The sequence below is a fragment of the Achromobacter sp. 413638 genome (assembly GCF_043119405.1).
In the GTDB taxonomy this organism is placed as follows: domain Bacteria; phylum Pseudomonadota; class Gammaproteobacteria; order Burkholderiales; family Burkholderiaceae_B; genus Achromobacter.
In genome coordinates, this window is the sequence record NZ_JBICCO010000018.1 from 1 (window position 1) to 55,828 (window position 55,828).

At 68.3% G+C, this 55,828-nt stretch carries 50 protein-coding genes, 1 tRNA gene and 2 pseudogenes (1 of these 53 cut by a window edge); 28 read left to right on the forward strand and 25 right to left on the reverse strand.

Going from position 1 to position 55,828, the window contains the following annotated elements:
* Positions 1–220: pseudogene (locus tag ACEU5R_RS09810) on the forward strand (succinyl-CoA--3-ketoacid-CoA transferase); the annotation flags it as partial.
* Between the two features lie 86 nt (positions 221–306).
* Here the strand turns inward: ACEU5R_RS09810 and ACEU5R_RS09815 are convergent.
* On the reverse strand, positions 307–1,194 hold the full coding sequence (locus ACEU5R_RS09815; RefSeq protein ID WP_392410007.1) for a helix-turn-helix domain-containing protein: 888 nt from the start codon (positions 1,192–1,194) through the stop codon (positions 307–309).
* A gap of 131 nt (positions 1,195–1,325) precedes the next feature.
* On the opposite strand from ACEU5R_RS09815, the gene ACEU5R_RS09820 reads away from it, so the two are divergent.
* Positions 1,326–1,751: a cupin domain-containing protein gene (locus ACEU5R_RS09820; RefSeq protein ID WP_103276176.1), complete on the forward strand. Its 426-nt coding sequence runs from the start codon at positions 1,326–1,328 to the stop codon at positions 1,749–1,751.
* Between the two features lie 84 nt (positions 1,752–1,835).
* On the opposite strand, the gene ACEU5R_RS09825 is transcribed toward ACEU5R_RS09820, so the two are convergent.
* The gene (locus ACEU5R_RS09825) at positions 1,836–2,819 is read right to left on the reverse strand and encodes a Bug family tripartite tricarboxylate transporter substrate binding protein (protein ID WP_392410008.1); all 984 of its coding nucleotides are present in this window, start codon (positions 2,817–2,819) and stop codon (positions 1,836–1,838) included.
* Positions 2,820–3,527: 708 nt separating this feature from the next.
* On the opposite strand from ACEU5R_RS09825, the gene groES reads away from it, so the two are divergent.
* The 4 genes from groES (at position 3,528) to ACEU5R_RS09845 (ending at position 8,566) form a co-directional block, all read left to right on the forward strand.
* Complete coding sequence (gene groES, locus ACEU5R_RS09830; RefSeq protein WP_103276178.1) at positions 3,528–3,815, forward strand: co-chaperone GroES; 288 nt, start codon at positions 3,528–3,530, stop codon at positions 3,813–3,815.
* A gap of 39 nt (positions 3,816–3,854) precedes the next feature.
* Entirely contained in the window at positions 3,855–5,495 is a 1,641-nt protein-coding gene (gene groL, locus ACEU5R_RS09835; RefSeq protein WP_392410009.1) for a chaperonin GroEL, read from the forward strand.
* 266 nt (positions 5,496–5,761) lie between these two features.
* Positions 5,762–6,685 carry a YihY/virulence factor BrkB family protein gene (locus tag ACEU5R_RS09840; protein WP_103276180.1) on the forward strand — a complete coding sequence of 308 codons (924 nt, stop codon included), beginning with the start codon at positions 5,762–5,764 and terminating at the stop codon, positions 6,683–6,685.
* A gap of 45 nt (positions 6,686–6,730) precedes the next feature.
* Entirely contained in the window at positions 6,731–8,566 is a 1,836-nt protein-coding gene (locus tag ACEU5R_RS09845; RefSeq protein ID WP_392410010.1) for an SWIM zinc finger domain-containing protein, read from the forward strand.
* A gap of 25 nt (positions 8,567–8,591) precedes the next feature.
* Here the strand turns inward: ACEU5R_RS09845 and ACEU5R_RS09850 are convergent, their stop codons facing one another.
* A complete protein-coding gene (locus tag ACEU5R_RS09850) occupies positions 8,592–10,124 on the reverse strand; it encodes a mannitol dehydrogenase family protein (protein ID WP_392410011.1) in 1,533 nt (510 codons plus the stop codon).
* A gap of 237 nt (positions 10,125–10,361) precedes the next feature.
* Between ACEU5R_RS09850 and ACEU5R_RS09855 the strand changes: the two genes are divergently transcribed.
* From ACEU5R_RS09855 to pyrF, 3 genes are all read left to right on the forward strand, one after another.
* Positions 10,362–10,760 carry a diacylglycerol kinase gene (locus tag ACEU5R_RS09855; RefSeq protein ID WP_103276183.1) on the forward strand — a complete coding sequence of 133 codons (399 nt, stop codon included), beginning with the start codon at positions 10,362–10,364 and terminating at the stop codon, positions 10,758–10,760.
* 240 nt (positions 10,761–11,000) lie between these two features.
* Positions 11,001–12,323, forward strand: a complete 1,323-nt coding sequence (locus tag ACEU5R_RS09860) for an NAD(P)/FAD-dependent oxidoreductase (protein ID WP_199770923.1) — start codon at positions 11,001–11,003, stop codon at positions 12,321–12,323.
* Positions 12,324–12,329: 6 nt separating this feature from the next.
* Positions 12,330–13,148 (forward strand): orotidine-5'-phosphate decarboxylase, encoded by an 819-nt coding sequence (gene pyrF, locus ACEU5R_RS09865; RefSeq protein WP_103276184.1) that lies wholly within the window; start codon positions 12,330–12,332, stop codon positions 13,146–13,148.
* Between the two features lie 145 nt (positions 13,149–13,293).
* On the opposite strand, the gene ACEU5R_RS09870 is transcribed toward pyrF, so the two are convergent.
* The 6 genes from ACEU5R_RS09870 to ribBA form a co-directional block, all read right to left on the reverse strand.
* Entirely contained in the window at positions 13,294–13,860 is a 567-nt protein-coding gene (locus ACEU5R_RS09870; protein WP_392410013.1) for a CinA family protein, read from the reverse strand.
* Positions 13,857–14,363: a phosphatidylglycerophosphatase A gene (locus ACEU5R_RS09875; RefSeq protein ID WP_392410053.1), complete on the reverse strand. Its 507-nt coding sequence runs from the start codon at positions 14,361–14,363 to the stop codon at positions 13,857–13,859. The genes ACEU5R_RS09870 and ACEU5R_RS09875 overlap by 4 nt, the downstream gene beginning before the upstream one ends.
* A gap of 61 nt (positions 14,364–14,424) precedes the next feature.
* Complete coding sequence (thiL, locus tag ACEU5R_RS09880; RefSeq protein WP_392410014.1) at positions 14,425–15,390, reverse strand: thiamine-phosphate kinase; 966 nt, start codon at positions 15,388–15,390, stop codon at positions 14,425–14,427.
* Between the two features lie 132 nt (positions 15,391–15,522).
* Positions 15,523–16,032 (reverse strand): transcription antitermination factor NusB, encoded by a 510-nt coding sequence (gene nusB, locus ACEU5R_RS09885; RefSeq protein WP_175122565.1) that lies wholly within the window; start codon positions 16,030–16,032, stop codon positions 15,523–15,525.
* Complete coding sequence (gene ribH, locus ACEU5R_RS09890) at positions 16,001–16,525, reverse strand: 6,7-dimethyl-8-ribityllumazine synthase (protein WP_103276188.1); 525 nt, start codon at positions 16,523–16,525, stop codon at positions 16,001–16,003. The genes nusB and ribH overlap by 32 nt, the downstream gene beginning before the upstream one ends.
* Positions 16,522–17,712: a bifunctional 3,4-dihydroxy-2-butanone-4-phosphate synthase/GTP cyclohydrolase II gene (gene ribBA, locus ACEU5R_RS09895; RefSeq protein ID WP_103276189.1), complete on the reverse strand. Its 1,191-nt coding sequence runs from the start codon at positions 17,710–17,712 to the stop codon at positions 16,522–16,524. The genes ribH and ribBA overlap by 4 nt, the downstream gene beginning before the upstream one ends.
* A 114-nt stretch (positions 17,713–17,826) precedes the next feature.
* On the opposite strand from ribBA, the gene ACEU5R_RS09900 reads away from it, so the two are divergent.
* From ACEU5R_RS09900 to ACEU5R_RS09930, 7 genes are all read left to right on the forward strand, one after another.
* The gene (locus ACEU5R_RS09900) at positions 17,827–18,624 is read left to right on the forward strand and encodes an HAD-IIB family hydrolase (protein WP_392410017.1); all 798 of its coding nucleotides are present in this window, start codon (positions 17,827–17,829) and stop codon (positions 18,622–18,624) included.
* Positions 18,625–18,644: 20 nt separating this feature from the next.
* Positions 18,645–19,487, forward strand: a complete 843-nt coding sequence (locus ACEU5R_RS09905) for an IclR family transcriptional regulator (RefSeq protein ID WP_392410018.1) — start codon at positions 18,645–18,647, stop codon at positions 19,485–19,487.
* A gap of 160 nt (positions 19,488–19,647) precedes the next feature.
* A complete protein-coding gene (gene phnD, locus ACEU5R_RS09910; protein WP_392410019.1) occupies positions 19,648–20,646 on the forward strand; it encodes a phosphate/phosphite/phosphonate ABC transporter substrate-binding protein in 999 nt (332 codons plus the stop codon).
* A gap of 5 nt (positions 20,647–20,651) precedes the next feature.
* The gene (phnC, locus tag ACEU5R_RS09915; RefSeq protein ID WP_103271053.1) at positions 20,652–21,422 is read left to right on the forward strand and encodes a phosphonate ABC transporter ATP-binding protein; all 771 of its coding nucleotides are present in this window, start codon (positions 20,652–20,654) and stop codon (positions 21,420–21,422) included.
* On the forward strand, positions 21,419–22,336 hold the full coding sequence (gene phnE, locus ACEU5R_RS09920) for a phosphonate ABC transporter, permease protein PhnE (protein ID WP_392410020.1): 918 nt from the start codon (positions 21,419–21,421) through the stop codon (positions 22,334–22,336). The genes phnC and phnE (ACEU5R_RS09920) overlap by 4 nt, the downstream gene beginning before the upstream one ends.
* Positions 22,333–23,154, forward strand: a complete 822-nt coding sequence (phnE, locus tag ACEU5R_RS09925; RefSeq protein ID WP_392410021.1) for a phosphonate ABC transporter, permease protein PhnE — start codon at positions 22,333–22,335, stop codon at positions 23,152–23,154. The genes phnE (ACEU5R_RS09920) and phnE (ACEU5R_RS09925) overlap by 4 nt, the downstream gene beginning before the upstream one ends.
* A 178-nt stretch (positions 23,155–23,332) precedes the next feature.
* Positions 23,333–23,884 carry an SMI1/KNR4 family protein gene (locus ACEU5R_RS09930; protein WP_392410022.1) on the forward strand — a complete coding sequence of 184 codons (552 nt, stop codon included), beginning with the start codon at positions 23,333–23,335 and terminating at the stop codon, positions 23,882–23,884.
* A gap of 64 nt (positions 23,885–23,948) precedes the next feature.
* On the opposite strand, the gene ACEU5R_RS09935 is transcribed toward ACEU5R_RS09930, so the two are convergent.
* Complete coding sequence (locus ACEU5R_RS09935; protein ID WP_392410023.1) at positions 23,949–28,175, reverse strand: autotransporter domain-containing protein; 4,227 nt, start codon at positions 28,173–28,175, stop codon at positions 23,949–23,951.
* A 325-nt stretch (positions 28,176–28,500) separates the two neighbouring features.
* On the opposite strand from ACEU5R_RS09935, the gene ACEU5R_RS09940 reads away from it, so the two are divergent.
* Positions 28,501–30,159 carry a CHAD domain-containing protein gene (locus ACEU5R_RS09940; protein WP_392410024.1) on the forward strand — a complete coding sequence of 553 codons (1,659 nt, stop codon included), beginning with the start codon at positions 28,501–28,503 and terminating at the stop codon, positions 30,157–30,159.
* A 97-nt stretch (positions 30,160–30,256) separates the two neighbouring features.
* Here ACEU5R_RS09940 and ftsY read toward each other — a convergent pair whose 3' ends face one another.
* Positions 30,257–31,351, reverse strand: coding sequence for a signal recognition particle-docking protein FtsY (ftsY, locus tag ACEU5R_RS09945; protein WP_392410054.1), 1,095 nt, complete (start codon positions 31,349–31,351; stop codon positions 30,257–30,259).
* 379 nt (positions 31,352–31,730) lie between these two features.
* Here ftsY and rsmD point away from each other — a divergent pair, with 379 nt between their 5' ends.
* The 4 genes from rsmD (at position 31,731) to ACEU5R_RS09965 (ending at position 34,473) form a co-directional block, all read left to right on the forward strand.
* On the forward strand, positions 31,731–32,297 hold the full coding sequence (gene rsmD / locus ACEU5R_RS09950; RefSeq protein WP_103271060.1) for a 16S rRNA (guanine(966)-N(2))-methyltransferase RsmD: 567 nt from the start codon (positions 31,731–31,733) through the stop codon (positions 32,295–32,297).
* A 58-nt stretch (positions 32,298–32,355) separates the two neighbouring features.
* Entirely contained in the window at positions 32,356–32,859 is a 504-nt protein-coding gene (gene coaD, locus ACEU5R_RS09955) for a pantetheine-phosphate adenylyltransferase (RefSeq protein WP_103271061.1), read from the forward strand.
* A 145-nt stretch (positions 32,860–33,004) separates the two neighbouring features.
* Positions 33,005–33,256: a YfhL family 4Fe-4S dicluster ferredoxin gene (locus ACEU5R_RS09960; RefSeq protein ID WP_103271062.1), complete on the forward strand. Its 252-nt coding sequence runs from the start codon at positions 33,005–33,007 to the stop codon at positions 33,254–33,256.
* Positions 33,253–34,473 (forward strand): benzoate/H(+) symporter BenE family transporter, encoded by a 1,221-nt coding sequence (locus ACEU5R_RS09965; protein ID WP_392410025.1) that lies wholly within the window; start codon positions 33,253–33,255, stop codon positions 34,471–34,473. Before ACEU5R_RS09960 ends, ACEU5R_RS09965 begins: the two co-directional genes overlap by 4 nt.
* Positions 34,474–34,495: 22 nt before the next feature.
* On the opposite strand, the gene ACEU5R_RS09970 is transcribed toward ACEU5R_RS09965, so the two are convergent.
* From ACEU5R_RS09970 to ACEU5R_RS09985, 4 genes are all read right to left on the reverse strand, one after another.
* Entirely contained in the window at positions 34,496–34,888 is a 393-nt protein-coding gene (locus ACEU5R_RS09970) for an MOSC N-terminal beta barrel domain-containing protein (RefSeq protein WP_103271064.1), read from the reverse strand.
* Entirely contained in the window at positions 34,885–37,380 is a 2,496-nt protein-coding gene (locus tag ACEU5R_RS09975) for an AsmA family protein (protein ID WP_392410026.1), read from the reverse strand. Before ACEU5R_RS09975 ends, ACEU5R_RS09970 begins: the two co-directional genes overlap by 4 nt.
* Before the next feature lie 278 nt (positions 37,381–37,658).
* The gene (locus ACEU5R_RS09980; protein WP_392410027.1) at positions 37,659–37,784 is read right to left on the reverse strand and encodes a hypothetical protein; all 126 of its coding nucleotides are present in this window, start codon (positions 37,782–37,784) and stop codon (positions 37,659–37,661) included.
* Positions 37,785–37,891: 107 nt separating this feature from the next.
* Positions 37,892–38,491 carry a helix-turn-helix domain-containing protein gene (locus tag ACEU5R_RS09985; RefSeq protein ID WP_103271066.1) on the reverse strand — a complete coding sequence of 200 codons (600 nt, stop codon included), beginning with the start codon at positions 38,489–38,491 and terminating at the stop codon, positions 37,892–37,894.
* A 137-nt stretch (positions 38,492–38,628) separates the two neighbouring features.
* Here ACEU5R_RS09985 and ACEU5R_RS09990 point away from each other — a divergent pair, with 137 nt between their 5' ends.
* The 3 genes from ACEU5R_RS09990 to ACEU5R_RS10000 all read left to right on the forward strand — a co-directional run bounded on the left by ACEU5R_RS09990 (position 38,629) and on the right by ACEU5R_RS10000 (position 41,555).
* Entirely contained in the window at positions 38,629–39,531 is a 903-nt protein-coding gene (locus tag ACEU5R_RS09990) for a DMT family transporter (protein ID WP_392410028.1), read from the forward strand.
* Positions 39,532–39,600: 69 nt separating this feature from the next.
* Entirely contained in the window at positions 39,601–40,104 is a 504-nt protein-coding gene (locus tag ACEU5R_RS09995; protein WP_392410029.1) for a DUF2938 domain-containing protein, read from the forward strand.
* A 329-nt stretch (positions 40,105–40,433) separates the two neighbouring features.
* Positions 40,434–41,555 carry a glycosyltransferase family 4 protein gene (locus ACEU5R_RS10000; protein WP_392410030.1) on the forward strand — a complete coding sequence of 374 codons (1,122 nt, stop codon included), beginning with the start codon at positions 40,434–40,436 and terminating at the stop codon, positions 41,553–41,555.
* Between the two features lie 107 nt (positions 41,556–41,662).
* On the opposite strand, the gene ychF is transcribed toward ACEU5R_RS10000, so the two are convergent.
* The 10 genes and pseudogenes from ychF to ACEU5R_RS10050 form a co-directional block, all read right to left on the reverse strand.
* A complete protein-coding gene (gene ychF, locus ACEU5R_RS10005; RefSeq protein ID WP_212314181.1) occupies positions 41,663–42,754 on the reverse strand; it encodes a redox-regulated ATPase YchF in 1,092 nt (363 codons plus the stop codon).
* 126 nt (positions 42,755–42,880) lie between these two features.
* The gene (locus tag ACEU5R_RS10010) at positions 42,881–43,657 is read right to left on the reverse strand and encodes a type II CAAX prenyl endopeptidase Rce1 family protein (protein ID WP_392410031.1); all 777 of its coding nucleotides are present in this window, start codon (positions 43,655–43,657) and stop codon (positions 42,881–42,883) included.
* Positions 43,658–43,716: 59 nt separating this feature from the next.
* On the reverse strand, positions 43,717–44,313 hold the full coding sequence (gene pth, locus ACEU5R_RS10015; protein ID WP_103271073.1) for an aminoacyl-tRNA hydrolase: 597 nt from the start codon (positions 44,311–44,313) through the stop codon (positions 43,717–43,719).
* 96 nt (positions 44,314–44,409) lie between these two features.
* Positions 44,410–45,024, reverse strand: a complete 615-nt coding sequence (locus ACEU5R_RS10020; RefSeq protein ID WP_103271074.1) for a 50S ribosomal protein L25/general stress protein Ctc — start codon at positions 45,022–45,024, stop codon at positions 44,410–44,412.
* A gap of 130 nt (positions 45,025–45,154) precedes the next feature.
* A complete protein-coding gene (locus ACEU5R_RS10025; RefSeq protein ID WP_199770925.1) occupies positions 45,155–46,105 on the reverse strand; it encodes a ribose-phosphate pyrophosphokinase in 951 nt (316 codons plus the stop codon).
* 160 nt (positions 46,106–46,265) lie between these two features.
* Positions 46,266–46,342: transfer RNA gene (locus ACEU5R_RS10030), tRNA-Gln, on the reverse strand.
* A gap of 1 nt (position 46,343) precedes the next feature.
* On the reverse strand, positions 46,344–47,318 hold the full coding sequence (gene ispE / locus ACEU5R_RS10035) for a 4-(cytidine 5'-diphospho)-2-C-methyl-D-erythritol kinase (protein ID WP_392410032.1): 975 nt from the start codon (positions 47,316–47,318) through the stop codon (positions 46,344–46,346).
* A gap of 47 nt (positions 47,319–47,365) precedes the next feature.
* Positions 47,366–48,970 carry a methyl-accepting chemotaxis protein gene (locus ACEU5R_RS10040; protein ID WP_103271077.1) on the reverse strand — a complete coding sequence of 535 codons (1,605 nt, stop codon included), beginning with the start codon at positions 48,968–48,970 and terminating at the stop codon, positions 47,366–47,368.
* A 323-nt stretch (positions 48,971–49,293) separates the two neighbouring features.
* Complete coding sequence (gene lolB / locus ACEU5R_RS10045; protein WP_103271078.1) at positions 49,294–49,884, reverse strand: lipoprotein insertase outer membrane protein LolB; 591 nt, start codon at positions 49,882–49,884, stop codon at positions 49,294–49,296.
* Between the two features lie 11 nt (positions 49,885–49,895).
* Positions 49,896–51,772, reverse strand: a pseudogene (locus tag ACEU5R_RS10050) (tetratricopeptide repeat protein).
* Between ACEU5R_RS10050 and mutM the strand changes: the two are divergent.
* The 4 genes from mutM to ACEU5R_RS10070 form a co-directional block, all read left to right on the forward strand.
* The gene (gene mutM, locus ACEU5R_RS10055; protein WP_392410033.1) at positions 51,771–52,598 is read left to right on the forward strand and encodes a bifunctional DNA-formamidopyrimidine glycosylase/DNA-(apurinic or apyrimidinic site) lyase; all 828 of its coding nucleotides are present in this window, start codon (positions 51,771–51,773) and stop codon (positions 52,596–52,598) included. The pseudogene ACEU5R_RS10050 and the gene mutM overlap by 2 nt on opposite strands.
* Before the next feature lie 321 nt (positions 52,599–52,919).
* The gene (locus ACEU5R_RS10060) at positions 52,920–53,873 is read left to right on the forward strand and encodes an MBL fold metallo-hydrolase (protein WP_392410034.1); all 954 of its coding nucleotides are present in this window, start codon (positions 52,920–52,922) and stop codon (positions 53,871–53,873) included.
* A gap of 138 nt (positions 53,874–54,011) precedes the next feature.
* The gene (locus ACEU5R_RS10065; RefSeq protein WP_392410035.1) at positions 54,012–55,691 is read left to right on the forward strand and encodes an FAD-dependent oxidoreductase; all 1,680 of its coding nucleotides are present in this window, start codon (positions 54,012–54,014) and stop codon (positions 55,689–55,691) included.
* 18 nt (positions 55,692–55,709) lie between these two features.
* Positions 55,710–55,828, forward strand: partial view of a DUF2783 domain-containing protein gene (locus ACEU5R_RS10070; protein ID WP_103276192.1) — the 5' portion only. Its footprint extends 79 nt past the window's final position; only the first 119 of its 198 coding nucleotides appear in the window; its start codon is at positions 55,710–55,712; the stop codon falls past the right edge of the window.

A 55,828-nucleotide genomic window follows, 5' to 3' on the forward strand; every position in this document is an offset into this window, starting at 1 on the left:
CGTGGCCAAGAAGAAGGACGGCACCGAGGACATCAAGCTGCTGCCGGCCTGCAACCTGCCGCTGACCGGCGTGGGCGTGGTCAACCTGATCATCACCGACCTGGGCGTGATGGAAGTCACCGAGGGCGGCCTGAAGCTGCTGGAAGTGGCGCCGGGCGTGACGGTCGACGAGATCCAGTCCAAGACGCTGGCCAGGCTGGATGTGTCGGCGGTGAAGTAGGCGCCGTCTAGCCTTGGTGGAAGAAAGCCCGCGCGAGCGGGCTTTCTCTTCATTACCGGACCAAGCCACGGCCCCTGAAGCGGCGCCTAGAGCGCGAGCCGGTTTCCCCACGCCGTCGGGCTCCCCCCCGAGAAGCGGTTGAAATCCCGGACCAGATGCGCCTGGTCGGCATACCCGCACAGGCCCGCAAGCTCGGCCCAGCCGCAGGTCTGGCGACGCGCATGCGCCAGCGCGTGGTTGAAGCGCATCATCTGCGCGACCGTCTTCGGCGACAGGCCGATCTCGTCACGGAACCGGGCCGCCAGGTGCTTGCGGCTCCAGCCCAGCTGGCTCGCGATGGCCTCGATTCGTTCCATGCCGCGCGACTGCCACAGTCTCTCGTAGGCCCAGGTGGCGGGCGTGCCTGTCCTGGCCATGGCCAACAGGCGGCTCGCGAGAAACGCCTCAACGATGTCAAGGCGCCGCTCCCAATCCCGTTCGGCGCCCAACCGCTCGCGCAACGCCGCGACCGCGTTCCCGAGCAGGTCCTCGGCCCTGACCATGCCGCCCGCGATCTCGGACATCGGCAGATCGAAGAACCGGCGCGCGCCGGACGGCGTGAAGCTGACGCTGATGCATGCGCCCCCGCCCCCCGATTCGATCAGTGCGGGGCCGGCGACCAGGCCGGCGACGAAGCTGCCGCCCATGATGGCGGGGCGCGAGGCCTCGCCGATCCTGATCGCGAACGGCTCACCGAAACTGATGATCCAGGGGATTTCCAGGCGCGCGGGCTGCAGCTGCCGGATGCGCTCGATCACGTTTTCCTGATAGCCGGAAATATCGACCACGTCGTGCCGCAGCATGGCCTGCGGCGCCCTGCGCCGCAAGGTGACGCCTTGCATGCTTGGCGGCAGCGGGCCCGCCGACGTCTCGATCCAATCCCGCATGGCTATGACCGGCAGACGCCCGGGATGCCCGGGCGGGTCGATGACCATCGATACAGGCGAATTCCAGCCATGGGACGCTCCTTCCCGGGCCGTGCGTCACGCGGCCAGGTAACTTTTCTTCAAGACGCGACCGGCCTTGCCGTCCAGAATGTCCTTCCCGATCATTTCAGGAATGCGGCATGGATCAGAAACCCTTGCGTATCTTCAACGTCAATGAAATCCTCGCCGGCCTGCCGCTGGCCGACCTCAGCCGTGGCGTGGAGCAGGAGGACGACGCCGATGCCTTTCCGATGCAGGCGGCCTTCGGCAGCGGCGGCCTGTTCATCGGCGGCTTTGTCGGACTGGCGCCCTGGGAAAACCATCCCGATACCGATGAGCTTCTTTATGCCGTCGAAGGCGAGGTCGAGATCACGATCTTGACTGACGCGGGAGCGCAAACGGAAATGCTGCGGCAGGGATGCGTCTGTATCGTACCCAAAGGACTGTGGCATCGCCAGCACGCCCATGCGCCGGTCAGGCTGATGACGATCTCCGGCCCAAGCCTGTCGTCGCGGGGCGACGATCCGCGCCCCGTTGACTCGCCGCAGCCTGTGGCGCCAGCATGAGCCGCAAGGGCCACTGCCGCGACAACGCGGCAGCCGAAGCCGAGGGCATGCGGGTCGCTGGCGCAGCCTTTATTGTTGTTCTGTCTACGGTTCCTTCAGCCCCAACGCATTCACCAACGGGGCGAACAATTTCTTTTCGTCGCGCACGCGCGCGGCATAGTCGGCCACGCTCAGCGGTAGCGCCTCGGCGCCCGCATCCAGAAAGCGCGCCTGGATCTCCGGCCGCGCAAGCACTTTGTTAATTTCGGCGTTCATGCGATCGACCACATCATCGCGGGTGCCAGCGGCGGCATACACGCCGAACAGGCTGTCCGCGAAAACCCCATCGATGCCGGCCTCGGAGAAGGTTCGTATGTCGGGCGCAACGGCGGCGCGTTGCCGGCTCGCCACCGCCAGTACCTTCAGCTTGCCCGCCTGCACCATGGGAAAGACCGTGGCGGGTCCAAACGCGAAGTCGATCTGGCCTGCCGCCAGATCTTGTATCGCCGGCGCCACGCCGCGATACGGTGCATGGGTGGCCGGGATGCCAGTCGCCTGCTTGAGCAGCTCGCCCGCCAGATGCGGCGTCGTGCCGTTTCCGGCCGAACCGTAATTGAGCGGATCGGGCCGCTTGCTCGCGTACTCCACGAACGCTTCGAGCGTATCGACGCCAAGCGAAGACCGGACAAACAGGAACAACTGGCTGTTGGCCAGCAAGGCAACCGGCCGCAGGTCCCGCTGCGGATTGAACGGCATGCTGGCGAACATCAGTGGATTGACCGATTCGGTCGTCGACGGATTGAGCAGGAAGGTATGGTTGTCCCCGCCGTTGCGCGCAACTTCGGCTCCCGCCACGTTGCCGCCCGCACCGCCCCGATTTTCCACGATAACGGTCTGCTTCAAGGCCTCGGCCAGGTGCGGCTGCACGGTGCGCGCCAGCACGTCGACCAGCCCTCCGGGCGCCAGCCCCACGACCAGGCGCACGGGCTTGACAGGCCAGGGCTGAGACGGTGTTTGCGCATGGCTGCCCGTTGCCCAGCCAGTCAGCGCCAGCATCATCATGGCCAGACAGCGTCTACGCAGCAGCATGCGATTCTCCTTATGGGGGGCACCCCGCGATCCCGTGCACGATGCGCCACGCACCGCGTCACGGTGAACCGCCTTGATGCCTCATCGCGGCGGCGGTCCTGCATTGGTTGCTCATTCTTCACAAAAGTTTAAGCATAAAGAATCCCGGATAACCCTATGAATTTCCGGCGACACGCGCAGCTTATCGACACGGCTGTCGTGCAAACAAAAAATGGGATGGCTCCCATGCAAGCCTCCCGGTCTCATGCCACGCCGCCGCCATCGCTTCCGCCCGGATTCGCGCAGCCATGCGAAGCGCGTTGTCCGGGGGAATCAGCTTGCAAGGTGGAACCATTGATGAATATCTGGGAATTGCCTTGCCGGCGACTTGGATGAACAAGAACGCCTCCTTCATGGAATGTCGATGCATGGCCTCCTGCTTGCCGAATTTTGATGCCCGCCGTCCAAAAGTCTGGCCGCAAGCCGCATGAACAGGCCATCGACACCGCGTTCAGGACGCCAACGTGGGCGAGCCCAGTCCCAAGTCGAACGAATGTCGATAGAAAATTAGGGTCGGAGCAATCCGCATCGAATATGTAACAGCCCCCCTCCCCCCCTTGAAGCCCAAAACTTCATCCCTATAATTAGCACTCGACACCGGTGAGTGCTAACAACGCTCCCGGGGCACCCCGAACCATTTCAAATCTCTTCTAGAAACAGGAGTTCCTCATGGCCCTGCGTCCCCTGCACGATCGCGTGATCGTCAAACGCCTGGACAACGAGCGCAAGACCGCCTCGGGCATCGTCATCCCGGACAGCGCCGCTGAAAAGCCGGACCAAGGCGAAGTCGTCGCCGTTGGCCCGGGCAAGAAGACCGAAGACGGCAAGATCCTGCCGGTCGACCTGAAGGCTGGCGACAAGGTGCTGTTCGGCAAGTATGCCGGCCAGTCGGTGAAGGTTGATGGCGAAGAGCTGCTCGTCATCCGCGAGGACGAAATCCTCGCCGTGATCCAGTAAATCCCCGCCTAAACGAATTTTCGAAGGAAGCTGATAAAAATGGCTGCCAAGCAAGTACTGTTCGGTGACGACGCCCGCGTGCGCATCGTCCGTGGCGTGAATGTTCTCGCCAACGCCGTCAAGACCACCCTGGGCCCCAAGGGTCGCAACGTCGTGCTGGAGCGCTCGTTCGGCGCCCCGACCGTGACCAAGGACGGCGTGTCCGTCGCCAAGGAAATCGAACTGAAGGACAAGTTCGAGAACATCGGCGCCCAACTGGTCAAGGACGTCGCCTCCAAGACCTCCGACAACGCCGGTGACGGCACCACCACCGCCACCGTGCTGGCCCAGGCCATCGTTCAGGAAGGCCTGAAGTACGTTGCCGCCGGTTTCAACCCGATCGACCTGAAGCGCGGCATCGACAAGGCCGTCGCCGCCGCCGTCGCCGAACTGAAGAAGCAATCCAAGCCGGTCACGACCAGCAAGGAAATCGCCCAGGTCGGCTCGATCTCGGCCAACAGCGACACCTCCATCGGCCAGATCATCGCTGACGCGATGGACAAGGTCGGCAAGGAAGGCGTCATCACCGTCGAAGACGGCAAGTCGCTGGAAAACGAGCTGGACGTCGTCGAAGGCATGCAATTCGACCGCGGCTACCTGTCGCCCTACTTCATCAACAACCCGGACAAGCAAGTTGCCGCCCTGGACGACCCGTTCGTCCTGATCTTCGACAAGAAGATCAGCAACATCCGTGACCTGCTGCCCGTGCTGGAACAGGTCGCCAAGTCGAGCCGTCCGCTGCTGATCATCGCCGAAGACGTCGAAGGCGAAGCGCTGGCCACCCTGGTGGTGAACAACATCCGTGGCATCCTGAAGACCACCGCCGTCAAGGCGCCGGGCTTCGGCGACCGCCGCAAGGCCATGCTGGAAGACATCGCCATCCTGACGGGCGGCACGGTGATCTCCGAAGAAACCGGCATGTCGCTGGAAAAGGCCACGCTGGCCGAGCTGGGCCAAGCCAAGCGCATCGAAGTGGGCAAGGAAAACACGACCATCATCGACGGCGCTGGCGACAGCAAGTCGATCGAGGCTCGCGTCAAGCAGATCCGCGTCCAGATCGAAGAAGCCACGTCCGACTACGACCGTGAAAAGCTGCAAGAGCGCGTGGCCAAGCTGGCCGGCGGCGTTGCCGTGATTCGCGTTGGCGCCGCCACCGAAGTCGAAATGAAGGAAAAGAAGGCTCGCGTCGAAGACGCGCTGCACGCCACCCGCGCCGCCGTTGAAGAAGGCGTCGTGGCCGGCGGCGGCGTCGCCCTGCTGCGCGCCAAGCAAGCCATCACCGACCTGAAGGGCGACACCGCCGATCAGAACGCCGGCATCAAGCTGATCCTGCGCGCCGTCGAAGAGCCGCTGCGCACGATCGTCGCCAACGCCGGTGAAGAAGCCAGCGTCGTCGTCAACAACGTGCTGAACGGCAAGGGCAACTACGGCTACAACGCCGCGACCGGCGAGTACACCGACCTGGTCGAGCAAGGCGTGCTGGATCCCACCAAGGTGACCCGCACCGCCCTGCAAAACGCCGCCTCCGTCGCCAGCCTGCTGCTGACCGCCGAAGCCGCCGTGGTCGAACTGGCCGAAGACAAGCCCGCTGCCCCGGCCATGCCGGGTGGCATGGGCGGCATGGGCGGCATGGACTTCTAAGTCCCGCCGTCACTGCCTTGCCCGCCCCGGGGACGCCCGGGGCAAGCAAATCCTGAGAACCCCCGGGTCCTTCGCCCCCGGGGGTTTTCTTTTGCGCGCGCGGATCGCAGAGCGCCGCGCGCCGTCCGCCCGCCGCTTCCGCCGCCCCGGACGGACCTGGCCAATGCGCCCGCCATGGCGGCGCGGGAACGTTTGCGCACAAACGGAAGGTTTCGTCGCGCCGCATCCGTCCCTACAATGAGGGCTTCCCAGCCCGAGCCCGTCCCATGCGCCTGCCTCCCAGCCTGCGACTCCTGCGTCCCTCCGAGATCGGCGGATTGCTGATGGATTCCATCAACCAGTGGTCCGACCGCCGCGCGTCCAGCAAGGGCGCGGCGCTGGCGCTGTACATGGTGTTCTCGCTCGCGCCCATGCTGATCCTGGTGATCGCGGTGGCGGGCGCGTTCTTCGGCGAGGACGCGGTGCGCTCGGAGCTGTTCGCGCAGCTGCGCGACCTGACCGGCGAGCGCGGCGCCGAGGTCATCCAGACCGTGCTGGCGAGCGCGCACGAATCGGGCGGCGGCTGGATCGCCGCGCTGATCTCGATCTTCGTGCTGATCTTCAGCGCCACCACCGCCTTCGCCGAACTGAAGGCCAGCCTGGACGAGCTGTGGGACGTGTCCGCCAGGCAGAAGGGATTGCAGGGCATGGTGCGCAGCCGCATGCTGTCGTTCGGCCTGGTGCTGGTGCTGGCGCTGTTCCTGCTGATCTCGCTGACGGTGAACGCTGGGCTGGCGGCGGCGCGCAAATACTATGGCGACCTGTGGACGGCCTCATCCTTCGCGGTGGTGGCTGAATGGATCTCCAACCTGTTTTCCTTCTCGGTGGTGGTGGCGCTGTTCGCGGTCATCTTCAAGCTGCTGCCCAGCGCGCGCATCACCTGGCGCGACGTGATTCCCGGCGCCATCGTGACGGCCGCCCTGTTCCTGGTGGGCAAATGGGGCATCGGCGTCTACCTGAGCCGGGGCGCGGCCGTGTCGGCCTATGGCGCGGCCGGGTCGCTGATCGCGCTGCTGCTGTGGATCTATTACTCGGCGCAGATCTTCTTCTTCGGCGCGGTGTTCACGCGCCAGTTCGCGCTGCGCTTCGGCAAGGCGCGAGCCACGCGGGACGACGCGCCGCCCGCGCCCGCCGATCCGCCGCCCATCTAGGGTTGGCGCACGTCGTCCCCCTTTCCGCATGCCTCTCCTGTTGTCATGACTCAGCCAACCCAAAGCCCTTCGTGGCTGCACTTGCTGTCCGACCAGGCCCTCGCCGATATGAGCGGCCCCACAGTATTTGAACGCGGGCTGAATTATGCAGCCAGCGGCCTTGCCGAGACGGCAGGCGATGTCACGCTCCGGCCAGGGGAGCAGGCCGCCATAGAGGCAACGGTGCATGGCAACCTGCCCTACGCGGTCCGGCTGTGGATCAGCGCTGACGACGAGCTGGACGGCGCTTGCACCTGCCCGCACGCGCAAGACGGCAATTTCTGCAAGCATCTCGTCGCGCTGGCGCTGGCTTGGCGCGCCGCGCTGGGCGATGCCGCCGCGATCTCGCTTCCACAAACGGCCCGCAAGCAGTCTTACGCGACGCAAAAGTCTTCCGTGCAGACGGAGCGCCAGGATGCCCTGCGCCGCTTCATTTGGGAGCAGGATGCGTCTGTCCTGGCCGAACGCCTGTGGAGCTGGGCCGAACGGGATCGCGCATGCATGGCCGACCTCAAGATCTGGGCCAGTTCCAGCAAGGCCGTCAACGATCCCAAGGCCCTGCGCGCCGCGATCGACGCCGCGCTGCCACGACGCAATGGCTATCTCGACTGGCGCCGGTCCAACGACTATGCCCGACAAGGGAGCGCCGTCATGGAGCTGCTGCGGCCATGGGTCCAGCGCGATGCCGCCACGGCCCGCGAACTGTGCGAGCATGCGCTGCGCCGCCTGTTCAAGGTCGCGGAGCAATCCGACGATTCCCTGGGCGGAATCGGCGGACTCATCCAGGACCTGATGGGCCTGCTCATCGAGACCTTGCGGACGGCCGCGCCGCCCGCCTCCTGGATAGATCGGTGGTTCAAGCTGATGGACGCGGATCCCTGGGGCTTGTGGAATGAACCGGCCGTTCTCGAGGCCGCCGGCCCCGAGGCGCAGGCCCGCTACGCGGAACGCGCCTGCCAGGACTGGCACAAGTGGCGGCAGCGCCCGCGCAAGACCACGTCCCGGCGCTCCTCGTCATTTCTGACCAGCGACGACGATCTCGAACGCGACTTGCTGCGCCGCCGGTATCTGGAGGTACTGGCGCGTCAGGACGACCCGCGCGCGCTACTGGACGCCATGATCGAAAGCGTGGAGACCGCCGCAGAATACTGCGATGTCGTGGCATTTTGCGAGGCCAGGAACTGGCATCGGGAAGCGTTGCAATGGGCGCAGTCAGCCGCCCGGCTCCACCCCCGCGACGCACGTTGCGAGGATGCGTTATTGCGCTGCTATGAACGCGACGGCTGGGATGAGGAAGCGCTGGCCATCCGTCGCCAACGCCTGGAACATCACCCTGGCCCCATGCAATACATGGCGCTGCTTCGGGCCGCAAAAAACGCGAAACGAGATCCCGCTCTCTATCGGGCCGAGCTGTTCGCATGGGCGGAACAACGCGAACAGGCGAAACACAAGCATGCGTTGGAACAACATCGGCATATTGAATTCTCGGACCCGCTCGCGACACCACGGCTCGATGTCTCCGTTCGCGTGCAATGGCTCGTGGCGGAAAAGAAACTGGATGACGCCTGGTCCCTGACGCAGACGCCAGACACGCAGTGCGACGCGGCCGTGCTGGAACAACTGGCCGACGCAATGCCCAAGCAACGGCGCGCCGACGCCGCACGCCTGCTTCAACGGATCTTCGAGCACGAGATGAAAATGGCCTCGTCCCCCTATGACGGGCCACTGAAGCGAGTGCGCCAGATCGTCGCCTGCCTGCCTCCCACGCAGGCAAGCGCCTGGGTGGAGTCCCTACGCTCGACGTACAAGGCCAGGCGCCGCTTCATCGCGGGACTGCCTTGAGCATAGGCTGGCGAGCCTCGACACATCAGGCCTGTTCCCGCTCCAGTTCCGCCAATGCTCCCCTGACGCCCAGCTCCCGCAGCCGCTCCAGCTGCACCGCCAGCGCCTGCACGAAGGCCTGCTTCCTGCCCAGGTCGCCGAACACCGGCTTGAAGCCAGCCAGCACCACGGCGCGCCGCTGCGCGGCCTGCGACGGCGCGGCGGCGGCCGCGGCCACATCGGCGCGGGACAGCAGCCGGGCCAGCGCGTCGGCCAGCGGATCCTGCACCACGTAAGCGTCGCCACGCTCATCGTGGCCGCGCAGATAGTGCAGCCAGGCCGCCACGGCCAGCACCAGCCGGGCGCAGTCATCGCCGCGCCGCAGCCGGTCGCGGATCGCGCCCAGCAGACGCTGCGGCACTTTCTGCGAGCCGTCCATCGCGATCTGCTGCAGGCGTTGCGACAGGGCGGGATTGGACACGCGCGCCATGAAGCGGCGGCGGTATTCCTCCAGGCCCGATTCGGGAATGCCGCGCAGCGTGGGCGCGATTTCCAGCCGCATCAGGTCTTCGGCGTAGCGGCGCAGCGCCGGATCCTGCGCGGCCTCGCTGGCGGTGCGCATGCCCAGCATGGCGCCCAGATAGGCCAGGCCCGAATGCGGCGCATTGACCATGCGCAGCTTGAGCCGCTCGTAGGGCGCGGCGTTGCGCACGAAGGTGGCGCCGCCAGGCAGGTCCCAGGCCGGGCGGCCGGCCGCGAACTTGTCCTCGATGACCCAGTTCAGATAGGGTTCGCCCACCACCGGCCAGGCGTCCTCGAACCCCAGCCGGGCGGAGATGCGCGCGCGGTCCTCGTCCAGCGTGCCGGGCACGATGCGATCGACCATGGAATTGGGAAACGTGCAGTTCTTGTCGATCCAGGCGGCCAGCGTCACGTCCAGCCGCAAGGCGAAGGCCAGCACCAGGTTGCGCAGCGTGTCGCCATTGGCGTGCAGGTTGTCGCAGGACAGCAGCGTCAGCGGCGGCAGGCTGCGCTCGCGGCGCAGCGCCAGGCCATAGGTCAGGATGCCGATGGCGCTGCGCGGGCGCTCCGGATGCTCCAGGTCGTGCAGAATGTCCGGGTCGTCCCAGCGCAGGTAGCCGGTGGACGGCTCGTGGCTGTAGCCCTTCTCGGTGATGGTCAGGCTGACGATGCGCGTCTGCGGATAGGCGATGCGTTCGAGCACCGCGTTGGGGTCTTCCTCGGCCACCATGATGCGCAGCACCGATCCCACCATCCGCAGCTGCTCCGTGGGCTGGCCGTCGTCCCCGGCATCGCGCAGCGCCAGCGTATACAGCCCGTCCTGCGGCGTCAGCGCGTCGCGCGTGGCCGGGCTGCGCAGCGACACGCCCAGGATGCCCCAGCTCAGGTCGCCGCTGGCGGCCATCGCCATGTCGGTCACCACGGCCTGATGCGCGCGGTGAAACGCGCCCAGCCCCAGATGCACGATGCCGGGCGTGACCCGGCTGCGGTCATAGCCAGGAAGCTCCACGTCCTTGGGCAGCTGCGACAGGGATTCTGAGTTCAAACGTTCAAGCATGGATTGCCAGGGTCTTGAAGCGCCGGCAGGCGGCCGCCGATTGACCGGCGGACGGGCGCGTTGGTGGGAAGAGTGAGATGGTAGGGCGGCGGGCGTCTCGTCGATGAGCGATATCACGGCCCGGCGCGTGGCGAGGGTATAGCACGTCCCGATGATCGCTGTAAGCATGGGAAACACCGCCACGCGGGCAACCCATATCTGTTAAAAAGCCGCCACACTCGGCTTTCCTGCTCATCCATGTCACAGAACCCGCATCCCTCGCCCTATAAAAGCACCGGCGGCCTGCGCCGCATCCTCAACGCATTGCGCTATTCGCTGCAGGGCCTGCAGGCCGCGATCAAGTATGAGGCCGCCTTCCGCCAGGAACTGGCGCTGGCCGTGCTGCTCATCCCCGCCGCATTCTTCCTGGGCCGCACCACGGTCGAGGTCTTCTTCCTGATCGGCACCGTGATCCTGGTGCTGGCGGTGGAGCTGGTCAACTCCGCCATCGAGGCGCTGGCCGACGCGCTGTCGGTCGAGACGCATCCGCTGCTGGGCCGGGCCAAGGACCTGGGCAGCGCGGCGGTGATGCTGTTGCTGCTGTTCACTGTCGCCGTGTGGGTGGGCGTCGCCGTGAGCCGCTTCGTCATGCATTGAAAGAGAGGGCCCACCCCCGAGGCGCTATGCGCCTCCCCCCTCAAGGGGGCGCCGCCGCGGACCGGCAAAGCCGGCTCCGCGCGGCCCCGCTGGCTGCGGGCGCTGCGCGGGTCGCGGCGATGCTGGCCTGGTTGCGGGCGCAGTGGGTTGCGGTGGTTGCGCCTTGGCCGTCTGGCAATTGGTGGCGCCAGTATTCAGGCGGCTCTGTCTATACTGGCGGTTCGTGATTGGCTGGGAGCCATGATGCCTACATCGACGTCCGCCTCATCCTCGGAACGCATCGTCATCGTCGGCGGCGGCGCCGGCGGCCTGGAGCTGGCGGCCAAGCTGGGCCGCGTCCATGGCCGCGAACGCGTCACGCTGGTCGACAGCCGACCCTTCCATATCTGGAAACCCTCGCTACACGAAGCCGCGGCGGGCACGCTGGACATCCACCAGGAAGGCCTGTCCTACCTGATGCTGGCCCACATGAACGGTTTTTCCTTCGCGCAAGGCCGACTGGTCTCGGTGGACCGGGAGCGCAGGCTCATCACCGTGGACGCGGTGGCCGATCCGCAGGGACAGGAAGTGCTGCCGCGCCGCGAGCTGGGCTACGACACGCTGGTGCTGGCGCTGGGCAGCGCCTCCAACTTCTTCAACACGCCGGGCGCGGCCGAACACGCGGTCACGCTGGACTCGACCGAGAATGCCGAACAGTTCCGCCTGACCATGCTCAAGGCCATGGTGCTGGTGGATCAGGCCAAGGTGCGCGATCCGTCCGCGCGGCTGGACCTGGTGATCGTGGGCGGCGGCGCCACCGGCGTAGAGCTGGCGGTCGAGCTGGTCGAGGCCAGCCACGTGGTCAGCGCCTACGGCCTGCCGAATTTCCGCGCGGAGCGCGACCTGGCGATCACGCTGGTCGAGGGCGCGCCGCGCATCCTGTCCGCCTTGCCCGAGAAGATCTCGCAGGCCGCGACCGCGCGCCTGACCGAGCTGGGCATCCGCGTGGAAACGTCCTGCCGCGTCGCGGAAGTGGGCGCCGATGCCGTGCTGACCGCCGACGGCCGCCAGTTCCCCGCGCGGCTGTGCATGTGGGCGGCCGGCATCCAGGGCCCCGCCCTGCTGGCCGACCTGGGCCTGCCGCTGAACAAGCTGGGCCAGCTCGAAGTGAACGAACGGCTTGAAACCAGCGATCCGCACGTGCTGGCGCTGGGCGACTGCTGCGCCGTGCCCTGGCGCGACGGGCGCAGCGTGCCGGCCCGCGCCCAGGCCGCGCATCAACAGGCCGACTACCTGGTCAAGAAGCTCGCCGCCCGCCTGCGCGGCGCGCCCGAGCCCGTGGAGCCCTACGTCTACCAGGATCACGGCTCGCTGGTGTCGCTGGGGCAGGACGCCGGCGTGGGCAGCCTGATGGGCAAGCTGGCCGGACGGGGACTGTTCGTAAGCGGTACACTGGCACGCCTGATGTACATGAGCCTGCACCTGATGCACCACAAGGCGGTGCTGGGCTTTTCGCGCACCGCTTCCCTGGCCCTGGCGCGCCTGCTCATGCGCCGTACCCGTCCTCGGGTCAAACTGCACTGAATCCCCATGAATTTCCTGCAAAAACTCGAACACGCCTGGACGTCCCGGCAATCACTCCTGCAAGTCGGGCTGGATCCCGATCCGCAGCGCTTCCCGCGCGAACTGCAGGACAAGCCGGACGCGATCTTCCAGTTCTGCCGCGAGATCGTCGACGCCACCGCGCCCTACGCCTGCAGCTTCAAGCCGCAGATCGCCTACTTCGCCGCCCACCGCGCCGAGGAACAACTCGAAGCGCTGTGCGCCCACATTCGCGACAAGCATCCCGACCTGCCCATCGTGCTGGACGCCAAGCGCGGCGACATCGGCTCCACCGCCGAGAACTACGCGCGCGAAGCCTATGAGCGCTACCAGGCGCACGCGCTGACCGTCAGCCCCTACATGGGCCTGGACTCGGTCGAGCCCTATCTGGCCTGGCGCGACCGCGGCGTGATCGTGCTGTGCCGCACGTCCAACCCCGGCGGCTCGGACCTGCAATTCCTGAAGATGGAAGACGGCCAGCCGCTGTACCTGCACGTGGCGGGCCTGGTGGCCGACAAGTGGAACGCCAACGGCCAGTGCGGCCTGGTGGTGGGCGCGACCTTCCCGAACGAGCTGGCCGCGGTGCGCCAGCGCATCGGCGACGCGGTGCCGCTGCTGGTGCCGGGCATCGGCGCGCAGGGCGGCGACATCACCGCCACCGTGAACGCCGGCGCCAACAACGCGCGCAGCGGCATGATGATCAATTCCTCGCGCGCCATCATCTACGCCAGCGGCGGCGACGACTGGCGCGAAGCGGCCGGCGCGGCCGCCAAGGGCCTGCGCGACGCGATCAACGCGGTACGCTGACACGACGCGCCCCACGGACGGCGCCCGCCGACGCGGACCGGCTGCCGACAGCGGGGCCTTGTTGCGACGGCAAAAGAAAACGGGGCTGCCCATGGCAGCCCCGTTGCACATCCAGGCCGGACGCATCGCGCCCGGCGCGGCGGCCTCAACGCCGGTTGACCGGCGCCCCGACGAATTCCAGCAGTCCCCGCAGCGCGTATTCCACCGCGGCCTGGCGCACCTGCGCCCGGTCGCCAGGAAACACATGAGTGACCGCGCGGCTGCTGATGCCATCGCCGTTGCGCATGGCGAAGCCAAAGCAGACCATGCCCACCGGCTTGCCCGGCGTGGCGCCGCCCGGTCCGGCGATGCCGGTGGTCGACACCGCCACGTGCGCGGCCGGCGCCGCCAGCAGCACGCCGGTGGCCATTTCCAGCGCCACCGGTTCGCTGACCGCGCCGAAATGATTGAGCGCGTCGGGCGACACGTCCAGCTCGTCGACCTTGGCCTGGTTGCTGTACGTGACGAAGCCGCGCTCGAACCAGTCACTAGATCCGGCCACGGCCGTGAATGCGCCGGCAAGCAGGCCGCCGGTGCAGGACTCAGCCGAGCCCAGCATCCAGCCGTGGCGCCGCAGCGCATCGCCCAGCAGTTCCGACAGGCCCAGGATAGTGGCCTGCGCCAGCGGCGCGGCCGGCTGGCCGGACGAAGGGGCGTGAGATTGCGAGTTCATGCGAAGACTCCTGTGCGCACCGCCAGCGCCATGATCAGCAGGGCATAGCCCGCCGCGACGATATCGTCCCACATGACGCCAAATCCGCCCTTCAAGCGGGCATCGAAGAACTTGATGGGCGGCGGCTTGACGATGTCGAACGCGCGGAACAGCACGAACGCCACGGCCTGCGGCAGCCAGCCCGCCGGCGTGAGCCACAGCACCAGCCAGAACGCCACCATCTCGTCCCAGACCATTCCGACGTGATCCGGCTGCTGGAGTTCCCGGCCCACGCGGTCACAGGCCCAGCAGCCATACAAAAAAGCCAGCGCCAGGAACACGCCGATCATCAGATCGGTCGCGGCCGGCGCGGCGGCCACCCAGATGATCCAGGCCAGCACGGTGCCCCAGGTGCCCGAGGCCGGGCGGATCAGGCCGCTGCCCAGCCCGAAGGCGATCAGCCGCCCCGGATCGCGACAGACCCAGGCCAGCGTGGGATAGGCTGCCCGCCTGCGCTCGCGCATGGTGGGGGAATGGGAGTCGTTGGCAGGCATGGTGTCGGCCGATATCCAGAGGGGTGGCGGCTCAGGCCGCCGGGAAGTGATCGTAGCCTCGCGGCAGCGCGTCCATGGGCCGGCCTCGCGCATCCAGCACCGTGAGTCCCGGCTGCGCCGTGGCGCGGCCGATGCGCGTGACGCGCGCGCCGGCGGCCAGGGCGGCGCGCGAGACCTCGTCGCGGCGCGCGGCCGGCGCGGTGAAGCAGAGCTGGTAGACGTCGCCGCCGCCCAGGATGGCGCGCAGGCGCTGGTCCTCGGGCATGCCGTCCAGCGCCGTGGCCACGGGCAGGCTGGCGTAGTCCAGCGCCGCGCCCACCCGGCTGGCGGCCAGGATGTGGCCCAGGTCCTGCAGCAGGCCGTCGGAGATGTCGATGGCGGACCGCGCCACGCCGCGCAGCGCCATGCCCAGCGCCACCTGCGGCTCGGGCCATTCCAGCGCGCGCCGGGTGGCGGCGAGCCGCTGCGGGTCGGCCGGATACTGGCCATCGAGCAGGCGGTAGGCCACGTCGGCCGCGCCCAGTTCGCCGGACACCCAGATATCGTCGTCGGCGCGCGCCCCGTCGCGGCGCAGCGCCAGTTCCGCCGGCACGGCGCCGAACACGGTCACGCTGATGGCGAGGTCATGCGCGCTGCGGGTGGTGTCGCCGCCGATCAGCGGGCAGCCATGGACGGCCGCCAGCGCATGGAAACCGTCGGCGAAGGCCGCCAGCCAGGGTTCGTCCAGCCGGGGCAGCGCCAGGCCCAGCACGCAGCCGATCGGGCGCGCGCCCATGGCGGCCAGGTCGGACAGGTTCACGGCCAGCGATTTATGCCCCAGCGAACGGGGATCGACGTCGGGAAAGAAATGCCGCCCTTCCAGCAGCAGGTCGGTGCTGGTGGCGATCTGCTCGCCAGCAGGCGCGGGAAACAGCGCGCAGTCGTCGCCCACGCCCAGCAGGCCGGCGGGCGCCGACCGCGTGAAATAGCGCGCGATCAAATCGAATTCGGACGCCACGGCGACTCCGCTGTCCGGCCCTTGCGGACCGTCGTTGACTCCAATGCTGCCGCCACCGTGCAGTCCGGCCCTGCCGGTGCGCGGGCGCGCCTCCCTGGAGAGGGAGACGCGCGGCGCGGCGGGCAGGCCCGCTCAGCGCCGCTGCTGCGCAGCCGCCTGGACCTCGTGCGCGCGCACGTCGGCCGCCAGCTTGTCGAGCACGCCGTTGACGAACTTGAAGCCGTCGGTGCCGCCGAAGGACTTGGCCAGTTCCACGGCTTCATTGATGGCGACCTTGTACGGCACTTCGACGTGATGGATCAGTTCGAAGCTGCCGATCAGCAGGATGCCGTGTTCGACGGGCGACAGCTCGGCCAGCGGGCGGTCGACGTAGGGCGTGAAACGCTCGCGCAGCGTGGGCGCCTCGCGCAGCACGCCATGCAGCAAGGTCTTGAACCATTGCGCGTCGGCCTCGGAAAAATCCTCGGTGTCGCGCAGATGGGCGTCGATCTCGCCGGCGTCCTGCGTGCCCTCGCCCCCGCGCAGCAGCCAGGCGTATACGCCCTGCAGCGCGAATTCGCGGGCGCGGCGGCGGGCGCTGCGGGCGTTGGCGCGCGCTTGCGCCGCGCTATCAGCGCTGGTCGTCGTCTTCTTCGTCGTCAAAATCTTCGTCCTCGTCGTCTTCGTCTTCTTCCTCGGGTTCCAGCGCCGCGACCAGGTTGGCCATTTCGACGGCCACCTGGGCGCAGTCGCGGCCCTTGCCGGCGGCGCGCGCCTGCGCCTGCTCGTCGGTGTCGACGGTCAGCACGCCGTTGGCGATGGGGATGCCGGTTTCGAGGGAGATGCGGGTGATTGCCGTGGCCATTTCATTGCTGACCACTTCAAAGTGATAGGTTTCGCCGCGGATGACCGCGCCCAGCGCGATCAGGGCGTCGAATTCGAACGTTTCGGCCATGTGCGACAGGGCCACGCCCAGTTCCAGCGCGCCAGGCACGGTGGCGACCATCACGTCGCGCTCGTCCACGCCCAGCTCGGCCAGTTCCTTCAGGCAGGCTTCCAGCTCGGCCTGACCGATTTCCTCGTTGAACCGGGCGCGCACGATGCCGATGTGCAGCCCTTCGCCGTTCAGGTCGGGGGTGAGAATGTAAGGGTTCATGTGTCGGCCTTCTGTGTGTTGCGGGAAGATTCGGGAGGGTCGCAATCGTAACCCGTAATGGTGAGCGAGAAGCCCGCCATGCTGGGCATCTTGCGCGGCTTGGCCAGCAGCTTCATCTGGCCCACGTTCAGGTCGCGCAGGATCTGGGCGCCGATGCCGTAGGTGCGCAGGCCGTGGCGGTCGGCGCTGGCCGGCTCGGCCGGGGCCTTGGCGCCGTCCCAGCCGGCGATCTGGCCGAACAGGTGCTCGGCCGAGGACTGGCAGTTCATCAGCACCAGCACGCCGGCCGGCGAGGCGGTGATCGCCGCCAGCGCGTTGGGCACGCTCCAGCTGTGCGGACTGACGCCGGTGTCCAGCACGTCCAGCACCGAGGCCGGCTCGTGCACGCGCACCAGGGTTTCAGCGTCGGGGTGGATCGTGCCGTGCACCAGGGCCAGGTGGGCCGAGCCGGTGGCGGCGTCCTGGTAGGCCACCGCGTCGAACTCGCCCCAGGCGGTCTGCATGCGGCGCCGTCCCAGGCGCTTGACGATGGATTCATGCTCGCTGCGGTACTGGATCAGGTCGGCGATGGTGCCGATCTTGAGCTGGTGCTGGCGGGCGAACTGCACCAGGTCGGGCAGGCGCGCCATGGTGCCGTCGGGCTTGAGGATCTCGCAGATCACGGCGGCGGGCGTCAGGCCGGCCATGGCGGTCAGGTCGCAGCCGGCCTCGGTGTGGCCGGCGCGCACCAGCACGCCACCGGGCACCGCGCGCACCGGGAAGATGTGGCCGGGCTGCACCAGGTCGGACGGCTTGGCGTCGCGCGCCACCGCCACCTGGATGGTGCGGGCGCGGTCGGCGGCCGAGATGCCGGTCTCGACGCCCTCGGCGGCCTCGATCGACTGGGTGAAATTGGTGCCGTATCGCGTGCCGTTGCGGGCGGCCATCAGCGGCAGGTCCAGTTGGCGGCAGCGCTCTTCGGTCAGCGTCAGGCAGACCAGGCCGCGGCCGTGCGTGACCATGAAATTGATGGCTTCGGGCGTGACGAACTCGGCGGCCATGACTAGGTCGCCCTCGTTCTCGCGGTCTTCCTCATCGACCAGGATGACGATGCGGCCGGCGCGCAGCTCGGCGATGATCTCGGAGACCGAGGCGATGCCGTAGGATTCCGGCTCGGAACCGGGCAGGGAGGACAACTGGACGGACATGGGTTGGACGCAAACCAGGCGGGAAAGTCCGGATTTTACCGCCCCTGGCGGCCGGGGGGCTGCGGTTAAACTCCCGGCCGAAGCCTTCCCCCAGGAAAACCAAGGAAAAACGCCATGCAAGCCCTTGCGGCCATGCCTTCCGCCGTCGCGGCCGCCGTCCGCGTCGTGCTGACGGACATCGACGACACGCTGACCACCGACGGCCGCCTGCCGGCCGACGCCTACGCCGCGCTGGAGCGCCTGGAACAGGCCGGCATCCTGGTGGTGCCCATCACCGGCCGCCCGGCCGGCTGGTGCGACCACATCGCCCGCATGTGGCCGGTGCGCGCCGTGGTCGGCGAGAACGGGGCCTTCTACTATGCCTACGACCGCCAGGCCCGCCGCATGACCGCGCATTACTGGACAGACGCCGCCGCCCGCCAGGCCAGCCGCGCCCGGCTGGACGCCATCCGCGACCGCGTGCTGGCCGAGGTGCCGGGCGCCGCCGTGGCCAGCGACCAGGACTACCGCAAGGCCGACCTGGCCATCGATTTCTGCGAGGACGTGCCGCCCCTGCCCGAAGCCGACGTGGGCCGCATCGTGGCGATCTTCGAGGCCGCCGGCGCGCAGGCCAAGGTCAGCTCCATCCACGTCAACGGCTGGTTCGGCGACTACGACAAGCTGACCATGACCCAGACCCTGTTCCAGCGCGAGTTCGGCGCTGACGTGGCGACCCTGCTGGACAGCACGCTGTTCATCGGCGACTCGCCCAACGACGAGCCCATGTTCGCCTACTTCCCGATCTCGGTCGGCGTGGCCAACATCCAGTCGCAGCTGCACCGCCTGCAACGCCGGCCGGCCTATGTGGCCGCCGGCCATGGCGGCGCGGGCTTCGTCGAAATGGCCGAACGGCTGCTGGCCGCCCGCGCCTGACCCTTACCCTGGAAACCGCCGTGGCGACCACACCGAAAACCACCCCGCAATCCGCGCCCAAGGCCACTCCCGCCGCGGCCAACGATGGCCGCCGCAGCATCCAGTCCATCGAGGTCGGCGTGCCGCTGCTGGCCGCGCTGGTGGACGCCGGCAAGCCGCTGACGCTGCGCGACCTGGCTGCCGGCGCCGGCATGACCTCGGCCAAGGCGCACCCCTATCTGGTCAGCTTCATCCGCGTGGGCCTGGTGCAGCAGGACGGCGCCACCGGCCAGTACGAGCTGGGACCGTTCGCCTTGCAGATGGGGCTGGTCAGCCTGCAGCGGCTGGACCCGGTGCGCATCGCCATGCCCGAGATCGCCAAGCTGCAATCCGAGATCGGCCACACGCTGGGCATCGCCGTGCTGGGCTCGCACGGCCCGACCATGATCCACATGACCGAGGCCAGCTATCCGGTGCACGTGAACATGCGCAAGGGCACGGTCATGTCCATGCTGCACACCGCCACCGGGCTGGTGTTCGCCGCCTGGCTGCCGCCCAAGGTCAGCGAGCACTACATCGCCCGCGAAGAGGGCGACACCGCCGTCATCGCCAGCCTGACGCCGCCGCGCAAGGCCTCGCGCGCCAACGTCGAGGCGCAGCTGGCCGACATCCGCGTGCACGGCATGGCGCGCGCGCTGGGCAATCCGCTGCCCGGCGTGGACGCGCTGTCGGTGCCGGTGTTCGACAGCACCGGCAACATCGCGCTGGCGCTGACCAGCCTGGGTCCGACCGGGCTGTTCGACGTGGCCTGGGACGGCAGCATCGCCCGGCCGCTGCTGGCCTGCGCGCAGGAGATCTCGCGCAAGCTGGGCTATCGCGGCTGACCTGCCGGCCACGAGCAAAAGCGAACACGAACCGAACAAAGCGAACAAAAGCCGAAAAGAAAGGCAGGGACTTTCCCAAGTGTGAGCCCTCTTCTTCCATGTTTGAATTCAGATTGAATTCAGTGACAAGTCACATAGACATAGAAAGAGGAGACACACGATGCACGCCTTGCGCCTGCTGCAAACGGCCGCGCTGGCCGCGTTCGCCCTGGGCGCGTCCGCCGCGCAAGCCGCCGACGCCTGCCCCAACCGGGGCGACCTGGACCAGATGTACTGCGACGCCAACAAGGACCTGGTGGCCGACACGCCCACCGATCCGGCCAAGCTGAAGACCCCGTCCACCCTGGTGTTCACCTACACGCCGGTGGAAGATCCGGCGGTCTATGAAGACATCTTCAAGCCCTTCACTAAGCACCTGTCGGAATGCACCGGCAAGCGCGTGGTGTTCTACCAGGTGCAGAGCAACGCCGCCGAGATCGAGGCCATGCGCTCGGGCCGCCTGCACGTGGGCGGCTTCTCCACCGGCCCGACCGCCTTCGCGGTCAACATCGCCGGCGCCGTGCCTTTCGCGGTCAAGGGCTATGCCGACGGCTTCCAGGGCTACAACCTGATCGTCATCGTCAAGAAGGACAGCCCGTACCAGAAGCTGACCGACCTGAAGGGCAAGAAGCTGGCGCACACCGCGCCCTCGTCCAACTCCGGCCACATGGCGCCGGTGGCCTTGTTCCCGAAGGAAGGGCTGACGCCGGACAAGGACTACAAGGTGATCTTCTCGGGCAAACACGACCAGTCGGTCATGGGCGTGAACTCCGGCGACTACGACGCCGCCGCCGTGGCCTCGGACGTGTTCAAGCGCATGGTCGAGCGCGGCCAGGTCAAGGAGGCCGATTTCCGCGTGATCTACCGCAGCGAGAAATTCCCCACCTCGTCCTTCGCCTACGCGCATGACCTGGAGCCGAAGTTCCGCGACCAGATGCTCAAGTGCTTCTACGACTACCGCTTCCCGGCGGAGATGTCCAAGGCCTTCGACGGCGCCGACCGCTTCTATCCGGTGACCTACCAGAAGGACTGGGCCATCGTGCGCCAGGTCGCCGAATCGGGCGGCGAGAGCTTCAACCGCGCCGCCTACGACCGCGAAACCGCCAAGAGCAAGAAGTAAGCCGCATGAGCACGTCGCTACGCATTTCCGGCCTGGTGAAGGAATACCGGGCCGGCCGCCCGGTGCTCAACGGCATCGACCTGGAGGTGGCGGGCCAGGGCCTGACCGCCATCATCGGCCCCTCGGGCACCGGCAAGAGCACGCTCCTGCGCTGCATCAACCGGCTGATCGAACCGACCCGGGGCGAGATCACGCTGCGGTCGGGGCAGGACTCGGTGGACCTGGCGCGCGTGCGCGGCGCGGCCCTGCGCCGCGCGCGCCGCCGCATCGGCATGGTGTTCCAGGAATACAACCTGGTCGAGCGCCTGACGGTCATGGAGAACCTGCTGACCGGCCGGCTCGGCTACACCTCGGCCTTCAAGGCCTGGACCCGCCGCTTCGAGCCCGAGGACATCGAGCACGCCTACCGGCTGCTGGACACCGTGGGCCTGGCCGGCTTCGCCGACCAGCGCGCCGACGCGCTGTCGGGCGGCCAGCGCCAGCGCGTGGGCATCGCCCGCGCGCTGATGCAGCGCCCGCAGCTGCTGCTGGCCGACGAGCCGACCTCGTCGCTGGATCCCAAGACCTCGGTCGAGATCATGGAACTGCTGGCGGCGCAGGGCGACGCCAGCGGCATCCCCGTCATCGTCAACATCCACGACGTGGAGCTGGCCCGACGCTACGCCACGCGCATCGTCGGCATGTCCGGCGGCAGCGTGGTCTACGACGGCGACGGACAGGGCCTGGACGCCGCCATGCTCAAGACCATCTACGGAGGCGAGTCTTGGCTGGAATGATTCCACAGCGGGGCGCCCGCCCCTTCGCCCTGTCCGGCCGCGTCAAGGCCGGCGCGGTCCTGCTGCTGCTCTACACGCTGTACGCGGGCGCGCAGCTGGACTTCAGCTGGAACCGCTTCGAGACCGGGCTGGGCCATGCGTCCACCTTCCTGGCGCGCATGTTCCCGCCCAATTTCGAGAAGCCCGCCACGCTGTGGAAGGGCATCGCCGAAAGCCTGGAGATCGCCGTGCTGGCCTCGGTGCTGGGCATCGCCTGCGCGCTGCCGGTGGGCCTGCTGGGCGCGCGCAACCTGATGCCGGCCTGGGTCTCGTGGCCGGCGCGCGCGCTGGTGGCGCTGTGCCGCGCGCTGCATCCGGTGATCGTCGCCATCCTGTTCGTCAAGGCCGTGGGCTTCGGCGCGCTGGCCGGCATCCTGGCGCTGACGGTGGCCTCGATCGGCTTCATCGGCAAGCTGTTCACCGAGGCCATCGAGGAGATCTCGCTCAAGCAGGTCGAGGCGGTGCGCGCCACCGGCGCGTCCTTCGGCAACGTGCTCGCCTTCGGCGTGCTGCCGCAGGTGTTCGCGCGCTTCATCGGCTTCGCCACCTACCAGTTCGATTCCAACCTGCGCAACTCCACCATGGTGGGCATCGTCGGCGCGGGCGGGGTCGGCGGCACGCTGTTCTCGGCCTTCCAGCGCTTTGACTACGACTTCGTCAGCGCCATCCTGCTGACCCTGATCGCCATCATCATGCTGGGCGAGATCCTGGCCGGCTTCGTGCGCGCGGTGTTCCTGGACAACCTGGGCTTCGACCGCATCCTGCAAGGGCGCTTCGCCGGCGCGCGCGGCCTGGGTTCCGCCCCGACGTCGAATACGGGATTGAACACGCGCGGCGCAACCGCCGCGACGCGCAAGGCGGAGGCGGACGAATGAACGCGCACGCCACCCTGCGCAACGCCGGCGCGCCGCGCGAATGGCACCGCTACAGCCTGGGCCAGCGGCTGCTGCGCTTCGCGCTCTACCTGCTGCTGGCGCTCGCCATCGGCCAGGCCATGCGCGGCGTCGAGATCATCCCGGAGTTCCTGTACGACGCGCCCGAGCAGATGGCCGACCTGTTCCGGCGCATGTGGCCGGTGGACTGGGCCTATTACCCGGGCGGCGTGCACGCCGCGCTGGTCGAGACCCTGCACATCGCCACGCTGGGCACCATCCTGTCGGTGATCCTGGCGGTGCCGGTCGGGCTGCTGGCGGCGAACAACCTCACGCCCAGCCGGACCATCAATATGCTGGCGCGGCTGATCCTGGTGTCCAGCCGCTCGGTCAACTCGCTGGTCTGGGCGCTGCTGTTCATCGCCATCTTCGGCCCCGGCGCGCTGGCGGGCACGCTGGCCATCGCTTTCCGTTCGATCGGCTTCGTCGGCAAGCTGGTGGGCGAAGCGGTCGAAGAGGCGCAACGCGGCCCGATCGAGGCCGTGACCGCCACCGGCGCCAGCAAGTCCGCCGTAATCTGGTACGCCTACTGGCCGCAGATCCGGCCGGCGTTCTGGTCCATCGTGCTGCTGCGCTGGGACATCAACGTGCGCGAATCCGCCGTGCTCGGCCTGGTCGGCGCCGGCGGCATCGGCATGGCGCTGGACACCGCGCTGAACCTGTTCCAGTGGGACCGCGTGGCCCTGGTGCTGGCCTCCATCTTCGCGGTCGTGGTGCTGGCCGAGATCCTGATCACGCAGGCGCGCAAACGCATCCTCTGACGCCGCCCGCCCCCGCGTTCCTTTGCGCCGCCCGGCAACGGGCGGTTTTTTTTGCCTGGGTCCGCCGAAGGGCAAGAAGGTCCGCTCGAACGCAGCAAGCGCGCACGCACGCGCCGGATTTTCGCGCGAGACCGGGCGCTATCATCTGCCTTCCCTCCCCTTGCATGGCAGGCCATCCATGGAATTCCCCGCTTTTGTGTCGGCGCTCAAGGCGTTCTACCAGGACAACGATCAGCCGCTGCGGCTCAAGCCCAAGACTACCGAGGCCGACATCGCAGCCGCCGAACAGGAACTGGGCTTCGAGATCGATCCGGCCTTGAAGGCGGCCTGGCTGGCGGCCAACGGCGGACCGTCGTACAAGCCCGTGTTCGCGCGCCAGGGCTATCTGACGGGCTACGACTTCCTGCCGTTGCAGGACGCGCTCAAGCAGTGGCGCGGCCTGCGCACCCGCGCGCCGCGCTATGCCGGCTACGGGCAGCCCACGCCGCGCGACCCGCGGATCCAGGACGGCTGGTTCCAGGAAGGCTGGCTGCCCTTCGCCGGGTTTTCCGCGCCAACCCTGATGCTGATGCTGGACCACACGCCCACGACGCAAGGCAGGCCGGGGCAGATCATCGCCTTTACCCACGATCCGGATTCCATCGACTACGTGTGCGAGGACTTCCCCACCCTGCTGGCGCAGACGCTGGAGCAGATCGAGGAAGATCCCGAGGATTTCCTGGAAGGCTGAATCCGTGCGACGGCCCTTGTGCACGGACGGCTCGCGCCGCCTGGACGGCGCGAGCCTGCCGCGCCTAGAAACGAACGGTCAGGTTCGCGCGCACGCCATGGTCCCGCGCCGCCCCCGATAGCAGACCCTGATAGGCCAGGCCGACGCTGGTCTTGCGAGTGGCCTGCAGATCCAGGCCGGCCTCGATCACCGCGCTGTTCCTGGCGAGCGCCACGCCCGCCACCGTGAAGAATTCGCCCGCGGAGAACGCTTGCGTGGCCTGCGGCTTCACATCGCCCGTGGCGTGACGCCATCCCAGCGATCCCCGCAGCGCGGCCTGCGCACCGCCCAGTTCGAAGCGCGACGTGGCCCGCGCGCCCAGGGTCGAGAAGATCGTCTCGCTCGTCTGGCCTGCCGCATGCAGCGCGGCCGCGCCGCCGCTCTCGCGATAGCCGCCGGTGCGCAGATTGACGTAAGCCAGGTTGACGAAGGGTTCCAGCGCGACGGCGGACAGGTCGATGCGATAGCTCAGGTCCGCGTAGGCCTGGGCGCTGCGGCCGTCATAGCCGGCCTTGAGACGGTCGGAGAAGCCAGGCATGGCGACCGAGCGGCGGGTGGCGATGTCGTGCCAGCTGTAGGCCACGCCGCCGCGCAGGCCCAGCCCGCCCCATTGGCCGCCGCCGTAGGCGCCCAGATGGTAGTTGTCGCTGCGGCCCGAAGAGGCGCGGTCGTTCACATCGAAATCGCTGCGGCTGTAGCCGGCCATCACGCCGACCCGCCAGGTCTGGGCGAGCGGCGCGTCCAGCCCCATCAGGAAGCCGCCGCTGGAACGCTTGAGCGCGGCCGCGTTGCCGTCGCCGTCGGTCCGGCTCCAGGCGCCCAGGCCCTGGATCCAGCTGGCCGGCCCATACGCGCCCTCCTGCCCGCCGGTTGCCAGCGCCCCCGCATCCTTCCCGGCGGCGGCCAGCAGGGGCGTGGAACGCGCGCCGTCGGCGGCCTCGCGCAGACGGTCGCTCATGGCATCGCGCAGATAACGGCTGTCCTGCAACAGCAGGGTCTTGGCCGAGGCATGCAGTTCACCGGACAACTGATCGAACCCCGCATGCAGCAGCGCCGGATCGTCCGGCAGACGCACCACGGCGTCGTACAGCCGGTTGCCGCTGCCCATGCCGATGCTGTCGATGGCGGCGGCCGCGGCGCGCTGGTTGCGCGTCGCCCCCGTCCAGGCCATGCGGGTATCGTTGCGCGCCAGGCTCAGCGACACGCGGCCGGCGCCGTAATCGTAGGCCAGGCTCGGCGTCAGGAAGGCGAAGTCGGAGGACACGGCATCGAAGCGGCCGGACAGCGTGCCGCGCACTTCCATGAGGGTGTAGCTGGCATTCAGCGCATAGTCGCCCTGGGCGCCGACATGCGCCACCGCGCCGCCATTGAGCGTGGCATTGCCGGTGACGCGGACCAGATCCGCGCCGGCGCCGGCCGGATCGGTTTCAACCACGAAGCGTGCGCCGCCCTGCATGAGCAGATCGCCGTCGATGGTCAGCGTGCCGATGGAGTTGCCCGGCGACAGGACGCCGCCGGCGCCGACCGCCACGCGCGAGCCCGCGCCCGCGCCTATCGTCCCGTTGCCGCCCAGCACGCCGCCGGCGCCCACGTCGAGCGAGCCGCCCAGCCGGCCGTTGATCGCCAGCCGGCCGCCGTTGACGAGCGTGCGGCCGGTGAAGCCGGCGCCATCGCCCTTCAGGTCGAGCACGCCCTCGCCGGCCTTGATGAGATCGCCGCCGCCGGACAACACCCCTGTCAGGCCCAGCGTGGTGTTGGCGGCGACGTCGAAGCCGCCAGATTGCGTCACCGTGATGGCGCGCGCCGTATCGAACGACGTCGTGGTCGCCAGCGTGCCGCCGTTGAGCGCCAGCCCCCCGGCGGCGTCGCCCAGGTTGGCGTCGCGCTCGACCTGCAAGGTGCCGCCCGAGACCGTCGTGCCGCCGCTGTAGGTATTGGCGCCGCTCAGCACCAGCGTCCCGGCGCCGGCCTTGGTCAGCGTGGTTCCGTTCCAGCCGGTCGCGGCATTGGCGGCCTGGTCGGCCAGCGCCGCGCCGACCGTGAAGCGATCCGTGGCGTTGGCCAGCGTGAACGTGCCATGCGCCAGGTTGTTGCCGGCGGTCCAGGCCAGGCCGTAGCGGGCCAGGTACTGCAACGTGTCCGCCGACTTGCGCGTGTTGACGCTCAGGTAGTCCACGGCGCCGGCGAAGCCGCCGGTGCTGATCCTGGCGAAGTCACCGTTGATGCCGCCGGCGGTGTCGATCAGCACGACCTCGGCCGGGCTGGCGCTGTCGACGCCGCCCAGCCGGAAGGTCACGTCGGCGCCGAGCGTCACCGTGTTGGCGCGCAGCGGCGCGCCGTTGGCGCCGGCGGTGAGGTCGAGAGTGGTGTGGTCGGCCATGCCGATATCGCCCGTCGCCCCCAACGTCGCCGGCCCCTGCACCGCCAGCGTGCTGCCCGCGCCCGACACCTTCAGGTCGCCGGCCAGCCTGCTGGCCGCGCCAGAGGCGCCATCGCCATACTGCAGCGTCCCGCCCGTCACTTGCGCCGAACCGCCCAGCTGTCCCAGCACCACCAGTTTGCCGCCAGACACCGTGGTCTTGCCCAGGAAGGCGCCATTGGCGCCCGCCAGGAACGTGGTGCCGGCGATCTGGTTCAGGCTGTGCGCGCCGCTGCCCGTGCTCAGCAACCGTGTCGCGAACCGGTAGGCGGTATCGGTATGGTTGAAGCTCAGCGTGGCGATGCCCGCGCCGAACTGGACCGCGCTGGCGTTGAGCGTGCCCGCACCCGTAGCCGGCTGGCCCGGAGCCGCGCCGATATTGAGGGTGCCGCGGGTGGGAAAGATCAGGAACCGGTCCGGCGCCAGCGACACGATCCCCGTGCCGGCGGCGCCGACGTTGACAGCGCCGCCTTGCCCGATCGTCAGGGTGCCCGCGCCCGTTCCCACGCCGAAGCCCAGGATCATCGCACCGCTGTTGTTCCAGGTGGAACCGGCGCCGCGCACCACGACTTCACCGTTGCCGCTCATGCTGCCCACATAGCTGTCGCGGTTCGAGACGGTGCCGCCCGACTCGATGCTCAGGGTGCCCTGGCCGGATACGTCGCCCACCCTGAGCTCGCCGGCATTGGCCCAGGTCGAACCGCGCCCCGACACCAGGAAATCGCCGCTGCCGTTCTGTTGGCGCCCGACGACGCCGTCGACGCTGGCGACATACCCTCCCGCCAGGACTGACACGCCGCCCTTGCCACCCTCTGAGCCGACCAGCAGCGCCGCGCGATTGTTCCAGAGCGCCCCCACATCCGAAACCGTCACGGTCGCCGCGCCATTCTGCCGCGCATCGACCGTGGCGAAATGATTCGAGACCGTGCCTTGGTAATAGATATTCAGATTGCCGGGCCCGCTGCCGCCAACGAACAGGTTGCCTGTCAGTGCCCAGGTCGCGCCGGTGTTGTACACGTTGACCCGGGCCGAGGCGCCAGGCGCCGCGCCGGCGTCGATCCGGCCTGTCTCGGTGCCCAGTATGTTGGTGATCAGCAGGGATCCGCCCGTGACGGTGGTATCGCCGTCGAACCGCGAACTGTCGCCCAGCAATAACGTGATGCCGGCGTAGTGATTGAGTTGGTGCTGCCCCGCCTGTTGGCTGTTCAGGGCGGGCGCGAAACTATGGGCCCCCGTCGAATTGAAGTTCAGCGTGCCGCGGCCCGCGCCGAAGCGCACCTCCGATGCGATCAGGATGCCGGCGGCATCGACGGCCGCGCCGCCGGGCGCGCTGCCGATGTTGATGACGCCGACCGCGTCGCGATTGCTGGCCAGCTCGACACCCCCCTGGCCATTGGCGCCCGCCGAGACCATGCCTTGATTGGCGAGCATCAGCGTGCCGCTGCCGTTGGCGCCGACGACCAGGCGGCCGTTGACCTCCCAGGACGCGCCCAGGCCCGAGACCGTCGCCGTGCCCACGCCGTCCGGCGTCGCTCCCAACCAGCCGCTGGCGCTGCGCACGATCGTCGCCGGGGACTCGATCAGCAGCGAACCGAACGCGGCATTGCCTATGACCAGGTCATTGGAGTCGTTCCAGTTCACCGCAGGTGTCACGTCGCCGATCGCCACCGCACCGGCCAGCGCCTGTGCGGCAGGCGTGGCGCTGGCCGCCGCCAATACGGCCACTAGCGCCACGCCGCGCGAACGGCTCTTGCCCCGCCCCCGGGCGTGCTCGCCGGCCACCCGCCACTGGCCGGTGCCTCGGTTCAGGACGATGCGATACGCGCGGTTCATGGGCCCTCTCTTTTCTCTTGTCATGGCCCGTCGCCGGCGATGCCGGGGCGGGCGCGTATGGGTATCGAGGCCCCGCATAAAGCGTCCGGCCCGCCAATTACAATTAGAAAAGTTCGACCCGCCCTTGCCTATCACTGAAACTGGGTAATTGCGCGGACGCAATCAAAGCCGAAAATGTCCGACCGCCCGTCGTGCGGATGATTGTTGATGCACTGCAGCCCGGTCTATGCTCCGTGTGAGTTTTGTGAAATAAATATGACCGGTCATCAAATCATCCTTCCCGTTTGATTAAGATCTCGGCTTTTGCCGTTGGACACCCGCCGCCATGCCGGAACAGGAACTGAAACTGCACGTGCCCGCGGCGTCTCGCCAAGCCGTACAGCGAGAGATCAAGCAGCGCGAAGCCACCCGCATCCGCCTGCATGCCATGTACTTCGATACGCCCGAGCGCGAGCTGGCGCGGGCGCGCATCGCGATCCGCCTGCGGCTGGAAGGCCGCGACTGGGTGCAGACGCTGAAGATGCCCGGCGCCGACGCCATCACCCGCATCGAAATGAATCACCCGCGGCCCGGTCCGGTGCTGGACCTGTCGGTCTATGCCGGCACCGATGTCGAAGCGCCGCTGGCGGCGATCAAGGGCGAGCTGGGCCTGCGCTACGAGACCGACGTGCTGCGCCTGCTGCGCCGCGTGCGCACGCGCCACGGCATGGTCGAGCTGGCCTATGACACCGGCATCCTGCGCGCGGGCACGCTGGAACTGCCCATATCCGAACTGGAATTCGAACTGGTGTCGGGCAAGCCGCGCGCCATCTTCGCCGCTGCCCGAGGCTGGCAACAGCGCCACGCGCTGGTGCTGGACCCGCGCAGCAAGTCCGAGCGCGGCGACGCGCTGGCGCAGCTGGCGCACAAACTGGCAGAGGTCGACGCCGCCGCCGGCGACGACCATCAGGCGCGCCGCGCCGAGGCCATCGCCCGGTTCTGGGCGCCGCGCGGCGCGGCCGCGATCAAGCTGCGCGAGGACATGAGCCCGCCGCAAGCCATGGGCGCCATCGCAGCCGAATGCCTGGACCAGATCGCGCGCAACGCCGCCGTGCTGGCCGAAGTGGACACCGAGGGCGTGTACCGCGCCGGCAATTCCGAACACGTGCACCAGCTGCGCGTGGGCGTGCGCCGCCTGCGTTCGGCCTGGAAGCTGTTCGATGGCTGGATCGCGCCGGTGCCCGACGCCATGCTGCAGCAGGCGCGCGCGCACTTCGCCGCCTTCGGCGCCAACCGCGACCAGGACGTGCTGAACGAAACCGTGGCGCCCGCGCTGGCCCGCGCCGGCATGCCGGTGATCCCCGTGGAATCGACCCCGCCCGAGGAAGACGCCCGGACCATCGCCGGCGGCAAGGCCTTCCAGGCCTGGCTGCTGGACCTGCTGGAATGGAGCCTGGACGTGCCGCCGCCAGCGGCCGCGCCGGACGGCCACGCGATCGCCAACGGCACGCCCACGGACGCCGCGCCCGAGCCGGCCATCCGCCTGGAAGGCGGCGTGCCCGGCGCGCTGGTGCAGCCCACCATCATTCCGCTGCAAGGCGCGGAGCCCGAAACGCCCGGGCTGCAAAAGCAGCTGGCGCGGCGGCTACGCCGCTGGCACGGCAAGGTCGCCGACCAGGGCTTGCAGTTCGCTGCGCTGGACATTCCCGCGCGCCACGAGCTGCGCAAGCGCGGCAAGCGGCTGCGCTACAGCCTGGCCTTCGCCGAATCGCTGCTGCCCGCCGCCAAGCTGCGCGGCTACCGCAAGCTGCTGTCGCGCGTGCAGGACATCCTGGGTGAGATCAACGACCTGGCCGTGGCCAAGGAACACTACGAGGCGTGTACGGCCACGCACCCGCAGGCCTGGTTCGCGCTGGGCTGGATCAGCGCGCGGCTGGAAGAGCTGGCGACGGAAGCGCAGCAGGCTTTCGACGACCTGGCGCATAGCAAGCCGTTCTGGAAGTAAGGCGGACGCAGGTCCGCCGCCACACCGCGTCGCGGATGAAAAACGGGCGTCCTTCGCAGGACGCCCGTGGCGTTTCAAGGCGCGATCACGATCGTGATCAATCGGCCAGCAGCGCCCCGGCGAACTCGTCCGCCACGAAGGGCTGCAAGTCTTCCAGGCTTTCGCCGACGCCGATCCAGTACACCGGCACCGGGCGCACGCCCTGGCTGCCCGCGGCCACGGCGGCCAGCGTGCCACCCTTGGCGGTGCCGTCCAGCTTGGTCACGACCAGGCCGGTCAGGTTGATGGCGGCGTCGAAGGCACGGATCTGGGCCAGCGCGTTCTGGCCGGTATTGCCGTCGACCACCAGCAGCACCTCGTGCGGCGCGGCGGCGTCGGCCTTGCCGATGACGCGGCGGATCTTCTTCAGCTCTTCCATCAGGTGCAGCTGCGTGGGCAGGCGGCCCGCGGTGTCCACCATGACCACGTCAATGCCGCGCGCGCGGCCGGCATTGACCGCGTCGAAGGCCACGGCTGCCGGATCGCCGCCATCCTGCGCGATCACGGTGACGTTGTTGCGGCTGCCCCATTCGATCAGCTGCTCGCGCGCGGCGGCGCGGAACGTGTCGCCCGCCGCCAGCAGCACGCTGGCGCCCTGGCGCTGGAAGGTGTGGGCCAGCTTGCCGATGGACGTGGTCTTGCCCGCGCCGTTGACGCCGGCGATCATCACCACCAGCGGCTTGGCGCCCTTGAGATTGAAGGAACGCTCCAGCGGGCGCAGATGGTCGGCCAGCAGCTGGCGCAGCGCGGCCTTGACCTTGGCGGGGTCCTCGATGCGTTCCTTCTTCACACGCGCGCGCAGCGCGGTGAGCAGCGTCTCGGTGGCCTCCAATCCGGCATCGGCCATAATGAGCGCCGATTCCAGTTCCTCGAACAGGTTCTCGTCGACCTTCACGCCGACAAACAGGCCGCCGATGCTCTGGCCGGTGCGCGACAGGCCCTGCTTGAGCCGGCTCAGCCAGGATGCCTTCTTCGGCGCCTCTTGCGCCGGCGGCGCGGCCTCGGCGACCGGGGCCGGGACGGGCGGCGGCGCGACGGGCGCGACCGCCTGCTCGACGGCCGGAGCGATGATCGGAACAGCGACCGGAGCAACCGCCGGGGCAATTGCCGGCGCCTGGACCGGCGGCGCCTGCGCGGCGATGGGCGGTTCAATGGCGGCGTCAGGCGCCTTGCGCGCATCGGACACCGGAGCAGGCGCGGGCGTGGCCGGCACAGGCGCCGCGGCAGCGGGCAGCGACGGCGCGGGCGTGACGACCGGCGCGGCAGCGGGCGTGTGGGCGGCAGGCGTGTATGCGGCAGGCGCGGATGGCGCCACGGGAGCCGACGACGCGGGCGCTACCGGCGACGCGACCGGCTGTGCGACGGCGCTATGCTGCGTGGAAGCGGGCGCCGGAATGGCGGGCGCGACGGCCGTCTGGGCCGGCGCGGCGGGGATCGCGGGCGCCTGAGCGGCGTCCACGGCCTCCGGCGGCGGCGCGGGCTGAACCGGCGCGGCGGGCGGAGGGGTTTTTTTCTTGAAGAAGCGGCTGAACATGGGTAACAAGTATATTCGTATCGTTGGGGGCCAATATCGGCGCACCCCCATTGCCGTGCCCGACGTGGAGACGTTGCGCCCCACGCCCGACCGGGTGCGCGAGACGCTGTTCAACTGGCTCAATCACCTGTGGGGCGGCGAGTTCTCCGACAAGCAGGTGCTGGACCTGTTCGCCGGCAGCGGCGCGCTGGGCTTCGAGGCGGCCTCGCGCGGCGTGGCGCATGTGCAGATGGTCGAGCGCGACAGGACGGCGGCGTCCGCGCTGCGGACGCTGCGCGACAAACTCAAGGCCGACATGATACGCATCCATGTGGGCGACGCGATGCAGGTCACGGAGCGGATGGATGCGTCCCGATTTGACCTGATCCTGCTCGATCCGCCCTTCGGACAGGGCTGGCTGCCGCGCCTGTGGCCGCTCTTGCCGGGCATCCTGACCGAAAACGGGCTGGTCTATGTCGAGGCCGAAACCCCCGTCGAACCGCCCCCGGGATTCCAGATCCTGCGCCAGGACAAGGCCGGCGCCGTCCACTACCATCTGCTGGAATTTGCTGCATTGCGCAAATAGATCAATAATCCGAGCTTCGGAGGATGGTGTACACCACTTATAACGGTACGGAGCTCGCATGATCATCGCTGTTTATCCCGGCACTTTCGACCCGCTGACCAGAGGACACGAAGACCTGGTCCGCCGCGCCGCCGCGCTTTTCGACAAAGTCGTGGTGGGCATCGCCCACAGCCGCAACAAGAAGCCCTTCTTCAGCATCGACGAGCGCGTCGAGATCGCGCGCGAAGTGCTCGGCCACTATCCCAACGTGGAAGTGCAGAGCTTCGGCGGCCTGCTCAAGGACTTCGTGCGCGACCAGGGCGGCCGCGTGATCGTGCGCGGCCTGCGCGCCGTGTCCGACTTCGAATATGAATTCCAGATGGCCGGCATGAACCGCCACCTGCTGCCGGACGTCGAGACGCTGTTCATGACGCCCTCGGACCAGTACCAGTTCATCTCGGGCACCATCGTGCGCGAAATCGCCCAGCTGGGCGGCGACGTCAGCAAGTTCGTGTTCCCCTCGGTCGAACGCTGGCTCCAGGAAAAGGCCAAGGAACGGCGCGAGCAGTCCTGGCCGGGCTGAACGAACCCGTCCCCGTCATCTCCGGAAGGGCGCCCCAGCGGCGCCCTTTGCGTTGATACGCCCGTCGCCGGCATGGGCATGCCGGGGAGCCCGCGCGGCCCGGCGCTACAATGGGCCAGCCCCCAGCCAGACTCCGCCGCCCATCATGGCCCTGACCATCACCGAAGAATGCATCAATTGCGACGTTTGCGAGCCCCAGTGCCCGAACGACGCGATTTCCATGGGCGACGAGTATTACGTCATTGACCCCGACCGCTGCACCGAATGCGTCGGCCATCATGACGAGCCTCAGTGCAAGGTGGTCTGCCCGGTGGAGTGCATCGAGCTGCATCCGCAGTGGAACGAAGGCCAGGAGCAGCTCATGGCCAAGTACCGCCGCCTGACGGGTGCCGCATGAGCGGCGCCGCCCAGCCAGACTCCGTTCCCTCTCCCCGCCCCCACGCCCGCCGCGATATCTCGGCCTCGGCCATCGCCGCCGGCCTGGTCGCCGTGCTGGTGAGCTTCGGCGGCACCGCCGTGCTGATGGTGCAGGCAGGCCATGCGGCCGGCCTGAACGCCGCCCAGATCGGCTCGTGGATCGGCTCGCTCAGCCTAGTGCTGGGCGCCGGCGGCGCGGCCTACAGCCTGCGCACCGGCCTGCCCGTCGTCATGGCCTGGTCCACGCCCGGAGCGGCCTTGCTGGTGACCGCGCTGGCGGGCGTGCCCTTCAATGAAGCCGTGGGCGCCTTCGTGCTGGCCGCGGCGCTGACGCTGGCCTGTGGCCTGTTCGGCTGGATCGATCCCATCCTGCGCCGCATTCCCGGAGAAATCGCCGCGGCCATGCTGGCCGGCGTGCTGCTCAATTTCGGCATGGGCGTCTTCACCAGCCTGGGCAAGCAGCCCGCGCTGGTGCTGGCCATGTGCGCCGCCTACCTGCTGTGCCGGCGCTGGGCGCCGCGCTACGCCGTGCTGGTGGTGATGGGCGTGGCGGTGGCCGTGGCCGCCGCGCAGGGCCTCATCCAGACCGACCAGCTGAATCTGCACCTGACCGAATTCGTCTGGACCACGCCGGTCTTCAGCGCGCAGGCCGCCATCAGCCTGGGCATTCCGCTGTTCGTGGTGGCCATGGCCTCGCAGAACCTGCCGGGTCTGGCCATCCTGCAGGCCTCCGGCTATCGTCCGCCCGCGTCGCGCCTGGTCGCCGCCACCGGCGTCCTGGGGCTGCTGGCCGCGCCCTTTGGCGCGCACAGCGTCACGCTGGGCGCGATCAGCGCCGCCATCTGCACCGGCCCCGAGGCGCATCCCGATCCGTCCAAGCGCTACATCGCCGCCGCCACCTACGGCCTGTCGTACTTCGCGCTGAGCATCGTGGCCGGCGCCGTGGCCGTGTTCTTCCAGGCGCTGCCCGCGGCGCTGCTGGCCGCGCTGGCGGGCCTGGCGCTGCTGGGCACCATCATGGGCGGCATGGCCACCGCCATGGCCAATCCGGCGCGGCGCGAGGCCGCGCTGATCACGCTGCTGGCAACCGCCTCGGGCTTCAGTTTCTGGGGCATCGGTTCGGCCTTCTGGGGCCTGGTCGCGGGCCTGCTGGCACACACCCTGTTTGAGTACAAGCAGCGCAAACCGGCCGTGTAAAACGTGCCGGCTTGCACGCGCCTCAAGCAGCGGGCCAGGCGGACACCGGCGTGTCCGGATGCACTTTCATGATGCGGCAGGGCACCTGCACGAAGTTCGAGATCCAGGCCGCGGCCAGCTCGCCCTCGTCCACCACGTCGATGACCTGCTCGCCGACCCGCATGCTGTAGCGCACGCTGTCGTCGTCCTCGATCACGTCCAGCGGGATGTCCATGCGCAGCATGCCGGGCGCCTTCAGCACCAGGTAGCCCATGCGCAGCTCGACCGACACCTCGGCCAGGCGCGGGCACAGCTCGCGGTTGAGCCATTGCCCCGAATCGTTGGCCACCAGCCATTGCCGGTGATAGGGCGCGGCCTCGGGCTGCGCGGTCAGGCCGCACTCGGCGACGGGCTGATGCTGCGGCGCGTCGCTCATCGTCCCAGCAGGCCCTTGAGCGCCTTGTCCACGGCCGCGCCGCCCTTGCCCTTGCCTGTGACGGCGTCGCGCAGCTTGTTCTCCAGGCTGCGCTTGAGAATGCCGCCGATGGCTTCCTTCCACAGCACGGTATAGGACGGCTTGTCGAACGTGCCCCGGACGTGAACTGGAATGGTCACGTCCTTCAGGTCGATCAGTTCCTTGCCTTCCTCGCTGGCCGACGGATTGACGACGCGCGCGCGCGCCACCAGGTCCAGCTCGTTGCGGACAAAATCGATGGAAGCCGGCTCGCCCTGCGTCACGCGCAGCAGCGGCGAAACGAAGTTCAGGCGCTTGACGGCGGCGACGCCCTTGGTGAAGGCCAGGTCGGCGTCCATCTCGGAAAACTCGGTCTGTTTGCTGCTGTCGGCGGCCACGGTGTGGTCCTGCGCATCGGGCGAGATGACCGCCTTGAGCTCGCGCAACGTCTGGGTCAGGTTGATGCCCTTGACCGCGCCGTCGCGCAGGCGCAGCTGCAGCGTGCCGCCCAGTCCGCTCTTCATGGCGTAGGCGTTGGCGCCCGCGGTCTTCAGGTCCAGCGCCAGGCTGCCCGTGCCGCTGAGCACGTTCTTCTGCGCCAGGTCCATCAGCAGCGGCTCGATCGCGATGCCCGCCAGCGACAGCTTGGTGGCGATCTGATTGCCCTGCGCCGCATCCAGGCTCAAGGTGCCGGCCAGCTTGCCGCCGTACAGCCCGGCGGTCAGGCTGGATACGTCCAGCTTGCCCTTATCCAGCTTCGCCGTGGCGGCCACGTCGTCGGCCTTCAGGCCGCGCACCACCAGCTTGCCGATCTTGAGCGTGCCGTTGACGCTGGGACCGACCAGGGCCGACAGGTTGATATTGTCGTCGGCGGCCGGCGCGGGGGCCGGCTGCGCGGGCTTGGATTCGTCCTTCTTGCCTTCGGCCGGCGCCTTGGCGGGCGCGGCCGCGGCCGGCGGCGCCAGCTTGTCCAGGTCCAGCGTGTCCACGGCCAGCGCGACATTGACCAGCGGCGTGTCGCGCAGCTTGCTGATGTCGGCGCTCAGGTCGAACTTGCCGCCTTCGAGCACGGCGTTGATCTTGGTGCTGGCCTGATCCTTGAGCAGATCCACGTTCAGGCTGCCGATGACCGGGATCTGCAGGCTGCCCTTGGGCAGGCCGGGATCGGTGATGTTGACGTCGCCACGCAGCCCGGACAGGCCGCCGCTGCGCTGGAGCAGGTTCAGCGACAGCGGCGAGGCGAAGTTCAGCTTGACGATGCGCTCGCCGCTCTTGGACGTGCTGTCCAGCTTGGCTTCCTTGATGTCCAGCTCGCCGGCGTTGCCGCTGATGCCGTTCAGGCCGAAGCTGGCGTCCAGGCCGCCCACGCGCACGCGGCCGGTCAGGGCCTCGCCAGTGGCGGATGCCGGGGAAATATTGAGCGCGGGCGCGTCAACAGCGAATTCAAACGGGCCGTCGGCCAGGCCGCCCTTGGCGCGCACGGCCAGCTTCTCGATCTGCAGCTGGCTCTTGTGCGGATCCATGGACAGCTTGGGCACGGCCACGCTGGCTTCGACATTGGTCGCGCGCGCGGCCGGATCGGTGATCTCGCCCTGGAACAGCACTTCCAGCGCGGACAGGTCCAACGCCGACTTCTGGCCGTTGAACGCCAGATTGCCGCGCATGGACAGGCTCTTGGCCTCGGCGCCGGGCAGCTTGCCATCGACCCGCAGATCCAGCTTCTGCGCGGCATAGCGCTTGGCCGAAGGATCGAGCGTCAGCAGCGCCTGACCGGTCAGGTTGGCGTCCACCCGCGGATTGCCGCCTTCGAGCTTGGCGGTCAGGCGCACGTCGAAAGGCTGATTGAAGGTGACGCGGCCGGTATTGGCGTTGATGCGCGTCACCGCCACGGCCATGCCCGAGATGGCGTCCTGCAGCTGCACCTCGCCGTCCTTCAGGTCCAGGCCGGCGATATCGATCTGCATGTTGCTGCCCGACGACGGCAGGGTGCCGCTGGTGACGGCCTGCGCGGCGGTCTGGGCCGCGCCCGCGATGGCCTCGGCCGGATTGGCCGGCGCGGTCACCACCGGCGCGGCGCCGCCCACCAGGTTGCTGAAGTTGAACTGGCCGTCCTTGCCGCGGATCACGCGCGCCTTCAGGCCGCTGATGGCGACGTGGTCCACCACGAAGCTGTTGGACAGCAGCGGCCACACCGCCACCGCCAGGCGCGTGCTGTCGATCGACGCGAAGGTTTCCTTGCTGCCTGCCTCGGACAGCGACACGCCCTGCACGGCCAGGCCGATACGCGGGAACAGCGAGAGCTCGATCTCGCCGTCGATGGTCAGGGTGCGGTCATAGCGTTCCTTGACAAGCTCTTCCAGCTTGTACTTGTACGCATTGGGATCGAATGTCAGCAAGAAGATGGCCAGGCCAACGACGGCCACGACAACCAACACTACCAGGCCTATCAATATGCGCTTGAACCACGTTTTCATTGCTGCCCCGTCGGTACCTCGACTGGAAATCCCTATGATGCCGCGCTGCCGCGCGGCGCTGGCGCTTCGCCGGCGGCCGGGCCGCGGGCGTTTTGAAATCCATTTGCCTTCGGCGGCAAATCCCCTCGCCGGCCAGATCCGCGGCGCGGCGCCGGAGAAGAAGCGTGCTTGAAGGAAAAGCCTGCGGAAAGCGCCGGCGACGCCGGCATGCAGATATCGCTATCGTAACAAATCGGAGACCGCGTGCCAGCGTCATACGCGCGTCTCGGCCATCGCGGCTAGTCCTCGATCGGCTGGTCCTGCGCCAACGGCGCGCGCGCCACGGGCGCCCAGGCGCTGGACAGGCAGGTCACCACGCCGAATGCCGCCCCCACCAACGCAATCCGTATCGCCCACGACTTCATGGCCCGCTCCTTCCACCTCTTGGCGACAAGACTATAGGCAAGACACGGGGCTCAGTCTGCGGGAAGATTCTTAAAGCGAGGATCATCCTCAAGACAAGTTCAAACGCTCAGCCGTGCTCCAGCAGCATCACAGCCACGGTGTCGGGCGCCAGCGCCTCGAACACATGCGGCACGTCGGCCGCATGGCGGATGTAATCGCCCGGCGCCAGCTCCACCTCCTGCCCCAGCGGCCCGATCCGCGCGCGACCGCTCGCCAGGATCACATGCTCGATCATGCCCGGGCCATGCGGCTTGGACAGCCGCGCTTCGCCGGGCTGCGCCCGCACCCGGTACACATCACGCTGCGCGCCCGCGGGGCAGGCGGCCAGCAGCGTGGCCGCATAGTTGCCCTGCTCGGACACGGCGGCAACGCCTTCGTGCGCGCGAATGACCTGCACCCTGGCCTGGGCCTCGCCGATCAGCCGGCTGACCTGCACATCCAGCGCCATCGCCAGCGCCCACAGCGTTTCCAGGCTGGGATTGCCCGTGCCCGACTCCAGCTGCGACAAGGTGGATTTGGCCAGCCCGGCGCGCCGGGCCAGTTCGGCAAGCGACATGCCGGCGCGTTCGCGCTCGCGGCGCAGCGCGGTCGCCAGCAGGCCGATGGGGGCCGGCGACGCGGCGTTGCTGGCTGCGGAATCCGCTCTGGGAGAAGGTTGCTGGCGCATGTTGCAGGTCCGATCCATGACAGGCCCGCTTGTTTTTCGCGGACCCGAACGTTCGACTTGACGAACGATATTAAATATATGTTCACTATATCAATCCATCGTTCGATATGAAAGGCCGGCGCCAGCCACGACGACTCATGCCCATCACCGACAACACCCGAGGCGCCCTGCAAATGACGGCCGCGATGATCATTTCCGGCACCGTCGGCTGGTTCGTGCTGGCGGCCGGCGTATCGCCGCGCGCCGCGGTGTTCTGGCGCTGCCTGTTCGGCGCGCTGGCCATGCTGGCCGTCTGCGGCTGGCTGGGGCAATTGCGGCCGGGCCTGCTGAGCCGCCGCCAGGCTGGCCTGTGCGTGCTGGGCGGCGTGGCGCTGGCGCTGAACTGGACGCTGCTGTTCGGCGCCTACGGCCACGCGTCCATCTCGGTCGCCACCATCGTCTATCACACGCAGCCCTTCATGCTGGTCGCGCTGGGCGCGTTGTGCTTCAAGGAGAAACCGGGCGCGCGCAAGCTCGCCTGCCTGGCGCTGGCCTTCGGCGGCCTGGCGGCCATCGTCGCGGGCCGGCCGGCAGCGGCTTTGCATGCGGGCGGCTCGTTCGCCACCGGCGTCGCGCTGGCCCTGGGCGCCGCGTTCTTCTACGCGATCGCCGCCATCATCGCCAAGGGCTTGAAGGGCGTGCCGCCGCATCTGATCGTGCTGATCCAGCTTCTCATCGGCGCGGCGCTGATGTCGCCCTCGGCCGCCCTGCCCGACCAGCCGCGCGCCTGGGGCCTGCTTGTCGCGATCGGCGTGGTCCACACCGGCCTGATGTCGACGCTGCTCTACAGCGCGCTGCAAAAGACCGCGACCAGCCTCATCGGCGTGCTGTCCTTCATCTACCCCATCGTCGCGATGCTGGTGGACGCGCTGGCGTTCGATCAGCGCATGAACGCCATCCAGATCGCCGGGGCGGCGCTGATCCTGTTGAGCGCCGCGGCGATGAACCGGCCGGCGCGCGCCAACGGTCCGGCCGAAGCCGACGTTGACAGGTCGTCTTGATATTTAATATCATTCAATTAATTTATTGAATGAATGGCGCTTTCATATCCTGCCACGCGCCCCGAGACCATGACCATCGATTCCGATTTCCTCGTCCGCATCCTGCTGATCGGCGCCGGCGCCACGCTGGTCATGGACGCCTGGGCGCTGTTCATCAAGCGCTGCTTCAACATCCCCGGCCTGAACTACGCCATGGTAGGCCGCTGGATCGGCCATCTGCCGCGCGGACGGTTTATCCACCCGAACATCGGCAAGGCCGAACCGGTCGCGGCGGAAGCCGCCATCGGCTGGATCGCGCACTACGCCATCGGCGTCGTCTTCGCGGCCCTGCTGCTGCGCATCGCCGGACCGCAATGGGCGCAGCACCCGACCTTCCTGCCCGCGCTGCTGGTCGGCATCGGCACGGTGGCCGCGCCCTTCTTCATCCTGCAGCCCGGCATGGGCGCGGGCATCGCCGCATCCAGGACGCCCAACCCGCCGGTAGCGCGGCTGCGCAGCCTGATGGCGCACGCGTCCTTCGGCGTCGGACTGTATCTGGCGGGACTGGCCTGCCGGGCGGCGCTGGCGTCCTGATCCGTCGCCCGTCACGCGCAACGCGACTGAACGCGCCCCGCCACTCCACGCGCGAATCCACAGGCCGCGCTTGCGAGTCTCATGCCGGCCCGCCAGCGCGGGCCGTCTTTACATTTCCCGAAAAGCCCCTAGAATCCAGCCACGCGCCGCTACCCGGGCGGCAGGACGCGGCCAAGCCGCAGGCACGGCTCCAGGGCCGCGCCCAGCGCCACCGCCCCCGCCCGCTGGCCACGCGGCGCGAACGGCCCGCGCGCCACGCCACGGCCTCTCCAGCGCTTCCAGCCGGATTGGCCTCCAGCAAGGCGCGCCCTCCCTCTTTTTCGACCCTCATGCATATCTTGCACACCCTGGCCGGCTCCCATCTGGGCGGCATGGAATTCCGCGTCCTGGAACAGGCGCAGTGGCTCAAGGAGCAAGGACATGTCGTGGCCATCGCCGCGCCGCCCGGCAGCGAGACGCTGAAGGCGGCGCACGAGCGCTCGCTGGAAGCCGTGGGCATCGACTTCGAATCCGCTTACTCGCCGTCCACCGTGCTGGGGCTGCGCCGGCTGGTCAAGCGCCTGCGCATCGAGGTCATCGACGCCCACAGCCGCGCGGACGGCAAGACCAGCGCGCTGTGCCAGGACCTGTGCGCCGTCGTGCGCACCCGCCATTTCGCCAAGTACCTGCGCACCAGCCTGCGCAAACGCCTGGAATGGCGCGTCGGCTGCCATCACGTCATCGCCACCAGCGGCGAAGGCCGCAACGACATCGTGTCAGCCGGCTTCGCGCCGGCCGAGCGCGTCAGCGTGGTCGGCGAATGGGCCGACCAGCGTTTCTTCCTGGACGTGGACAAGGCCGCGCTGCGCCAGCGCATGCGCGCCGAACTCGGGCTGGACGCCGACGCCTTCGTGGTCGCCACCATCGGCATGCTGCGCCCGGAAAAGCGCCAGGACGACCTGCTCCGCGTGGTCCAGCAACTGCGCCAGCGCGCGATCCCCGCCATCGCGCTGGTGGTCGGCACGCCCACCGCCGAGAAGGCCGCCTTCGGCCCCCGGCTGCGCGCGCTGGCCGATGAACTGGGCATCGCGGCCCATACCGTGTTCGCCGGCCATCGCGGCGACATCGACCAGGTGATCCACGCCGCCGACGCGCTGCTGGTGCCCTCGTCCAACGAGGCCTGGTCGCGCGTCGTGCCCGAAGCCTTCGCCGCCGGTTGCCCGGTGGTGGTCAGCAATGTGGGCGGACTGCCCGAGATCGTGAAGCCGGACGCGACCGGCTGGCTGGCCGAGCCGGGCGACGTGGCCGGATTCACCGGGCATGTGGCCGGCATCTGGAGCGATCCCGCACGGGCGCGTCGGGTCGTGGAGCAGGCGCGCGTCTTCGCCGAAGACAACTTCCAGCTGGGGCGCAAGATGGATGAGACGCTGCGGGCGTATGAAGTGGCGATCAGGCGCAAGCGCGGGCGCTGAGGCGCGATGAGGCGCTATGAAAAAAAGCCGAGGCCCGCCAGATGGTGGGTCTCGGCTTTTGCCGCTGGGCGCATCCGTTCCGTGGGAAGCGGGTGCGCGGGCCGGGATCAGACGTTGAACAGGAAGTTCATCACATCGCCGTCCTGCACGATGTATTCCTTGCCTTCGGCGCGCATCTTGCCGGCTTCCTTGGCGCCCTGTTCGCCCTTGTAGGCGATGTAGTCCTCGTAGGCGATGGTCTGCGCGCGGATGAAGCCGCGTTCGAAGTCGGTGTGGATCACGCCGGCGGCCTGGGGCGCGGTGGCGCCGATCGGCACGGTCCAGGCGCGCACTTCCTTCACGCCTGCGGTGAAGTAGGTTTGCAGGCCCAGCAACTTGAAGGCGGCGCGGATCAGGCGGTTCAGGCCCGGCTCTTCCATGCCCATGTCGCTCAGGAAGGCCTGGCGGTCGGCGTCGTCCAGGTCGACGATCTCGGACTCGATGGCGGCGCAGATGGCGACCACGGGCGCGTTGCGCTTGGCGGCGAACTCGGTCAGGCGGTCCAGCAGCGGGTTGTTGGTGAAACCGTCGTCGGCCACGTTGCCCACGTACATCGCGCGCTTGGCGGTGATGAAGCAGAGCTGGGCGATGTCGGCCTTTTCTTCGGTCGTCAGGTCCAGCGCGCGGATGGGCTTGGCTTCGTTCAGCTGGGCCACGCATTTTTCCAGCACGGCCACGATGCGCTGCGATTCCTTGTCGCCGGAACGCGCGGTCTTCTGGTGGCGTTGCAGGGCCTTCTCGGCGGTCTGCAGGTCGGCCAGCGCCAGCTCGGTCTCGATGACCTCGATGTCGGCGATGGGGTCGACCTTGCCGGCGACGTGGATCACGTTCGGGTCTTCAAAGCAGCGCACCACGTTGACGATGGCGTCGGTCTCGCGGATGTGCGAGAGGAACTGGTTGCCCAGGCCTTCGCCCTTGCTCGCGCCGGCCACCAGGCCGGCGATGTCCACGAACTCGACCGTGGCCGACAGGATGCGCTCGGGCTTGACGATCTCGGCCAGCTTCTGCAGGCGCGGATCCGGCACTTCCACGACGCCCACGTTGGGCTCGATGGTGCAGAACGGATAGTTCTCGGCGGCGATGCCGGCGCGGGTCAGAGCGTTGAAAAGCGTCGATTTGCCGACATTGGGCAGGCCGACGATGCCGCATTGCAGAGCCATGGGAATCCTGTGTAGGTACGGTATTGATCGTTAACGTTCTAGTTTACCCCGGCCCTGCGTCAGGCATATGGGGACGCGGCAGCCTGGCCGGCGGGCGCGCGGGCCTGCTTGCGGCGACATGCCACGCTAGGTGGCCGCCCCCGGCACCCAGCGCATCACCGCCCAGATCAGCACGATCGGCCCCGCGTTGAAAACGGCGTGCAGCGCGATGGCCGCGCCGATACCCCTGCGCACCCGCATCCAGCCCAGCGCCAGACCCGTGAGCCATTGCGGCAGCACCAGCAGGGGCAGCAGCCAGTACGGCGTCTTGCTGAAGACGAAATTGCTCAGGTGCACGGCGGCGAAGGTCAGCGTGGCCAGATGGAACACCAGACCGAAGTGCTTCAGGTAATAGCGACGCCAGGTCGTATCCCAGCCTTGCAGCGGCTGCGCGCGCCGGATCAACGCCCAGACGGCCAGCAACAGGAACGCGGCCAGCAGCAGCCCGGTCCAGATGCGCGGCCCCCACAGCACCACGGGCACCAGCGCCGGGCACAGCCACAGCGCCTGCCTGGGCCGTCGCAGGCCGTAGCGGAACAGCATTTCCTCGACCAGCGGCGCCCAGATGATGGCGGTCAGCCAGGGGATGTTGGTGGGATCCAGCCTATGCGTGGCGCCCGCGAGTCCGGCGGCGGCGACCGCCACCGGTCCCAGCGCGAACAGGTTCACGCACCACAGCAGCAGCGCCCAGGCCAGCAGCCGGCCGGGGCGCACGCCGAGCCAGAAATCGCGCCACACGCCGCCGCCCGGTCCGCGCCCCGGCAGCCGCGCAGGGCGCGGCCGGCGGATGAAGCGCCAGAAATCGACCAGTTCGTCGCGAAAACGCATCTTGCGGGGAGTGGACACGACAGGCTGGGCGGACATGTGCATTTCAACGATTCAAGGTGCGGGCCCATCGCCCGCAACGGACGGCTACAACCCCTTTAGGCATCGTTGCCGCTGTGAAGTTGCCGCGTCGCCAGCGGAAAATCGCCGGCCAGCATCGCCGGCACCACGGCGCGGCAGCGGTCGATGACGGCTTCGATCGCCGTCTGCTCTTCGCGGCGCGGCGGGTGCAGGACGAAGTCCGCGACCTGCTGCGCCAGCCCCAGCGTGCGCGGATGGCCGATGCCGATGCGCAGGCGCCAGAAGTTGGGGCTGCCCAGCGCCGCCTGGATGTCCTTCAGGCCGTTGTGGCCGGCGTGCCCGCCGCCCTGCTTGAGTTTCACCTGGCCGGGCATGAGGTCCAGCTCGTCATGCAGCACCAGCACGGCCTCGGGCGCGAGCTTGTAGAAGCGCGCCAGCGCGCCGACCGCCTGGCCGGAACGGTTCATGTAGGTGTTGGGCTTGAGCAGCAGCACGTTGTCCGCGCCCAGCCGGGCCTTGGCGACCATGCCGAAGAACGACTTCTCCAGCGCGAAGGACGCGCGCAGATCATCGGCCAGGTGATCGGCCAGCCAGAAGCCGGCGTTGTGCCGGGTGGTTTCGTAGTCGGGGCCGGGATTGCCCAGCCCGACGATGAGGCGTATGGGAGTAGACATGATGGGGGTGTTTAAACCAAAAAACCCTGCGCATGCAAATGCACGCGCAGGGTTTCGGCGTCAGCCTTGCGCAAGCCCGAGGGCTCGCGGCCTGGCTTAGGCGGCCGGAGCGGCTTCGGCGGCGTCGTCAGCGGCGGCAGCGCCGCCCTTGACCACGGCAGCGGCCAGCAGCGGGTTCGGCTCGCCACCGTGCGGGACGTAGGTCACGCCCTTGGGCAGCTTGATATCGGCCAGGTGGACCGACGCGCCGGGCAGCAGGTCCTTCAGGTCGATTTCGATGAACTGCGGCAGGGCGGCCGGCAGGCAGGTGATTTCCAGCTCGGTCAGCACGTGGCTGATGATCGCGCCGCTCAGCTTGACGGCCGGCGAGACTTCAGCGTTCAGGAAGTGCAGCGGCACCTTGGTGTGCAGGGCCTGGTTGGCGTCCACGCGCTGGAAGTCCACGTGCAGGACTTGCGGCTTGTAGGCGTGCCATTGAACCGAACGCAGCAGGACTTGCTCTTCCTTGGCCGCGCCTTCCAGCGCCATTTGCAGGATGGAAGCGTGGAACTCTTCCTTGCGCAGGGCGTGGTAGATCTCGTTGTGGTCGAGTTCGATGTTCAGGGGGGCAGCCGTACCGCCATAAACGATGGCGGGAACGCGGCCCGCGCGGCGCAGGCGGCGGCTCGCACTCGAACCCTGGACGCTACGCGCAGTGGCATTGAATTTCATGGAAAACTCCAAAAGCAAAAAATGGCGAAACGGGTTCGCCGGTTGTGTTCACGGCGCACAAGATGCGCGCCGTGTTTTTCGCGTCCTGCCGCGACCAGCAAGACGCAAATCCGGATAATGCCGACGGGCCTCAGTCGACGAACAGCGAGCTGACCGATTCGGCGTTCGAGATACGCAGGATGGTCTCGCCCAGCAGCGCCGCGCAGGACAGCTGGCGGATCTTGCCGCTGGCCTGGCCTTCTTCGGACAGCGGGATGGTGTCGGTGACGACCAGCTCGTCCAGGGCCGAGCCCTCGATGCGCTCGATCGCGCCGCCCGACAGCACGGGGTGCGTGCAATACGCGTAGACGGCGCCAGCGCCGCGGTCCTTCAGGGCCTGGGCCGCCTTGCACAGCGTGCCGGCGGTGTCGACCATGTCGTCCATGATGATGCAGGTGCGGCCGTCGACTTCACCGATGATGTTCATCACTTCCGACACGTTGGCGCGCGGACGACGCTTGTCGATGATGGCCAGGTCGGCTTCGAGTTGCTTGGCCAGCGCGCGGGCCCGCACCACGCCGCCGATGTCCGGGGACACGACGACCAGGTTCGAGAAGTTGCGGCGCCAGATGTCGCCCAGCAGGATCGGACCCGCGTAGATGTTGTCCACGGGGATGTCGAAGAAGCCCTGGATCTGGTCGGCGTGCAGGTCCATCGTCAGGACCCGGTCCACGCCGGCCACTTGCAGCATGTTGGCCACGACCTTGGCCGAGATCGCGACGCGCGCCGAGCGCGGGCGGCGGTCCTGGCGGGCGTAGCCGAAATAGGGAATGGCGGCGGTGATGCGACCGGCCGAGGCGCGGCGCAGGGCATCGACCATCACCATGATTTCCATCAGGTTGTCGTTGGTGGGCGCACAGGTGGGCTGCAGGACGAAGACGTCCTTGCCGCGCACGTTCTCGTTGATCTCGACCATCACCTCGCCGTCCGAGAAGCGACCCACGGTCATCTTGCCCAGGGACATGTCGAGGTGGTTGACTACGTCCACGGCCAGCCGAGTATTGGCGGTGCCCGTGAAGATCATGAAACTATCGTTTGCCATGATGGATGATGCGATGGTCGTTTGAAACAGACGCGAACGGGGTGAGGCGGGGTGATGCGAGGTGTTGCGCTACAGCAGAACCTGACCGGAAAACAAAAAAGCTGCTGAACCGGGGCCAGTGTCTGACAGGCGTGTTCAACAGCTTTTTTATGTATTCGGCTGGCTGGGGAGGAAGGATTCGAACCTTCGCATGCCGGAATCAAAATCCGGTGCCTTAACCAGCTTGGCGACTCCCCAACTATCTTGCAATCCAATCCCGCAGTGGGTGTTCAGCTAATCCGGCGCAAGCCTGAACCAACCGAAACCGTGGATGAGCGGTTTGCTGAAAACTATTTGTTTTAACAGCGCCGCGCATTGTAGCGGTAATTTCCGTTTTCGCCAAAACGGCTTCGGAAAGTTTGGAGTATTCGGCGAACAAACACGCACCAGACCCCGACATACGAACATGTATTCCATGTTCAGTAAGCCACCGCGATACCCTGAGAACCTCAGGATAAAGACGGTAAACCACCGGCTCCAGATCATTCCTGCCAAAAAATTCGAAGCTGGCGGGCCTGGCGTTTAGACCAGATCCCGCTTCGCTTTCAGTGCAATTTTCGGTGCAGAAAGTAGGCGAAGCAAGAAAGTCCGCTATTGTGATCGAAGAAGTATCCCTTGTCAAATCCTCTGCGGAAAAAATTCCAACAGTCGGCACGCTGGCATCCGGCTGGGCCACCAGATAGGCGCGCTCGGGCAGCGCCACCGCGCTGAGATCCTCGCCCACGCCCTGGGCAAAGGCCGATTGCCCGAACACGAACACGGGCACGTCCGCGCCCAGCGGCAGCGCCAGGTCCATCAGCTCGCGCCGGCTGAGATTCGTGCCCCACAGACGATTCAGCGCGATCAGCGTGGAGGCCGCGTCGCTGGAGCCGCCGCCCAGGCCACCGCCCTGCGGGATGCGCTTTTCCAGGCTGATCTGCGCCCCCTGGCGCGTGCCGGTGGCGCGTTGCAGCGCGCGCGCGGCGCGCACCGTCAGGTCCTGGTCCTCGGGCACGCCGGGCAGGTCGGTGGCGCGGCTGATGACGCCGTCGGCGCGCGTCTCGACATGCAGCGTGTCGCAGAGGTCGATGAAGCGGAACACAGTCTGCAGCAGGTGGTAGCCGTCGGCGCGCCGCCCCACGACATGCAGGAACAGGTTGAGCTTGGCGGGCGCGGGTACGTCGTAGAGAGTCACGGGAATCGGCCGGAACGGATGCGATTCCCGGATTTTAGCCAGCGCGCTCAGGCCAGCTGCGGCGTGGCGCCGGACGCGCCCTGCAATGGCGCGGCCTGCGCCTCGATCACCTGCCCGCCGGGCAGCTTGAACACCGACACCGCGTCCGCAAGCTGGCGCGCCTGCTCCTCCAGCGCGCCGGCCGCGGCGGCGGCCTGTTCCACCAGCGCCGCGTTCTGCTGCGTCACATTGTCCATCTGCGCGACGGCGCGGTTGACCTGATCGATGCCGCTGGACTGCTCTTCGGACGCGGCCGAGATCTCGCCCATCAGGCTGGTGACGCGCTGCACGGAATCCTCGATCTCGCGCATGGTGGCGCCGGCCCGCTCGACCTGGGCCGAGCCCACGCCGACCTTCTGCGTGGAGTCCTCGATCAATTGCTTGATCTCCTTGGCCGCCGCGGCGCTGCGCTGGGCCAGCGTGCGCACCTCGCTCGCGACCACGGCGAAGCCCTTGCCCTGCTCGCCCGCGCGCGCCGCTTCCACGGCCGCGTTCAGCGCCAGGATATTGGTCTGGAAGGCAATGCCGTCGATCACGCCGACGATATCGGCGATGCGCGCCGAGCTGCCGGAAATGGCGCGCATGGTCTCGACCACGCCGGCCACCGCCTCGCCGCCACGCCGCGCGACCGCTGCCGATTCGCCCACCATGCGGTTGGCCTCGTGCGCGATGCCCGCGTTCTGCTTCACGGTGGAAGCCAGTTCCTCCATGCTGGCCGCGGTCTGCTCCAGCGACGCGGCCTGCTGTTCGGTGCGGCTGGAAAGATCGGCATTGCCCGAGGAGATTTCGCGCGCGCCCACATGGATCTCATCCACGCCGCGACGCACCGAGGACACCGTGCGGACCAAGCCGTCCTGCATGCTCTTGAGCGCCGTCAGCAAGGCGCCGATCTCGTTGCGGCCGCGATCCGCCACGCGGCGCGTGAGGTCGCCCTCGGCGATGCGCCTGAAGATCTCGCCCGCCTCCAGCAGCGGCCGCACGATCATGCGCCGGATCAGCACGTGGGCGCCGACCGCCATGACCAGCCCCACGATCAGGAAGCCCGCCAGCACGTAGACGAACAGCGACTGGAACAGCGAGATCTCTTCCATCACGCCCTGCCCTGCCTCCTCGGCGCGGCGCATGAAGGCGTCGCGCTCGTTGACCAGGATCTCCTGCGCCTGCTGCGTGGCGGGCTTGCCGTAGGCGTCGGCGTCGCCGCCCTCCAGCGCCTTGCCCAGGGACTGCAGATTGCCGCTGAAGGTGGTGTAGGCCTCGATCAGATCCGCCGAGGCGGTTTTCTCTTCGGCGCTCAGGCCGCTGGCGAATCCCTGGAAATTGCGGTCGCCGGCGGCGATGCGCTGACGCGCCAGCCGCAATGCGGTGGTGTCGCCCGGGTTGCCCTTGGCCACGCGGGCGGCGTAGCGGGTCAGGTCGGTGCGCGCCGCGACCAGCGACAGCGCGGCGGAATTGACGGCATTGACCTGCTCCGAGGACAGGCGATAAAGCTGTCCGACATCCTGATTGGTCTGCCGCAGGGCGACGAAGCCCATGCCTCCGACCAGCAACTGGAAGGTGAAGAAGGTCGCGATGATTCCCAGCAGTATCGTCGCGACGCGGGTATTCCTGAACATGGGCAATTCTCCGTAGGGGCGGCGGCTTGGTTCGACGCCGGTCTTGCGGTCCGTCCGGGCTCGTAGCCCGAACGGGCATGAGGAGAATTATTCAACTTCGACGAAATATTTCTATCAGTAACAATACTGATTTCCTTCTTTTTATTGCATCGGTGAAATCTCTTTGTCGTCCAGGACAGCCCTCATGCTGCCTTCAGACCAGCCCTTCGCAACCCTTGTCGGAGAAGGGCAAAACAGACACGCACGACAGCCAGGCGGCATGGCAAACAAAAGGCGCCCCATGGGGCGCCTTGTTCCTGGCATGCGCAGCCGCGCACGATGCGTCAGGGCTGGTTGACCACCAGCCGCACCAGGATGCGACGCCCGGGCTCCTGCCGCTCCATCACCAGCAGCATCGGCCCCTTCGTGTCATAGCGCGACAGACGCACGCGCCAGCCGCCCTGCTCGAAGCCGGCCGGACGGCCCAGTTCATCGCGCGACAACTCGCCCGGCTCGGGTTCGGCGGGCAGCTTGCCGCGCAGCCAGTCGCGCAGGCCCGCCACCGGCATGCTGCTGCCCAGCGCGTCCTCGGCCAGCGCGTCGGGGTTGTCCGCCACCAGACGGGTGCCATCGGCCTTGGTCAGGCTGGCGCTGCCGGGCTGGCCTTCGACGCGGGCCTCGGTGGAGCCCAGCGGATTGGTCAGGTCCAGCACGTAGCGGCGACCGTCGTCGGACCAGGAGAAACCGCCCTGCACGGCATTCTGCTTGCCGCTTTCCTCGTTGACCGTGATGGCGAAGCGCCCGATGCGCGAAAACGCGTCGGGCCCGATGCCCTCGATGGGCTTGGGCGTGGTGGTGCAGGCCGCCAGCGTGAACGCCAGCATGGCCATCAAGGCCCCGCGCAGCCACGCCGACGCGTCGCGCCATCGGAGCATGACAGCCGTGGTCAAAGCGCGACCCCCAGCCGCTTGATCGTGTCGAGCAGGGCGCGGTTGGTCGGGTCCTTGAGCTTGGCGCCGCGCAGCAGCTCCACCGCCTGGTCGCGCTTGCCCTGGCTCCACAGCACTTCGGCCAGGTGGGCGGCGATGTCGGCCTCGGGACGCGTGCTGTAGGCGCGGCGCAGGTATTCGGCCGCGGCGGCCTGGTCGCCCATGCGGAACTTGACCCAGCCCATGCTGTCCAGGATGAACGGATCGTTGGGCGCCAGCTCCAGCGCCTGCGTGATCAGGTCCAGCGCCTCGGGCAGCCGCTGGTTGCGGTCGGCCAGCGTGTAGCCCAGCGCGTTGTAGGCGTGGGCATGGTCCGGGTCCAGCGCGATGACCTGGCGCAGCAGGCGCTCCAGGTCGGCCACGCGGTCCTGGCGCTCGTACAGCATGGCCAGCTCGTACTTGATTTCCACCGTATCGGGCAGATCGCGGTCGGCGGCCTCCAGCACCGCCACCGCCTGACCGACGCGGTCAGCGTCGCGCAGGATCTGCGCCTTGGTCAGCACGCCCTGGGTGCGCTCTTCCTCGTCCTGCGGGCCGGCGGCGTCGATCATGGACAGGGCGTCGTCGACGCGGCCTTCCTTGGCGCGCAGCGCGGCCTGGCGCATGCGCACGGAGTAACGCAGCGTGGGATCCTCGATGCGACCGAGTTCGTTGATCGCCTCGTCATAGCGGCCCTGGTCCTCGGCGATGCGCGACAGCAGCACGTGCGCATCGGCCGCCGCCGCGCCGGCGTCGGTGGCGCCGGGCACCGTGGCCCGCTGGCGCTGGTTCTGCACGTCCAGGTACTGCTGCAACAGGGTGCGGGCCTGCTGCAGCTGGCCCGCCTTGTAGGCCAGCTGGGCCTGCATGAAGAGCAGGTCGAAGTCCTCGGGCGAGCGGCGCGACATGGCCTGCAGCTCAGCCAGCGCGGCGTTGTAATCGCCGCTGTCGGCCAACTGGCCGGCCAGCATCAGGCGCACCTTGCGCGCGTTCGGATTGCGCGCGATATAGGCGCGCGCCTCGGTCTGGGCGCGCTGCGGGTCGACCTTGAAACCGTACTCCAGCACGCGCTGGGCGGCGGGTTCGGACTTGGGATCGGCCGCCAGCGCGGCCCGCGCCTCCTGTGCCGCGCGCTCGTCGTCGCCGGCCGCGTTGGCCACGTCGGCCAGCGCCATGTGGGCGGCGGGCAGCTTGCGCACGCCGTCGCTGAAGGATTCGTCCAGGATGCGCAGGGCCAGCCTGCGGTCATTCAGGCGGCTGAGGACGGCCAGGGCCTGGCCGATGGCGGCGGGCTTGTCGCGCGAGGCGTCGATTCGGTTGCGCAGCGCCTGCGACAGGCCACGGGTCTGGCCGTTGGCCGCCGCCAGCGCCAGCTCGGTGGAACTGGCCTCGAGGTCGTTGGGCGACAGGCGCGCCCACACCCGGGCCGCGTCCAGGGCGCCGGGCAGGTTGCCGCCCGCCAGCTGGAATTCCAGCGCGCGGCGCGCCAGGCGGGGGTCGCCGGTGTCGCGCGCCAGGCCGACCATGGTGGTGGCGGCCGTGCCGTACATGCCGCGCTGGGCGGCGATCTCGGACGCGAGCACTCTATAGAAGATGTCGGCGGTCAGCGACACATAGGGCAACTGGCCGGCCCGCAGGCGGATCACTTCGGTTTCCGCCTGGCGGGTCTGGGGGGCCATGCGCGGGCCCGTCGCGTCCCGCGTCCGGCCGTCCGCCGCCTGGGCCAGCGTTGACGCCAGAGCAAGCGCCAATGCGGCGATACCGATATTCATTTGTTTGATAGACGACTTCACGCGGCCCGTCCGGTTGATGGCACAATCTTCGAACACCAATTGTTGATCTTACACTGGCTCATGCCGGAACTGCCCGAAGTCGAAACCACGCGTCGGGGAATAGACGCCGTCATCACCGGCCGCAAGCTCGCCCGGCTGGTCATCCATGAAGCCCGCATGCGCTGGCCCATTCCGCCCGATCTGCCCGGCCTGCTGGCCGGACGCGAGGTGCTGGAATGCGCGCGCCGCGGCAAGTACCTGCTGCTGCGCTTCGAGCATGGCACCCAGATCGTGCATCTGGGCATGTCGGGCTCGCTGCGCAGCGTCGCGCCGGGCGAATTCCTGCGCAAGCACGACCACGTCGAATGGATCTTCGACCAGGCGGTGCTGCGGCTGCACGACCCGCGCCGCTTCGGCGCGGTGCTGTGGCACGCAGCCGGCGACGGCCCGATCGAGGCGCATCCGCTGCTGGCCAAGCTGGGCATCGAGCCCTTCGACCCGCGCTTTGACGGCGCCTGGCTGCATCGGCATTTCCAGCGCCATGGCGCGGCCATCAAGCAGGTGCTGCTGGCCGGCGCGGCTGTCGTCGGCGTGGGCAATATCTACGCATCCGAAAGCCTGTTCCGCGCCCGCATCAACCCGAAGACGCCGGCCAACAAGCTGTCGCCCGCCCGCTGCGACCGGCTGGCCGAGTGCGTGCGCGCCACGCTGTCCGACGCCCTGACCTCGGGCGGCAGTACCTTGCGCGACTATGTGGGCGCCACCGGCGAGCCGGGCGCCTACTTCGAGATCCACGCCGCCGTCTATGAACGGGAAGGCCAGCCCTGCCGGGTCTGCGGCACTCCGATCAAACGGATCGTCCAGGGGCAGCGGGCTACCTATTACTGCCCCAAATGCCAGAAGGTGTAACCCACCCCGAAAGGTGTGCCCCCCTGAAGCGCTGCGCGCTTCCCCCAGGGGAGCGCCACCGCGGACCGATGGGCGAGTCCCACCCCGAGCGCTATGCGCTCCCCTTCAAGGGGCGCCGCCGCGGACCGGCAAAGCCGGATCCGCGCGGCCCCGGTTGGGACGGCTTGGGGGAGGGACGCGGGCTCCACCCTCGCCCGCCATGTCTTGCGGTGCGATAGAAGTTTGTGAGAGTTTGTTTATAGCAAACGTATTGCACAAACACTAACGCCGGACTATAGTCCTTCCACACCCTATTCCTATAAAACCGTGGAAGGAGCCCCCATGAGCAAGCAATTCGCCTCGCACGCCGACCTGGAAGACAAGGTCGTTTCGTTCGAAAAACTGTCCGACAACGCCTATGCCTACACCGCCGAAGGCGATCCCAATACGGGCGTGATCATCGGCGACGAGGCCGTCATGGTGGTCGACACCCAGGCCACCCCGGTCATGGCCCAGGACGTGATCCGCCGCATCCGCGAAGTGACCGACAAGCCGATCAAGTACGTGCTGCTGTCGCACTACCACGCCGTGCGCGTGTTCGGCGCGTCCGCCTACCAGGCCCAGGAAATCCTGGCCAGCCGCGACACCTATGACCTGATCGCCGAGCGCGGCGAGCAGGACAAGGCCAGCGAGATCGGCCGTTTCCCGCGCCTGTTCCGCAACGCCGAATCGATTCCGCCGGGCCTGGTCTGGCCGTCCATGACCTTCAAGGGCGAAATGACCGTCAACCTGGGCAACCTGGAAGTCCAGCTGCTGCAGGTCGGCCGTGGCCACACCAAGGGCGACACCATCGCCTGGCTGCCCGAGCAGAAGATCCTGTTCGCCGGCGATCTGGTCGAATACCAGTCCACGCCCTACTGCGGCGACGCCTATTTCCGCGACTGGCCCTCGACGCTGGACGCGCTGTCCGGCTTCAACACCGAGAAGATGGTGCCCGGCCGCGGCCCGGCCCTGAAGAACGCCGAGGAAGTCCGCAAGGGTCTGGCCGGCACCCGCGCCTTCCTGACCGACCTGTACGGCGCCGTGAACCGTGGCGTGGCCGAGGGCAAGGACCTGAAGACCATCTACCGCGAGGTCTACGACTTCATGAAGCCGCGCTACAGCGACTGGGTGATCTTCGACCACTGCATGCCGTTCGACGTGTCACGCGCCTATGACGAGGCCCAGGGCATCACGCATCCGCGCATCTGGACCGACAAGCGCGACCTGGAGATGTGGCAACAGCTGGAAGGCTGAGCCCGCGACCGCCCCGCCGGGGCGGCGCCCTCCCCGTCCGGCGCCGCCGGACCTTGCCCGCAAGACCGGCGGCCGCGCGCCCGGCAAGAAGGCCCGCGCCGCCCGATGGAAAAACAAGACCCCACACAGGAGACAACCGTGGGAGACATCGACTACCAGGCGATGGAGTTCGCCTATGAGAAGCGCGCCGAGCAGGACGCCGGCGCGCCCGCCCGGCACCCCGTGGTGGTGGTGGGCGCCGGCCCGGTCGGCCTGACCACCGCGCTGGACCTGGCCCGCCGCGGCCTGCGCGTGGTGGTGCTGGACGACGATTACCGGCTGTCGACCGGCTCGCGCGCCATCTGCTTCTCCAAGCGCACGCTGGAAATCTGGGACCGCCTGGGCGTGGGCCAGCGCATGACCGACAAGGGCGTGTCCTGGAACGTCGGCAAGGTCTTCTTCCGCGAGCAGGAAGTCTGGCGCTTCGACCTGCTGCCCGAGCCCGGCCACCGCCGCCCCGCCTTCATCAACCTGCAGCAGTACTACGCCGAGGGCTTCCTGTACGAGCAGGCCCGCGCCGAGCCGAACATCGACCTGCGCTGGAAAAACAAGGTCGCCGGCCTGGAACAGGACGCCGACGGCGTGGCCGTCAGCATCGAGACGCCCGAAGGCCCCTACACGCTGTGCGCCGACTGGCTGATCGCCTGCGACGGCGCGCGCTCGCCGGTGCGCAAGCTGATCGGCCAGGAAAGCCACGGCCGCATCTTCCGCGACCGCTTCCTGATCGCCGACGTGAAGATGAAGGCCGACTTCCCGGCAGAGCGCTGGTTCTGGTTCGACCCGCCCTTCCACCCCAACCAGTCCGTGCTGCTGCACATGCAGCCGGACAACGTCTGGCGCATCGACTTCCAGCTGGGCTGGAACGCCGATCCTGTCGAGGCGGTCAAGCCCGAGAACGTGCTGCCGCGCATCCGCGCCCTGCTCGGGCCCGACACCCAGTTCGACCTGGAATGGGTGAGCGTCTACACCTTCGCCTGCGAGCGCATGGACGCGTTCCGCCATGGTCGCGTGGTCTTCGCCGGCGACTCGGCGCACCGCGTCTCGCCCTTCGGCGCGCGCGGCGCCAACAGCGGCGTGCAGGACGCCGAGAACCTGGCCTGGAAACTCAAGCTGGTGACCGACGGCCTGGCGCCCGAAACGCTGATCGACACCTACAGCGCCGAGCGCGAGCACGCCGCCGACGAGAACATCCTGAACTCGTCCCGAGCCACCGATTTCATCACGCCCAAGAGCGAGATCAGCCGCAGCTTCCGCAACGCGGTGCTGAACCTGGCCAAGACCCATCCCTTCGCGCGCTCGCTGGTCAACAGCGGCCGCCTGTCGCTGCCCGCGACCTACGCCGATTCGCCGCTGAACACGCCGGACACGGCGGCCTTCTCCGGCCGCATGCGGCCCGGCGCCGTGGCGCTGGACGCGCCGGTGCGCGCCGGCGGCGAGCCGGGCTGGTGGCTGTCGCAGCTGGACGGCGATTTCGTGCTGGCGCTGTTCTGCCCGGATCAATTGCCCGACGCCGCCACGCTGCGCGCGCTGGCCGCGCTGCGCCTGGCGCCGGTGCCGGTCAAGACCGTGCTGGTCGCCGGCCCGGACTGCGACGCCGCCGGCGCGCCGGCCGACATCACGGTGGTGAGCGACGCCGACGGCCTGCTGGCAGCCCGCTATGACGCGCGCCCCGGCACCGCCTACCTGATCCGTCCCGACCAGCACATCGCGGCGCGCTGGCGCGCCTTCGACGGCGCCGCCGTCGCGACCGCGCTGAATCGCGCCATCGGCCGCGTCTGAGCCACCGGAGCAATGCACATGCTGATTACCGACACCAACCTGGCCTCGCCCGATGATTTCTACGAGGCGCTGATCGACACGCACCGCGACCTGAGCCTGGAGCAAAGCCAGGAACTGAACGCGGCGCTGATCCTGCT

Excerpts from the sequence above, each read along its gene's own strand:
- ACEU5R_RS09980 (WP_392410027.1), bottom strand. The coding sequence starts at position 37,784 with ATGAAGTCGTGGGCGATACGGATTGCGTTGGTGGGGGCGGCATTCGGC.
- ACEU5R_RS09990 (WP_392410028.1), top strand. The coding sequence starts at position 38,629 with ATGCCCATCACCGACAACACCCGAGGCGCCCTGCAAATGACGGCCGCG.
- lolB (WP_103271078.1), bottom strand. The coding sequence starts at position 49,884 with ATGCTCCGATGGCGCGACGCGTCGGCGTGGCTGCGCGGGGCCTTGATG.
- ACEU5R_RS09825 (WP_392410008.1), bottom strand. The coding sequence starts at position 2,819 with ATGCTGCTGCGTAGACGCTGTCTGGCCATGATGATGCTGGCGCTGACT.
- phnE (WP_392410020.1), top strand. The coding sequence starts at position 21,419 with ATGATTCCACAGCGGGGCGCCCGCCCCTTCGCCCTGTCCGGCCGCGTC.
- ACEU5R_RS09940 (WP_392410024.1), top strand. The coding sequence starts at position 28,501 with ATGCCGGAACAGGAACTGAAACTGCACGTGCCCGCGGCGTCTCGCCAA.
- ACEU5R_RS10020 (WP_103271074.1), bottom strand. The coding sequence starts at position 45,024 with ATGAAATTCAATGCCACTGCGCGTAGCGTCCAGGGTTCGAGTGCGAGC.
- phnC (WP_103271053.1), top strand. The coding sequence starts at position 20,652 with ATGAGCACGTCGCTACGCATTTCCGGCCTGGTGAAGGAATACCGGGCC.
- groL (WP_392410009.1), top strand. The coding sequence starts at position 3,855 with ATGGCTGCCAAGCAAGTACTGTTCGGTGACGACGCCCGCGTGCGCATC.
- ACEU5R_RS09975 (WP_392410026.1), bottom strand. The coding sequence starts at position 37,380 with ATGAAAACGTGGTTCAAGCGCATATTGATAGGCCTGGTAGTGTTGGTT.
- ACEU5R_RS09860 (WP_199770923.1), top strand. The coding sequence starts at position 11,001 with ATGATGCCTACATCGACGTCCGCCTCATCCTCGGAACGCATCGTCATC.
- ychF (WP_212314181.1), bottom strand. The coding sequence starts at position 42,754 with ATGGCTCTGCAATGCGGCATCGTCGGCCTGCCCAATGTCGGCAAATCG.
- ACEU5R_RS09855 (WP_103276183.1), top strand. The coding sequence starts at position 10,362 with ATGTCACAGAACCCGCATCCCTCGCCCTATAAAAGCACCGGCGGCCTG.
- groES (WP_103276178.1), top strand. The coding sequence starts at position 3,528 with ATGGCCCTGCGTCCCCTGCACGATCGCGTGATCGTCAAACGCCTGGAC.
- ACEU5R_RS10010 (WP_392410031.1), bottom strand. The coding sequence starts at position 43,657 with ATGTCCGCCCAGCCTGTCGTGTCCACTCCCCGCAAGATGCGTTTTCGC.
- mutM (WP_392410033.1), top strand. The coding sequence starts at position 51,771 with ATGCCGGAACTGCCCGAAGTCGAAACCACGCGTCGGGGAATAGACGCC.
- pth (WP_103271073.1), bottom strand. The coding sequence starts at position 44,313 with ATGTCTACTCCCATACGCCTCATCGTCGGGCTGGGCAATCCCGGCCCC.
- ACEU5R_RS09995 (WP_392410029.1), top strand. The coding sequence starts at position 39,601 with ATGACCATCGATTCCGATTTCCTCGTCCGCATCCTGCTGATCGGCGCC.
- ACEU5R_RS09985 (WP_103271066.1), bottom strand. The coding sequence starts at position 38,491 with ATGCGCCAGCAACCTTCTCCCAGAGCGGATTCCGCAGCCAGCAACGCC.
- ACEU5R_RS09845 (WP_392410010.1), top strand. The coding sequence starts at position 6,731 with ATGACTCAGCCAACCCAAAGCCCTTCGTGGCTGCACTTGCTGTCCGAC.
- ACEU5R_RS09965 (WP_392410025.1), top strand. The coding sequence starts at position 33,253 with ATGAGCGGCGCCGCCCAGCCAGACTCCGTTCCCTCTCCCCGCCCCCAC.
- ACEU5R_RS09820 (WP_103276176.1), top strand. The coding sequence starts at position 1,326 with ATGGATCAGAAACCCTTGCGTATCTTCAACGTCAATGAAATCCTCGCC.
- pyrF (WP_103276184.1), top strand. The coding sequence starts at position 12,330 with ATGAATTTCCTGCAAAAACTCGAACACGCCTGGACGTCCCGGCAATCA.
- phnD (WP_392410019.1), top strand. The coding sequence starts at position 19,648 with ATGCACGCCTTGCGCCTGCTGCAAACGGCCGCGCTGGCCGCGTTCGCC.
- phnE (WP_392410021.1), top strand. The coding sequence starts at position 22,333 with ATGAACGCGCACGCCACCCTGCGCAACGCCGGCGCGCCGCGCGAATGG.
- ACEU5R_RS09875 (WP_392410053.1), bottom strand. The coding sequence starts at position 14,363 with ATGCGCGAGCGCAGGCGGGCAGCCTATCCCACGCTGGCCTGGGTCTGT.
- ACEU5R_RS09900 (WP_392410017.1), top strand. The coding sequence starts at position 17,827 with ATGCAAGCCCTTGCGGCCATGCCTTCCGCCGTCGCGGCCGCCGTCCGC.
- ACEU5R_RS10060 (WP_392410034.1), top strand. The coding sequence starts at position 52,920 with ATGAGCAAGCAATTCGCCTCGCACGCCGACCTGGAAGACAAGGTCGTT.
- ACEU5R_RS09840 (WP_103276180.1), top strand. The coding sequence starts at position 5,762 with ATGCGCCTGCCTCCCAGCCTGCGACTCCTGCGTCCCTCCGAGATCGGC.
- ribH (WP_103276188.1), bottom strand. The coding sequence starts at position 16,525 with ATGAACCCTTACATTCTCACCCCCGACCTGAACGGCGAAGGGCTGCAC.
- rsmD (WP_103271060.1), top strand. The coding sequence starts at position 31,731 with ATGGGTAACAAGTATATTCGTATCGTTGGGGGCCAATATCGGCGCACC.
- ACEU5R_RS09960 (WP_103271062.1), top strand. The coding sequence starts at position 33,005 with ATGGCCCTGACCATCACCGAAGAATGCATCAATTGCGACGTTTGCGAG.
- ACEU5R_RS10000 (WP_392410030.1), top strand. The coding sequence starts at position 40,434 with ATGCATATCTTGCACACCCTGGCCGGCTCCCATCTGGGCGGCATGGAA.
- ACEU5R_RS10025 (WP_199770925.1), bottom strand. The coding sequence starts at position 46,105 with ATGGCAAACGATAGTTTCATGATCTTCACGGGCACCGCCAATACTCGG.
- coaD (WP_103271061.1), top strand. The coding sequence starts at position 32,356 with ATGATCATCGCTGTTTATCCCGGCACTTTCGACCCGCTGACCAGAGGA.
- ACEU5R_RS10040 (WP_103271077.1), bottom strand. The coding sequence starts at position 48,970 with ATGTTCAGGAATACCCGCGTCGCGACGATACTGCTGGGAATCATCGCG.
- ribBA (WP_103276189.1), bottom strand. The coding sequence starts at position 17,712 with ATGTCCGTCCAGTTGTCCTCCCTGCCCGGTTCCGAGCCGGAATCCTAC.
- ACEU5R_RS09970 (WP_103271064.1), bottom strand. The coding sequence starts at position 34,888 with ATGAGCGACGCGCCGCAGCATCAGCCCGTCGCCGAGTGCGGCCTGACC.
- ACEU5R_RS09870 (WP_392410013.1), bottom strand. The coding sequence starts at position 13,860 with ATGAACTCGCAATCTCACGCCCCTTCGTCCGGCCAGCCGGCCGCGCCG.
- ACEU5R_RS09850 (WP_392410011.1), bottom strand. The coding sequence starts at position 10,124 with ATGCTTGAACGTTTGAACTCAGAATCCCTGTCGCAGCTGCCCAAGGAC.
- ACEU5R_RS09815 (WP_392410007.1), bottom strand. The coding sequence starts at position 1,194 with ATGGTCATCGACCCGCCCGGGCATCCCGGGCGTCTGCCGGTCATAGCC.
- ACEU5R_RS09935 (WP_392410023.1), bottom strand. The coding sequence starts at position 28,175 with ATGAACCGCGCGTATCGCATCGTCCTGAACCGAGGCACCGGCCAGTGG.
- ACEU5R_RS09930 (WP_392410022.1), top strand. The coding sequence starts at position 23,333 with ATGGAATTCCCCGCTTTTGTGTCGGCGCTCAAGGCGTTCTACCAGGAC.